Origin of the sequence: Streptomyces sichuanensis (assembly GCF_020328095.1) — a bacterium.
Classification (GTDB): Bacteria; Actinomycetota; Actinomycetes; order Streptomycetales; family Streptomycetaceae; genus Streptomyces; species Streptomyces cinnamoneus.
In genome coordinates this window covers 1-56,953 of the sequence record NZ_JAIXMK010000013.1, presented here as the reverse complement: position 1 = coordinate 56,953, position 56,953 = coordinate 1, and the positions used below count along the sequence as shown (strand labels likewise).

Below are 56,953 nucleotides of genomic sequence, written 5' to 3'. Positions count from 1 at the left end.
TCCACCGCCACGACCACGGCCCCGGCGGCGCCGGGCAGCAGGGAGCGCAGGGCGGTGACGTGCTGCGCCGCCGCGAACCGGCCGTCACGCAGCTCGACCGCGACCCATCCGGCCGGGCACGCGTCGACGCCGAGGACAGTCGTCATGTCAGCTCACGTCCCTCGAACGGTGCCGCCGGGGGGGGGTAGCCGTGCTCCCCGTACAGCCGGACGAAGTGAGCCGGCACGACGGACCTGCGGCGCACCAGTCCGCGGGGCGTGCGCGCGTAGAGCTGGACCAGGTCCTGGCCGCCGGGCCCGATCGGCTGCACCAGGCGGCCGCCGGCCCGCAGCTGCTCGATCAACGGCGGCGGCACCCGGGGAAAGGCGGCGGAGACGACCACCGCGTCGTAGGGAGCCCGGTCCGCCATGCCGAGCGTGCCGTCACCGAGGACGACCTCGGCGTTCTCGATGCCCTGGGCCGCGAGGTTGGCCCGGGCCCGCTCCGCCATGTCCGGCCACCGCTCGACGCCGACGACCGAGGCGGCGAGCCGGGCCAGCAGCGCGGTCTGGAATCCGTATCCACTGCCGATCTCCAGAACGTGCTCGTCACCCGAGAGACCGAGCGCGGCGACCATCATGGCCACGAGGGAGGGCTGCGTCGTCACCTGACCGTGGTCGATGGGCACCGGCACGTCCACGTAGGCCACGGCCCGGTGGGATGCGGGGACGAAGGCCGTGCGCGGGATCGCGCACAGCGCCCGCAACAGGCGCTCGTCCGTCACGCCCGCGGCGCGGGCGGCCCTGACCAGGTGCTCGGGGCCGGAGTCGTGGCTGGGACGGGTCATCGTGTCCACCTCTGTCCCCAGGCTATCCCCCTGAATCCGTGTGCACCCGGTGTGCCGCAGGACGAGGAATCCTTCGTCACCGCCCCGGCGCACGCCGTGGAGCCGCCCCGGCGCACGCCGGTCCGAGCCGCTGACCGGCGTTGTTACTTCGTATCGGAGGCGTATCGGGCAGGTAACCGGGTGAGCTGCCCCCGGGGCCCGGCCCGTACGGGTCGGTGACGCTTCGGGCGGACCGGAGCACATGACTTTGGGGGAGCAGCCATGATCCGCAAGCGCACCGCCTTGATCGTCTCCTTCGCCACGAGTGGAGCACTTCTGCTCACCGCCTGCGGCGGAGACGACAAGGACAGCTCCACACCCGCTTCTTCGGCGGCCGCCACCGCGGCGGGCCGGGGAAAGTCCGCTGACGGCAGTCCGTCGGCCGGGCAGGCCCCGAGCCTCCAAAGCGGAACCGCGAAGGCGAACAACGCCCCGCCCAGGACGGGCGACTGGGCGAACGAGCCCGGAAAGCCGGCGGTGAAGCCCGAGGCCCAGCGGTGGGTGCAGGTGTCCGCGTCGAAGGCCGGTGCGCTGAACCCGGTCGTGGTCAACGGCGCCGGGTTCACCCTCTACCGGTTCGACAAGGACAGCGCGAATCCGTCGAAGTCCACGTGCAACGGCGACTGCGCGTCCACCTGGCCCCCGGTCGTCGTCGCACCGGGCGGCAAGATCTTCCTCGACGGCGTCGACAGGTCGAAGGTCGGCACCGTCAAGCGGGACGACGGCACGCTTCAGGTCACGGTCGGGGGCTGGCCCGTCTACCGCTTCAGCAAGGACACCGAGCCCGGCGAGACCAAGGGCCAGGGCGTCGGAGGCACCTGGTTCGGGGTGACCCCCGACGGCAAGAAGGCGGGCGGCAACGCCGGCGGTGGCAGTGGCAGCGTGCAGCCCAAGCCCGCCACGAGCGTCGTGCTCTTCGACGACCGGAACTTCGGCGACCCCTCCCAGGGGCTGGCCGGCAAGGGTTGCCAGAACGTGGCCCGCGACAACGTCGCCTCCTCCCTCCAGGCCCAGGGCAGCCTGAAGATCTGGTCCGAGCGGAACTGCACGGGCAAGTCCAAGATCGTCAACGGTGACGTGGCCGACCTCGCGGCCATCGGCTTCGACAACGACGTCTCCTCGGTCTTCTTCGGCTGACCGGGGCACGGGCCTGCAGCGCGGGCCCCACGCGATGACGGGCGCGAGGGCCGCCATGCACCCACCGGCTCGGTGGTGAGGACTTCGACAGCGAGGTCGTGGCGGCCCTCGCGTTCCGGGAAGAGGGCTCAGAACTGCGGGTGGAGATAGAAGGTCTCGTTGACGGCGGGGGTGCCGTTGGGGTTGGTCTGGTAGGGCCACTGGATGACCCAGGTGCCGTCGCCGGTGCCGTTGCCGCGGATGTTGGCGAAGCGGCGGGTGCCGTTGTCGCGCAGCACGGTGAGGTTCGGGAAGCGCGGCTCGGGGTGTTCGAGCGTGAAGTTCTGGGTGTCGCGTGCGTAGCCGCCCGGCAGGGGCGCGCCGTCCCAGCTGTGGCAGTCCCAGATGTTCAGCCAGTCTCCGTCGCCGCTGGCCTGCCCCCGGTTGACGTCGAGGCACTTGCCGCTCTGGACGCCGACCAGCTTGTACAGCGGCTGTCCGGAGTCACCGTTGCGGCCGACCGTGCGAAGCGTCCAGCGCTGGTTGACGGCGCCGTTGGCGTGGTAGGTGATCACGTGGGTGCCGTTGGCGGTGTTGCCGCGGTAGACGTCGAGCAGGCGGTCGCTGTTGTCGGCGTGGATGGTGAATTGCCGTGGGCCGGCACCGGCCCGCAGGGCGCTGAAGCCGACGGGCCAGTGGTCGCTGCCGTAGTTGGGGTTGACCGTCGCCTGCCAGTTCTCGGTGTCGACGTTGGAGACCATGTAGTCCAGTTCGTTGCCGTTCTGCTGGGTGGCCTGGCCACCGTTGTAGATCAGTCCGTTGCCGGGCAGGTAGCGGTCGCCCTGCAGGTCGCCCGGGGCGCGGTTGTAGTCGCCGAGCACCGCCCAGTTGCCGACGTTCTGCTGGAAGGCGGTGTCGGAGACGCGGCGTACCAGGTAGGCGGCGTCGTTGGGCCTGCCGCCGTTGGAGGCGGCGTGGACGGAGGCGAACATGATGTTGTCGCCCGTGTTCGTCACGGCCAGCGCCGAGCGGTAGGCGCCACCGATCTCCTGCACGCGGTTGGGCACCCACGAGGTGACGATGCCCAGGTTCCGCGACTGCTGGCGCAGGATGTACAGGTAGCGGTAGGCGCCGCCGCCGATCGGCCAGAGATACGAGGTGATGTTGCCCGTCTGTCCGTCCTGGACGGCTCCGGCCGGCGGCCTGTTGGGCACTTCCTGGAGGGCCACCACGTCGAAGGTACGGGCCAGGGTGCGTACCCCGTCCCAGCGGGTGGTGCCGACCTGCATGTTCCAGGTGGCCATGCGGTGCGTGTCCGGTGGGGCGGCGGCCGCGGGGCCGCCGCCTGCGACCAGCAGGCCGAGGGCGAGCAGCCCGGCGGCGAGCAGCGCACCCAGTCGGCGTAACGCGTTCTCTGTCGTCCCTGAGGCGGACGTGGAGGTCCGGCTTCTGCGGGTGAATGTGAAAAACATGCCGGGCAGTGTTTCACTTAACTGAAAGTGATAGTAGGGGAGTTGAGAAAGTGATGCACTCTCTTCCGTCGCGCACCGCACGGCTGCCGCCGTGTCCCGGGCCGAGGACGATGACGCCGTGCAGAAAGCCTGATCGCGCCCCCCGGCAGCGTCCGCTCGTCACACGAAGGCGCTGTGCCCGGTGACGGCCTTGCCGACGATGAGGGTGTTCATCTCGCGGGAGCCCTCGAAGGAGTAGACGGCCTCGGCGTCCGCGAAGAACTTGGCGATCTCGTAGTCGAGGACGATGCCGTTTCCGCCGAAGAGTTCACGGGCCCAGGCGACGCATTCGCGCATGCGGGTGGTGGTGAACGCCTTGGCGAGCGCGGATTGTTCGGCGCTGCCCCGGCCCGCGGCGACCAGCTGGTTGAGACGGACGACCATGCCGAACATCGCGGTGACGTTGCCGAGCATCTTCACCAGGAGGTCCTGGATCAGCTGGAAGGAGCCGATGGGCCTGCCGAACTGCACGCGTGTGACGGCGTACTCACGGGCCAGTTCGTAGGCCCGCACCGCGATCCCCAGCGCCTGCCAGGCCACTCCGCCCCGCGTGTGCGCCAGGACGGCGGCCGTGTCGCGGAAGCCGTCGATGCGCTGCAGGCGGTTCGCCTCGGGAACCCGTACCCCGTCGAGGACGATGTCGGCGTTCTGCACGCTCCGCAGCGCGATCTTGCCCTCGATCTTCGTGGCGGTGAAACCGGGGGTGCCCTTCTCCACCACGAAGCCCTTGACGTTGCCGTCGGCGACGTCGCGCGCCCAGACCACGACGAGATCGGCGAAGGTGCCGTTCCCGATCCACCGCTTGGCACCGTCGAGGACCCAGCCGTCTCCCTCGCGACGGGCGGTCGTGCGCATGCCGCCCGCGACGTCGGAGCCGCCCTCGGGTTCGGTCAGGGCGAACGCGCCGATCTCGTCCATCGCGGCCATGCCCGGCAGCCAGCGCTCGCGCTGCTCCGGGCTTCCGCCGCCGTGGATGCTGCCCATCGCCAGACCGGTGTGGACCCCGGAGAACACCGCCAGCGACGGGTCGACGCGGTTGAGTTCCATGGTGAGGAAGCCGGAGAAGAGCTCACTGCGCGGGCGGCCGTCGCCGAATTCGGGGTAGGCGTATCCGGCCAGCCGGAGCCTGGACATCTTGCCGACCGCCGCGAAGGGGAATTCCGCCCGGTCCCAGGCGTCCTGCGCCAGAGGCTTGATCTCGCTTTCCAGGTAATCGCGAATGCTGGCCAGTTCGGCTCGTTCGGCATCGCCGAGGAGATCGGCGAAGCCGAAGAAATCGGGGCTGGCGTGGGCGGGCTGGGGCATCGATGACTCCTTCGTACGTATGCGTGAAAGGTTCAGCCGCGGTCTGCGCGTGCTGCGCGGCGCAGTGCGGCGGTCAGGGCGAGCTGTTTGCGGTCACGGAGCAGGGCACGTTCCCGGTACGCCTCGGGACCGTGTCCGTACGCGGCCTCGGTCTGTCGGACGACCGTGGCGACGGCGTCGTCGTCCAGCTCCGGGCGGCCCAGGCGCCGCCAGCCCTCCGCGAGGCCGGGGCCCAGGTGCCGCATCATGTGGCGGATGCCGCCGGGGCCACCGCCGAGGTGGAAGCTCTCGAAGGGGCCGACGGCCGCGTATCGGCCGCCCAGCGACGCCTTCATCACGGTGTCGAGCTCCCCGGCGTCGACCACCCCGCTGACGACGAGGTGGATCGCCTCCCGGAGCACCGCGCTCTGCAACCGGTTCGCCACGAAGCCGGGGACCTCCTTGCGCAGCCGCACGGGTGTCTTGCCCAGGGCCCGGTAGAAGGCGACGGCCGCCTCGACGACGTCCTCCGCGGTGCGCTCGCCCGGCACGATCTCCACGAGCGGCACGAGGTGCGGCGGGTTGAAGGGATGTGCGACCAGCAGCCGCGCGGCGACCCCGCCCGGCAGTACGGCGGCGATCCGGGAGGCGGCGAGCCCGGAGCTGGAGGTGGCCAGCACCGTGCCGGCCGGGGCGTGCCGGGCGACGTCGGCGAACAGACGCTGCTTGAACTCCAGGTCCTCCGGACCGTTCTCCTGGACGAGCCGCGCTCGGGCCACGGCCTCGGCCAGGTCGTGGGTGGAGCGGATCCGGCCGCGCAGTCCGGCCGCGTCGCTGCCGGGAAGTCCGGCGGCGAGCATCGGCAGCGCGTCGTCGACGGCGTCCTCCAGGTCCTCGCGCGGATCGGTGACGGTCACCTCGATTCCGTGCGAGGCGAACAGCGCGGCCCACGCGAGGCCGATGGTGCCGGCGCCGACGACGGTGACGGTCTTCCAGTCGGGGGTCATGACGCGTCCTCTTCGGTCAGGTAGTCGTGGACGGGAACGGCTTTGTCCAGCGTGAGATCCGTGACGATGTGGCTGGCGGAGACGATCTCGTGCACCGGAAGGTCCGCCAGCGGCGCCAGTACGTGCGCGAAGAGCTGCAGCCGCGCGGGGCCGGTGTGCGCCTCCTTGACCACGAGATCGGTGATCCGCGTGCGGACCAGCTCGCAGACGCGCGGGGTGCCGTCGTAACCGGGGACGACCTTGAGCATGTACGTGGGCACGGCGATCTGCTCGCGGGCGAGCTCCGGGTCGAGCGGCCGGTGCTTGTAGCCCATCGTCGCGGTGGCCACCCGCACGCTGCCGTAGTCCAGCGTCCCGACCAGCGCGGAGTGGTCGGTGAACAGGGCAGGCGTGCCCATCGCCTTCGGATAGGCGCTCACCTCGCGACCCGCGGCGGTGGCGGCGAAGCTGTCCAGGTACATCGCGTGCAGGTACTCGCCGCGCTCGTCCCCGAACCGCACCGGGATCGCCTGCCCCGCCTCGACGTACGGGCCGTAGCCCGTGACGTCCCTCATCCTCATCACCTCGAACCGCACCAGCGGCTCGTCGACCCGCAGCGGCTCGGGCACCACGGCCCGCAGTGCCTCGGGATCGGTGCGGTAGACGACGGTGAGGTACTCGCGATCGGTGAAACGGGCCGCTACGGGGGCGTACGCGGGCGCCGTGACCGGGGTGCTGAGGGTTGCCAGGACGCCTGCGCGGTTCATCGTCCGCTCCACTGCGGGGCGCGCTTCTCGGTGAAGGCACGCACTCCCTCGGCGAAGTCGGCCGAGCGCAGCAGTGCTCCGACCTCGGCGGCCTGTGCGGCGAACGCCTCCGGCTCCGGCACGCCGTCGGCCAGCCGGACTGTCCTCTTCACCGCGGCCAGGGCCAGCGGTGCGTTGGCCGCGATCTCCTCGGCGAGCTCCAGCGCGGCCGACAGCGCGCCGCCGTCCGGGGTGAGGCGATTGACGACGCCCAGCTCGCGGGCGCGGCCGGCGGTGACCGTACGGCCGGTCAGCAGCAGCTCCATCGCCAGGTGGTGGGGGACGCGCCGGGGCAGCCGTACGACTCCGCCGCCACCGGCGATCAGTCCCCGCCCGACCTCGGGGAGGGCGAAGCGGGCACCCTCGGCGGCGACCACCAGGTCGCAGGCCAGGGCCAGCTCGAAGCCCCCGCCCAGGGCGTGGCCCTCGACGGCCGCGATCAGCGGCTTGGTCGTCGGCGCCTCGACGAGTCCGGCGAAGCCCTTGCCGGCCACGGTCACCTGCTCGCCGCGGGCGGCGGCCTTGAGGTCCATGCCCGCGCAGAAGGTGCCGTCCGCGCCGGTGAGGATGCCCACCCGCAGCCCGGGCTCGGACTCCAGCCGGTCGACGGCGGCGGCGATGCCCAGAGCCACCCCGGCGTTCACGGCGTTGCGGGCCCGGGCCCGGTTGATGGTGACGACGAGGACGCCGCCGGCGGTCTCGGTGCGGACGTCGCTCATCGCCCCGCCTCACCGCGGTCGAGCTCGGCGAGCACTTCCTCCGTGTGCTGGCCGGGCAGCGGCGCGTGCCGGCGCACCGAGGCGGGCGTGGCGGAGAACGTCAGCGGTATGCCGACCACTCGGTACGCGCCCTCGCTGGGGTGCTCGGCGACGTCCAGCAGGTGCCCCTCGCGGACGTACGGGTCCTCGGGGGCGTCGTCGAGCCGCAGCACGGGGCCGACGGGGATGCTGTGCCTGGTGCAGACCTCCGTCCACTCCTCCGTGGTCAGCTGCGGCGTCACCGTCTCCAGCAGCTCGGCAAGGGCCTCCCCGTCCCGCGTCGCGTCGATGAACTCGCCGTTCACGCGCGGATCGTCGGCCAGGTCGGGACGGCCCGCGGCGGCGAACAGGTCGCGGAAGTTCTGCGGACCGTACGGGATGATCATGGCCAGGCCGTCCTTGGTCGGACGGGCCCGGTGCCCCTTGTTCATGGACAACGGGAAACCGGTCGGGCCCATCGGCGGCTCGAAGGTGCGGCCCTGCAGGTGCTCGACCAGGTTGAACGCCAGCAGCGTGTCCACCATGGGCACCTCCACCCGCTGCCCCCGGCCGGTGGCCCGCTGGTGGACGAGGGCGGCCAGCGCCGCGTAGACGATCGTCAGCGCGGCGACCTTGTCGGCGATGATGCTCGGCAGCACCACCGGCGCCCCCACGTCGCCCGCGCGCTGCGCGAGGTCCAGCAGCCCGGAGGCGGCCTGCACCGTCTCGTCGTACGCGGCCAGCCGGGCCCGGTCGGAATCCGGGCGGAACCCCTGGGCGTGGACGTGGACGAGACGGGGGTGGGCCGCGGCGATGCTGTCGTAATCCATGCCGAGGCGACGCAGGGCATCGATGCGCATGTTGGTGATCAGGATGTCGGCGGTGCCGATCAGCTCCAGTGCCCTGGCGCGTTCGTCCTCGTCCTTGAGGTTGAGCGTCACGCTGCGCTTGTTGCGGTTGACGTTGAGGTTCAGTGGGGTCATGCCGGGCGTGCGGTGCAGCGCGCCGACGCGAACGGTGTCGTTCGGCGATTCGAGCTTGATGACGTCGGCGCCGAGGTCGCCGAGGATCTGCGCGGCGTAGGGCCCCATGACGACGGTGGCCATGTCGATGACGCGCACTCCGGCGAGCGGGCCGGCAGAGGGGCCTGTTCCTGTTGCGGGTTCTGCGAATTCTGACGGTTCTGTGAGGTCTGCGGGTTCTGCTGATTCCATCAACACTCCACTACGGAGAACGGGTACGGGAAAGGGGGAATCCCGCACCTTCTGCGGGGCGTTCCCACGTCCTGGGAAAACGCTAGTCCGGTGAAGTGTTGGAACCCAAGCGATCAGTGACACCAAAGCGCGAAAAGCGGCGTGACCGCAGTGGTCACGCCGCTTTCTGGACGCCGGTTTCAGGAGGGCCCGGTGAACACGGCCCCGGCCTCCGTCACCAGTCCGTGCAGGTCGCCGTCCGGTTCGGCCCGGTCGCGGCGCCAGATCAACCCGGTCGCGAGGGCGGGGGAGAAGTCCCGGAAGGGCAGGACGACACTCGCCCCCCTTCCGCTGTCGCCGCTCTTCGCGCTGAGCAGGGTGATGGCGAATACCGAGCCGTTCGCCACGATTTCGCGGACGCTCGCATAATCCCCGATGTTGAGGGTGATTTCCTTTTGGATGCCCGCGGCTTTGAGGCGCACCCGCAACTGATCGAAATACGTCGGGAGCGTCCCGGGAGCCGACGTCACATAGGTGTGGTCGGTGAGCTCGCTCAGCGACACCGAGCTCCGCGAGCCGAATTCCGCCGCCGGCAGCAGTGCGCCCAGCGGCTCGTGCAGCAGTTCCAGCACCTCGATCCCTTCGGCGTGCACCGGCAGGTGCACCAGCGCCATGGCCAGGTCGCCGCGCTGCACCGCGTTCACCAGGTTCGCGCTGTTTCCGGGCCAGCGCTTGACGTCGAACCCCTCGGTGCAGCGCTCCTCGACCCGTTCCAGCCCTTCCCGCAGCCGCGGGTGCAGGGCCGGCACCACCCCCACGTACACCGTCTGCCGCTCGGGCCCCAGGGCCCGGCGCAACTGCCAGGGGATGTCGTCGAACCGGCCGAGGACGTCCTTCGCGACGGGCAGTAGCGCCGTGCCGGCGCCGGTCAGGGCCACGTGGTGCGAATCCCGGTCGAACAGCCGCTGGCCGAGCTCGCGTTCCAGGTCTCTTATTCGCTGACTCAACGGCGATGTGGCCATGTGCAGTTGACGTGCGGCCCGAGAGAAGCTGAGGTTTTCGGCGACCGCCACGAAGTAGCGCAGATGGAAGATATCCATCGCCGTACCCTAAGCGTCTCCTGCAACCCGATGTTCACCTGGTGCACGAGCGCGCGGACCCTCAAAGTCCGGGAGGGGAACGGCGCTTTGACTGCCTCTGGGGTGCGCTCGCAGGCTGCGAAGCCGGTGCAGAGTTAACGCCCCTTGGCCTTTTTCGCGGCGATGCCCCGGGCGAGGTCGAACGCGCTGACCGGGTCGCCCTTCTCGGCCCACGGCTCCGCGCCGCACCACGGGCCGATCAGCCGGAACTGCTCCAGCGCCCCGTCGTACCGGCCGGCCTTGCCCAGGTAGTACGCCAGGAGGTGCCGCAGCCTGGGCAGCCGCTCGTCGTCGCCGGGGACCTGGTGCAGGGAACGGGCGACGTCCTCCAGCAGGCGCTTGGTCCTGCGTGATGTGCGGAGGGCAGAGGTGCCGGAGCGCTCCGCGAGCTCGTCGAGGGCGTGCAGGTAGATACCGGCCAGAGGGCTTCCGGCGGGGGCGTGCCGCACGGCTTGCTCAGCGAACTCAAGCATCAGCTTGTTCGAGCCGTACCACTTGGCGCACCAGTACTGCAGGGCCTGCCAATGGCCCGCGTAGTGGTGGGGAGCCCGTGCGACAAGTTCTTGCCACAGGGGGCGGAAGTGCTGGGGCTGGTACCGGAGCCCGCGGGCGGCGGTGACCATGACGACCCACGGGCTGGGGTCGTGCGGCGCGAGCAGGGTGGCTGCCCGTGCGGCCCTCATGGAGTCGGGCAGCAGTTCGCGAAAGAGCCTCATCCGCTCGGCCGGGACCTTGTCGGCGTACTCGGTGCCGCGGATTCTCCAGGCGTGGTGGAGCAGCATCTGGGCGTGGAGAGTGGCGGCGGCGCAGCTCTCCGGTTGCGCGCGGCGCCAGTCGTCCAGCCATGCGTCGCCGTCGTCGGCGACCTGCTGCAGGAACTCCAGCCGGGACCACCGCTCGTCCCAGTCCTGGCCCGCAGCCTCCACGTACGCGGCGGCCGGCCGCCAGTCGCCCTCCCACGACGCGTCTGCGATGGCCTGTTTCTCCTTGTGCCGGTAGGCAGGCATCGGGGGACCGGCCCGGCGCGGGTCCAGCTGTTCGCGGGGGACGAGCCCGTACTCGGCCGGGACGAAGTGGTCGCGGGCCCAAGCCGCGAGGCGGGCAGGGGCCACGAAAGTCCAGCCGAGCCACGCGAAGAGTGCGGCCGTCAAGATGGCGAGAAATATTGTCACGACCGAGATCATCCATTTTGTGATCACGGAGTGCAAAACCATGGCCACTCATCGCGGTGAGGCTGTTGCGTGACGACCCGGCGAAGGGCCCGATCACGGTCAGTCGCCTGCTACCTGGCGCGAAGCACCACTGCGCTGCCGCTCGCGGTGCGGATGCAGAAGGCGAGGAGAGCGATGAGGGTGAGAGCCCCTGTCCAGGTGAGGCTTGCGACTACGGGCCGGAGCGGGATCGTGGGGGCAAGGCCGGCGGCGAGGCAGGTCTGCATGGAGCCGTACATCGGCAGCAAGGGGCCCAGGAACCCCTGCGGATCGGGGTTGACCAGGGGGCTTTGTGGCAGCAGGTCGAGGTTGCTGGTGACGAAGATGACGACCATGCCCTCGAGTTCACCGGGCAGGAAGAGCGCGAGGACGAGTCCGAGCGCGCCATAGACCAGGCACGCGGTGAACAGCCCGAGCCACAGGAACCCCGGGTGGCGGGGCGACCATACGGCCAGCGTCCATGCGGTGGTGTACAGGGCGACGAGCGCGGCGGCCGAGAGCAGTGCGGTCGCCTTGGCCAGCAGGAGCGGGGTGCGCGGGTAGCCGGCGGCGGTGAGCCGACGGTCGAAGGGTCCGGCCTGACGGGCGGCGCTGAAGGTGAGGAAGGCCATCAGGAGCATGACCACGCCGAGGCAACCGTGGACCATGCCCACGTGGTCCGTCGAGGCGGTGAGCGTCCGGCCGGTCGTGCGCAGCCGGAAGGTCAGCGAGGCGGGCGCGAAGATGTGCGGTGCGGCGAGGATCCACAGGGGGATCAGGACGGCCAGCAGGAGAGCGGCGAGTGTGTTCTTGGCGAGTTCGGCCAGGTTGTAGCGGGCCGCGACGCGGTAGGCCCTCACCCGTCGGCTCCCTCGGTCATGCCGGCCGCTCGGCGACCGAGCTGGACGACGGCGTCCAGACGGTCGGTGTCGTAGGCGAGGTGGGAGATGACGACGGTGGCGCGCCCGGCCGCGCGACGGGCGGCGGCGAGGTCCCAGAAGGCCAGGTAGGTCTGCCAGTCGAAGCCTTGGTAGGGCTCGTCGAGCAGCACCACGTCGGGATCGTCCATGAGGGTGAGGACGAGGCTGAGCTTCTGCCGTGTGCCGCCGCTGAGGACCTTGACGGGAACGTGGAGATGGTCGGCGAAGGCGAGCCGGTCGATCAGCTCGTGTGCACGGTCGAGGTGGGGGAGGCGGAAGGCTTCCTGGAACAGGCGGAGGTGCTGGAACGGTGTAAGGGCGTGGTTGAGAACGGGGTGCTGGGGACAGTGGCCGATCGTGCCGTGGACGGTCACGGTGCCTTTGTCCGGGCGCAGATCACCGCACAGGATGCGCAGGAGGGTGGTCTTGCCGGCGCCGTTCTCCCCGACGACGCCGACGGTGTCCCCGGCGCGGACGGTGAGGTCGACGCCGGCCAGGACGACGCGTTTGCCGAATGCCTTGTGGATGTCCCGCGCGCTGAGGGCGGTGCCGGTGGCCGTGGGCGGAGAGAGGGGCATGGGTCCTCGTAGGGGTGCGTGGTCGTTCAGACGCGTGTCGCCGTGGGGCGGGAGCCGCGGGGACGGGGCGTCATCACCATGGGCGGGGCCTGCAGCATCGTGCTGACCCGGGGCAGGACGGGGCCCGACGACGCGCCTTCCCCCTGAAGGGTCCAGTTCTGCAGGACCCGCGCGAGGACGACGACGATCTCGGTGAGCGCGAAGGTGTCTCCGGGGCACTTGCGGGAGCCGTTGCCGAACGGGATGTACGCCCCGCGCGGGCCGGGGGTGCCGTGCGCCCAGCGGGCGGGGTCGAACCGCTCGGGGTCCGGGAACAGGTGCGGCTGGTGGTGCAGCTGGTAGGGGCTGACGACCACGCCGGTGCCCGGTGGCAGGGTCCGCCCGGCCAGTTCGACGGGGGTGGCGACGGAGCGCGTGAGGAGCCAGCTCTGCGGGTACAGCCGCAGCGTCTCCAAGGCGACGTGCCGGGTGAGTTCCAGGCGTTGTACGGCCGATTCGTCCGGCGGATCGTCCCCGAGGACATCGTCGATCTCATGCTGGACGCGACGGGCGACGTCCGGGTGACGGTCGAGCAGGTGCAGGGCCCACACCATGGCGCTGGCGTGGCCCGGTGCCGTCGCCGCGGCGAAGATGTTGATGACGTTCTCACGCACCTCGTGATCGGTCATGGGATCCCCGGCGTCGTCGCGTGCCGCCAGCAGCATGGACAGGATGTCCGCGTGCTCCGCACTGGAGCGGCGGTAGGCGAGGATCACTTCGTCGACGACCTGCTTGTACCGGGCCAGCGCCCGGTGGAACCGGCGGGTGCGGCGGCGGAACAGCCACTGCGCTCCGAGTGCCGAGGTGAACGCCTCGCGGTGGATGCCTTTGATGATCGCCTGGAGACAGGCCTGGGTCTCGTCCCGGTAGTGCTCCGCGATCTCCGCGGCGAACATCACGCGCACGCCGGCCATCGTCGCCATGTCCGTCATCTCCCGCGTCACGTCGAACGGAACGCCGGGCCGCCAGGCACCGGTCATCGCGTCGACCATGGCGACCACGGGGGTGATGTACGCGGAGACGCGGGTGCGCTGGAACGCCGGCTGGACCAGGCGCCGTACCCGCTTGTGCACGGCGTTCGGGCAGGTGACGATCCCGTCCCCGAGGAGCGCGCGCACCTCGTCGTGGGCCGGGCCTCCCTTGTCGAACGTGCGGGATTTCCGCAGGACTTGGTCGACCAGCTCCGGGTGGCAGGCGAGATAGACGGACTGCCGCCCGAGTCGCACGCGTACGAGATCTCCCCGGGCCGGCAGGGAGCAGAGGAAGGGCAGCGGCGTTCTCCAGATGCGCAGTGCGTGTCCCAGTCCCGGCAACGCGCCGGGAGCGTGCGTGAATCGGAAGTCGGATCGTGTTCCGCTCATGGGGAATGGGCTCCTTGCGCACAGGCGGGGGGGCGGCATCGGATGTCCGGGAACGTGTCTAGTCAACGCGGCGCCGGAGCGGCTCTGTTCGGTGGGCTGCCGCACCGTCCGGGTGGGTCTTTGAGCCGTTCGGCTGAAGCCATACCAAGGGTGTTGACGGGCGAAGACCCCGGGGGAGTGAACCGGGAGCGGCCCGCGTTGCGGTAGCGCCGAGAGCGCACCACCATCGTGGCGCGGGTACCGGCCGTGTCGGCCCTCGGCCCTGACCGCAGTGCCGGCCCGCGGCCTCTGCAAGGAGCTCATCTTGACCGACGCCACCGCGGTGGAGGAACGCCCGCTCGCGGCCAGCGAGGCGGCCTTCGTCTCGTTCGGTACGCCGATCCACTTCAGCCAGCGGCTGTACGGCCGGCTCGACCTCGATGCTCTGGCGTCCGCGGTCGAGGACCTGCTCGTCCTGCACCCCGTGCTGTCCGCGCGGATCGTGGCCTCGGATCAGGGGCATGTCCTGCGGCTGGACCCCTCGGTGCCCGGTCCGCGTCTGGGTGTGGCCGACGGTGGCGACGAGGCCGGGTCGCCCTACGCGCCGGACACGCCGTTGTTCAGAGTCGTGGTGACCGAGGAGGCGGAGGACCGCCACCGGTTGGCGCTGTCGGTCCACCACGCCATCAGCGACGGTGTCAGTGCGCTGACGCTGCTGCACACCCTGTGGCGCAGCTACAGCGCACGCGTCGCCGGCCGTGCGCCTGTGCTGCCGCCCCGTACCGCCGGGTTGCCCCGTCCCGTCGAGGAGCACTTCCGTGCCCGCTTCTCCGCGGAGGAACTGCACGACTTCCTGAGGAACCGCTCGGCGAAGATCCGGGATCTCGTCCCTGCGTGCATTCCCGCCTGCGCGGCCGGCCGCAGCACGGGAGCGCAGGCCGGCGTCCACAGGAGGCGGGTGCCGCTGTCCGCCGGGTCCGTAGATCAGCTGACGTGCGCGGCCAAGGCGGCACGCATGAGCCTGCACGCGCTGGCCTGCGGCATCGCACTGTGCGCCGTCCACTCGCAGACGCCTTTCCCGGACGGCACCGTCCCCATGACGTGCCTGTCCGCTCTGGATCTCCGGCGGCGGTTCAGGCCGCCCATGTCCATGCACGAGATGGTGCTGGCCGCCACGGCCTCGCAAGCCGTGGTCGAGGTGGGGCCCGACTGCCATCCGCTGGGCATCGGGCGCCGCGTACTGGAGCAACTGCGCGAAGCGGTCCTGAACAACACGGTGCAGAAGGCCATCGCCGCGACCGCCGAGCTGATGGACGAAGTGGCGCACGCTCCGATCAGTGTGCTGGTGAGCGATCTGACGACGAAGACCCCGCCGCTCCAGCTTCCCCCGGACCTGAGTTCCGGCCCCATCGACGGGTGCGCCCTTCCTCCCGGCCCCCTGCCTTCGGTCTTTCTCACCGGCAGCCAGGACGACACCGCGGGCCTCGACATCACCCTGGTCATGGCCGCGGACTGGTTCACCGCGCGGCAGGCCGACGACCTGGCCGAGGCCATCGAAGGGGCTGTCCACCGCGCACTGCGCGAGTAGGCGCGGTGGACAGCGGCGCGGTCCCCGCTAGGACACCTGGCGTCGGTGCAGGCGCAGCTTGAGGTTGCGGGGTTCGATGATGCTGCGCCCGATGAGGCTGACCGGGCGGGACGTGGCGGGGGTGAGCTTCCAGTCGGCCAGGACGGTCGCCAGGGGCAGCACGACGTTCATGACGGTGAAGTCGTGTCCGATGCACTTGCGGGACCCGGCCCCGAAGGGCACCATCGCCATCGCCCGCTCGGCCTTGGCCCAGCTGCGTCCGTCGCCGGTCCAGCGCCCCGGGTCGAAACGGTCGGGCTCGGGGAAGAGATCGGGCCGGTGGTGAATGATGTACGGGCTGATCAGGACGTCGGCACCGTCTGCCACGCGGTAGGGGCCCAAGGACGTGTCCGTGACGGCGGTCCTGCTGAACAGCCAGGCGGAGGGCCTGATCCGGAATGCCTCGGTCACCACGGCCGTCAGGGTCGTCAGCCGTGGAAGCTGCTCGTGACGGGCGGGGCCGCCGCCGCAGACCTTCTGTGCCTCGGCCGCGACGGCCGCGTCGAGGTCGTCGTCCAACGAGAGGTAGTACAAGGTCCAGGCGAGCATGGCGGCGGTCGTACTGATACCGGCGATGAACATGGTCATCACCTGCTCGCGCACTTCGGTGTCCGACAGCGCGTTTCCGTCGCCGTCCTCGGCCAGGAACATGGACAGCAGGTCGCCCTGGTCGGTACCGGCGCGGCGGTAGGCGGCGACGGTGGCGTCGATGTGCGCGTACAAGGAGTCCCGGGCCTGTGCGTAGCGCCGGTTGGTCGGCAGCGGCAGGCGGGCGAGGCCGGGCGCGACCATGCGCAGAAACGCGCCACTGACCAGGACGTCCACGTCACCCAGCGTGCGGCGGACCGCGCCGGCGTCCGCACCGGTGTCGTCGAACCATGAGGCCAGCATCGTCGAGACGGTGATCCGCATCGCGAGTTCCTGCATCAGCCGGCGCACGTCCAGGACCTGTCCCTCGCGCCACCCCCGGGTGACGGTCGTGGTCTCGCGGCCCGCCTGCTCCGCGTACCCCGGCAACTTGCCCGGGTGGAAGGCCGGCTGGGTCAGCCGGCGCAGCCGGGTGTGCTTGGCGTTGGGGCAGGTTGCCAGGCCGTCTCCGAAGAACACGGAGATGTTGTCGAAGAAGGGGCCGCCCTTGTCGAAGTCGCGGTGGCGGCGCACGAGGATCTCGGAGACGAGTTCGGGACTGCAGACCACGTAGGTGGGGCGGGGGCCGAGCCGGATCTCCACGAGATCGCCGTAGGACGGCAGACGGGTCAGGAACCGGGTCGGGTCGACGAGCAGCTGCCGCAGGTGGCCCACGCCGGGCAGGGCACCGGGTGCGCGCGGGGCGGGAACGAGGGACGCCGGGAGGCTTGTCGTCGTCATCGTTCAGCTCCCCGCGCCCACGAGGAGACCGGACGCCCAGTCGGGCATGACGCGGTACTGGTCATGGCGTGTGGTGATCCGTTCCCATTCGTAGTCACCGCAGATCCAGTCATGGATGATGTCCGCGTATCCCCGCAGAGCCGCACGCTGACCCCGGTCGACGGCCCGTACCAGTCGTGACAAAGCCCCCTCCTCCAGCTCCACGAGTTCGTCGACCTTTTCCTGGGCGTGGCGGGACGCCTCGGCCAGCGCTTCCTGCCGCGAGCCGCCGCGACTGCGCTGGATGAGGTGGATCGCGTTGAGTCCGCTGGTGACGTCCTCGTGCCTGAGCGACATGGAGTCGTTCCGCAACGCGACGACGTCGGCGCCCAGTTGCCGCATGCGTTGCAGCACGGGGTGGTGCCACAGCTCCGGAGGTACCTCGGTGCCGCCCCACTTCTCGCCCAGGTCGTTCTGGCCGAAGGCGCACGTGGTGGCGGCCCGCAGCGAGAAGTAGTCGGCCAGGTCGCGGTGGGCGAACCCCGTCGTGCGGTCGATCGCCTCCGTCACCTGCGAGGAGAAGTACGACGTCCAGTTGTACGCCACGCGCGTGCGCAGCGGCACGGACATCCCCCGCACCATCCGGCTCCACAGATCGGCGAAGGCCCGCACCGTTGGCGTGTCGTGCGCCTCCGGCCCGGACACTCCGTGCGCGATGCCGATCAGGGCGTTGCAGACAGCCGCCACCGTGCCGGGACGACGACCGATCTCACCGTCCAGCTGGTCGTCGAACGGCAGGAAGTACCAGCCCATCATCTGCGCCGCCGTACAGCATTCCTCGGCACTGGCGTTGGGGTAGAAGAAGGCGGCCACTTCGGCCAGCCGCCAGTCGACGAAGTCCCTCTCGGCCTGCTCGCCGTCCAGCAGGCCGAACCTCCGCATCCAGGCGAGCGCGCTCTCGCGGGCCTGATCCAGGTGCGGGTTGATCCGAAGGGGCCACGGGGTGGTGAAAACGGCTCCGGTTTGCGTCACGCTCGGCTGCTCCTTCGCTGGACTCCCCAGGATGCTGCGCCGACGAGATTGCACACAATCACTCCACCCAGGGGGATCCACTCCAACGGGCGAGCGTACGCAGGAGGCTCCGGGCGCCCCACGGTGATCTTGTGTCCGAATCCGTCACCACCGTTTCACGGATACGTAGTTCGTGATCGGGTCGGACGTGCAGCATGGGGCCGGGCCGTGATCCTCGGGGCCCCGGCCCCGCGATGCGGGCACGCCATGTCACAGCCATTGCGCTGCGAGGATCACGTCATGGCACAGGATGCGGAACAACCGGATACGGAACGGGCACTGCCCGAGCGGCTCGTCGCCCTGCTGACCGGCCACCTCGACGTCGAGGTGGCGCCGGAGCAGCTGACCGTAGAGACGACCTTCGAAAGCCTCGGGATGGACTCGCTGTCGTTGATGGAACTGGTCGTGGCGGCGGAGCAGGAGTTCGGCATCGTCCTTGCCGAGGGCGAGTTGGACCTGTTCCCGGACACCACGCTCGGTGAGGCGGCCCGGGCGTTCGAGCATGCGGCCTGAGATCGCGGTCACCGGGCTCGGCCTGGTGACTCCGGCAGGGCACACGGCGGAGGCGAACTGGACGGCCTTGTGCCGGGGCCGCTCCCTGGCCGCCCCCGACCCCGAACTCGCCGGGTTGCCCGTCGACTTCTCCTGCCAGGTGACCGGATTCGACGCCGCGGCCGAACTCGGCCGGTCGCTCGCCCGGCGCGTGGACCGGTTTATCCACTTCGCCCTGACCGCCGCACGACGGGCTGTCGACGACGCCGCGCTGGACACCGGCACATGGCCGGCGGAGCGGGTCGGAGTCGTGCTCGGAGTCGGGGCCAACAGCCTCAGTACGTACGTCACCGAGTTCGGCCATCTCGGCGCGGACCGGCCCGTGCGGGTCTCGCCGCTCGCGCTGCCGCGCAGTGTGCCGAGCATGGCCGCGGGCGAGGTCGCGATCGACCTGGGTGCCAGGGGGCCGAACTTCACCACGTCCAGCGCCTGTGCCTCGGGCGCGACCGCGATCGGGGTCGCGCGGGACCTGCTGCGGTCCGGGACCTGTGACATCGTGCTGGCCGGCGGCAGCGAGTCCGCGCGCTCCCGCATGACGGCCACCTGCTTCACGCGGATGCGGGCGCTGTCGCGGCGACGCGAACACCCGCAACTGGCCAGCCGTCCCTTCGACGCGGCACGGGACGGCTTCGTCCTCGGGGAGGGCGCGGCCGTCCTCGTCCTGGAACGCCTCTCCCACGCCGACGCCCGCGGGGCACCGGTCCAGGCCGTGCTGCGCGGCTACGGCGCCGGAGCGGACGCACATCATCCGGTGGCCCCGCACCCGGACGGACACGGAGCGGAACGGGTCATCCGCGCCGCGCTGGAGGACGGGGCATGCGACCCGGGAGACGTCGGTCTCGTCCACGCGCACGGCACCTCCACACCGCTGAACGACGCGGCCGAGGCCGCGGCCCTCACCCGGGTCTTCGGAGCGGACACGCCCCCCGTGACGGCCGCCAAGGGCGTGATCGGCCACGCCCTCGGGGCAGCGGGCGCGATCCAGGCGGCCTACACGGTCCTCGCCCTGCGCCATCGGACGGTACCGCCGGTGGCGAACTTCGAGGGCCAGGACGGCGACCACACACTGGACATCGTCGCCGACCAGCCACGCCCGGTGGCCGGGAAAACGGGCCTCAGCTGCTCGTTCGGCTTCGGCGGCCAGAACGCCGTCTTGCTGTTCACAACCGACTGAACTTTGGGGTAGCGCTCGCGGCGGCGGTACGGGGCCTGCTTCTCCTAGCCGTCGTCACATCCCGGTCAGGTGCGGGCGGTGAGCCGTTTGACCTCGCGGAGGACGGGGGCGGTCTCGACGGCCTGGATGCCGGGAAGCGAGCCGATGCGGTGGTCGAGGTGATCGTAGAGGTCGTGGCCGCCGCGGAAGACCCCGGTGGCCACGAGGTTGTGCGGACCAGTGGTGGCGGCTGCGAACGCGATTTCGGGGTGGGTGGCCAGGGCGTGGCCGACGGCGGAGACCTCGCCGGGAGCCACCCGTAGCCAGAGGTGGGTCATCAGGTGGTAGCCCAGGTGCCGGGGCGCGAAGTCCACGGAGAAGCCCAGCGCGCCCTGGGCCCTGAGGCGTTCGAGGCGGCGTTGGACACTGGAGGACGAGCGACCGGTGGCGACCGCGAGCCCGGGCAGGCCGGCCCGGCCGTCCTCGGCCGGCTCGGCGCGGGAGTGATCTCCATGACGGCGAAGGTCGCGCCGCCGATGGTGGCTGCGACGGCACGGCTGTCGGCGGTGGTGGTGGCGGCGGTGTCGAGCTCGCCCACTCCGACGAGGGACAGAACGCCGCGGATGCCACCGGGGGGGGGAGCAGGTTGCGCAGCAGGAGGAACGCGCGGTCGTGGACGTAACGGATCAGCGGGTCGGTGGAGGATGCCGCTCGCGCGGCGCCGCGGAGGAGGACGATCTCTCCGATGGCCGGACGGAGGAGGCGGAGAAGGCATGTGCGGACCGGGTCCGCTGCCCGGTCGGCCCCCGCACCGCACCGTCGTCCCGAACCTCTTCTCGGTCGGCGCGGCCACGTGGCCCGGCCACAGCGTCCCTGGCGCCTCCGGGCGCATCGCGCCAAGGAACTGCGGGGCCACCGAGAGCGGCTCGCGCGAGCCGTCCGCATACCGGAGCCAAACCCAGGCTCCCTACAGTTGTGCCACAGGGCACCGGCGGAAGGGTGAACATGGTTCCGGACGGCGGCATACTCCGGCTGACGGACGACCTGCGGGCGCTGACCGCGGCCTGGGAGAGGGCCCCGCTGGTCGCCGCCCCGTACGACGACTTCGCCGACGTCTTCTCGGTGGAGGCCGCGGAGCGGTTGCTCTTCGGCGGTCTGCCGCTGTCGGCGGTGCGCTTCTTCCGCGACGGCGAGCAGGTGCCGCGCGAGCGGGCCGCGCGGGGCAGGGAGACGGGCGGCCGCAACCGGGAGCGGATCGTCGACGGTGCCAAGGCCGTCCGACAGGTCGCCGAGGGCGCCACCCTGGTCGTCGAGGACCTGCAGACCTACAGCGCGGAGGTGGCCGCCTTCGCCGCCGCCGTGGCGCGGGACACCGGCTACGAGACCGACTGCACGGTCTTCGTCACGCCCGCCCGTGCCCGGGGAGTGGCCCGGCACGCCGACCCCGTCAGCGTCTTCCTCCGCCAGTTGAGCGGCGCGAAGCGATGGCGCGTGAGCACTCCGGACGGGCGGCGGCTGTTGGTGGACGTGGTGCTGAAGGAGGGCGAGTGCCTCTACATTCCCCGCGGCTTCCTGCACGCCGGTGCCACGGCGGACGAGGGATCGGTCCATCTGTCGGTGAGCGTGCGCACGGTGACCTGGGGAACCGTCCTGCGGTCCCTGCTGACCGAGGCGGTGGCGGGCCCCGCCCTGACCGAGCCGCTCCCGCCCGCCTTCGCCGAGGTGGACCGCGCGGAGATGTTCCGGGAACGGATCGCGCTGCTCACCGAGGCCCTGGGCGGTCTCCGCTGGTCCGACGTCCGCCCCTCGTCCTTCCGCACCGCCGACGTTCCCGCACCCCGTGTCCCCGGAGTCCTCACCGCCGCGCTCGCCGGGCCCGGCGGCGGACCCGGCTGAGGCGGGCGGGGCGCGTACGGGTGCGTACGGGCGCGTACCGGGTCAGCGGGGTTCCTCGACCGGACGCGGGGCACCGCGCAAGTAGCGGTGGAGCAGCGACGGTATCCCGTACAGCTCGCAGTGGGCGGTGACGTCGGGGGCGTCGGGCACGGACACCAGGTTGAGTTCGAGCAGCCGCGCCAGCACCTGGCCGGCGGAGCCGGGCCGGCCGTCGGTCAGGCCCGGGACGTCGTCGCCGCGGAAGACCGGGCCGGCCAGCCCGCCGAGCCGGGTCACCGCGCTGCGGCAGTCGGCGGGCAGAGCGCGCAGGCAGTCGTCGAAGCGGGCCCGTACGGACAGGTCTCCCACCGACAGTTCGTCGAAGAGCGCGCTCTCGTCGGCGAGCCGGTCGGCGTACCGACCGAGGCCCATGTGCCGCATCATCGCCAGCTTCGTGCCGACGATGCGCACCGCGAGCGGGACCCGGCCGCAGATCTCGACCACGCGTTCGGCGTCCGCCGTCTCGGCCGGCGGCCACCGCCGGCCGCTGAGCCGGCCCAGCAGCTCCAGCGCCTCGGCGCGGGTGAACGCGCCCAGCTCCGTGCGCAGCACCGCCTCCAGGCCGCCCAGTCTGCGCCGGCTGGTCACCAGGACCCGGCTGCCGCCCGCGCCGGGCAGCAGCGCGCGGACCGTGGCCTCGTCGACCGCGTCGTCCAGGACGACCAGCGCGGTGCGGTCCACGAGCCGGCACCGCCACAGCACGACCGGGTCCCCGCCCGCAGGCGAGGCCGCTTCCGGGAAGCCGGCCTGGCGCAGCAGCTCGGCGGCGATGTCGGAGGGCCGGCGCGGCAGCCCGTCCGCACCGCGCAGGACGCTGAAGAGCAGTCCGTCGGGGAAGCGGTGCTTGACCAGGTGGGCGGTCCGTACGGCCACGGCCGTCTTGCCCACTCCCACCGGTCCGGTGACGACGGCCACGTCGATGCGCGAGCCGGGGTCGCCGAGCGCCTCGCCCAGCCGGCCGACCACCTCGCGACGGCCGACGAAGTCCGGTACGTCGCGCGGCAGATGATTGGCCTGATACCGCCGCGCGGGGGCCGCGCCGGACGCCTCCGCGGCCGCAGGGTCCGGCCGCGGAGCGGTCCCCTCCAGGATCCTCCGGTGGAGCCGGGTCAGGACCGGACTCGGCTCGATGCCGAACTCCCTGGCCATGCGCTGCCGTACGTCGTCGTAGTGGGCCAGCGCCTCGGCGTGGCGGCCGCAATGGACCAGCGCGGTCATCCTGGCGACCCCGAGCCGTTCCCGGAAGGGGTTTTCGGCGACCAGTTCGTCGATGGTGTCGAGGATTTCCGCGTGGTTCCCGAGTGCGGACTGGATCTCCGCCCAGTCCTCATAGACCGCCAGATATCTGGCATCGAGCCGGGACGTCTCCCGCACGATGCGGGAATGAGCAGAGAATTCCGGGAGCGCCGGCCCCCGCCAACATCGCAGCGCGGCACCGAGAAGGCGCGCCGCGGCCTCCTTGTCGTCCTGGCGGCGCAATCGGCGCCCACTCGCGGTGAACGCCTCGAATCTCAGCAGATCCAGTTCCTCCGGGGCGGCGTCCACCACGTAGCCGGGGGAGGACCAGCGGATGCGGCCGCCGATGGCCTTGCGCAGCGCCGCGACGTAGACCTGAAGGTTCTTGCGGGCGGTGCGTGGCGGGTCCGCGTGCCACAAGGTGTCGGTGAGCTGTTCGGTGGACACCACGGAGTTGGCATTGCACAGAAGGGAGGCCAGCAGTAATCGCTGTTTGGGCGGCCCCGGATCCACAGGGTGGTCGCCCACGGTGACGGTCAGCCGCCCGAGGATTCCGAAACTGACGGGCGGTTTCCGGTCATGGTCCGGTCCCTGATGCATCGTGCGCCCCCCTGGAGATGACGGTGCTTGCCCCCCGGCTTTTCCGTAGCCGCGGTGCGGGGGCATGTCAAGAACGCGAGTGCGATTCGCGCGGCCGGCGGGGCGACGCGTGCTCGATACATGGAGACCAACTGCCCGCATACCGCTTCCAAACCGGGGCTTCCTAGCGTGGCGGACAAGCCGTCGGAAGACCTCCGACGGCGCCACGGAGGGGAGACGGACCATGGCCAACGACGACGTCGCCGCGCACGGCGAGGAAGAGCGGCCCGACGACGTGATCGCCCACAGCGCGGGCACACCCGCGGCCCGGGGCGACTGCGGCATCCAGCTCGGCAACACCCCGGACGACGAGGACACGGACGTCGTCGCGCACAGCGCCGAGGAGCGCGAGGGGGACTACCAGCCCTGCGGCGTCCAGCTCGGCGTCACCGGGGACGAGGACGACGTCGTCGCCCACAGCGACCGGGAGGACGAGGGCTTCGAGCCCTGCGGCGTCCAGCTCGGCAGCACCTGAGCAACGACCCGGCCGGACCGGCCGTTCCCGAGCAACCATCCGGCCGGACCGGCCGTTCCTGAGCCCGACCCGGCCGGACCGGCCGTCCGCCGGCCCGCGCGGCCGCGCCACGTGCCCGCGCGGGCCGGTCCTCCTCCCGCCCTTCCGCCGTCTGGAGAGACATGATCGGCACCCGCCTGGACGAGGTCGACGCCCCACGGCTGATCAGCAGCGCCCACGGGTGGTGGTTCATCGGCAACCGGACCTGGACGCTGCTCCGGCCCGGGCACGTCGCCCCGGACGGGACGGTGCGGGCCGACATCGACGCGTTCCTCCGTACCAAGGGCGCCTACCGTCCGCGCCTCGCGACCTCGTACTCCCTGACGGTGCTCACGAGCACGGCCTGCAACCTCGGCTGCGGGTACTGCTTCCAGAACACCGACCTCGACCGGAGCGGCGGCCACCGCCCGCCGCGCATCGGCCGCGAACGGCTCACCTCCGAGATCGTCGACCGGATCGTCGGCTTCACCGCCGCACGCATGGCCGAGGCCGGTCTCGACCGGCTCTACCTGTTGCTCTTCGGCGGCGAGCCGCTGCTCAACCGGCGCGGCTGCCTCGAACTGCTGCGCAGGACGGGGGAGATCGGGCTGTCCTTCGCGACCATGACGACCAACGGGGTGCTGCTCACCCCCGACCTCGCCCGTCGGCTGGAGGCGGCCGGGCTGCGCGGGGCGCAGATCACCTTCGACGGCAGCCGCGAGGACCACGACCGGATCCGCGTCACCCATGCGGGCGGCGGCACCTTCGACGCCATCGTCCGCAATCTTGCCCGTGTCACCGAGGCCACCGGGCTCCGCTGGAACCTCAGGATCAACGTCTCGCACCACAACTTCGACCGCATCGGCGAGCTGTTCGACCAACTCGGCACCCGCATCGACCCCGCGCGCTGCACCATGACCTTCGCCTGGGTGGGCGACGCCGGCTTCGGCTACGGCAACGACCTGCGCCACGCCGACGAGGTCTGCGAGGGCTTCGTGGCCTGGCACATCGCCGCACTGGAGGCAGGATTCGAAGTGGCACGCCCCGGCATGCGGACGACCTGCCAGATCTGCTCCGCACCGGGCGGCCGGACGGGCGCGGTCGTCAACGCGGACGGCACCCTCTACAGCAGCTGGCAGTCCGCCGGGAAGCACGGCTTCGCCGTCGGCACCGTCGACGACGGCTACCTCGACGTCGACCGGGTCCGGGACCGCTGGGTGACCTGCGGGTACGAGTACGAGCAAGCGGACCCGAAGACGACGGCCGCGTTCCAGGACCGCGTCGACGGCCGGGTCCTGGACTACCTGTACACCTCGGGCCGCCTGTGAGCCCGCGCCCGCCGGCCCCCGGGATCCTGCGCCGCAACCGCGCCTACCGGCTGGCGTTCCTGGCCGACCTGACCTCGGGCCTGGGCACCGGCATCTCCGCCATCGCCTTCCCCCTCCTCGTGCTCGGGATCGGCGGCGGCGCCGCGCGGGCCGGCTCCGTGGCCACGGTCTCGCTGGTGACGCGGCTCCTCTTCCGGCTGCCCGCGGGCCATCTGGTGGACCGGTGGCGGCCGCGTACGGTCATGGTGAGCACGGACCTGGTGCGGCTCGTCCTGATCGGCAGCATTCCGGCGGCCGGTGCGCTGGGCGCGCTGACCTATCCGCACCTCCTGCTCGTCGCCGCCGGCGAGGGGCTGGCCACCGCGCTCTTCGGCCCCGCCGCGATCAGCCTGACGCGGGACGTCGTCGCCGAGGAGGAGCTCGCGGACGCCCTCGGCCTGGGCCAGGCCGTCCAGGCCGTCACCGCCCTGGTCGGACCGGCGACGGGCGGCGCCCTGTACGCCGCGGACCGGATGCTGCCCTTCGTGTGGGACGCCGCGTCGTACCTGCTCTCCGCCGTGCTGCTGGGCCTGATCACGGCGGGCGCCGCGGGGACGGACCGCACCGGGAACCGGACCCCGCGCGAGGGCGACGGGATCACCGCCGGCATCCGTTGGCTGGTCGGCCAGCGGACCCTCTTCACGATCATGCTCTACGGCAGCATCGTCAACCTCGTCTGCGCCGCCATGGACGTCATGGTCGTGGCCGTCCTCCGCTCGCACGGCGAATCCGGCAACCGGACCGGGCTCATCCTGTCCTGCGCCGGGGTGGGGGCCGTCGCGGGCGCCCTGCTCGCCCCACGCCTGGTGAAAGCCCTGAGCGTACGGACGATCCTCCTCGGCATCGGCACGGTGTGGACGACCGTCCCGGCGGTCTTCGCGGCGGTGTACTCCCCCTTGCTCACCGGCGCGCTGCTCACGGTGCTGATGACCCTCTCGCCCGCGGCCGGCGTGGCGATCGGCCGGGCGCTGTACTCCTGCACCCCCCGTCGGCTCGTCGGCCGGGTCAGCGCCGCCACCAGCGTCCTGCTGATGGGGCTGGCGGCGCTGGGCCCCGTCACGGCCGGCGCGCTCTTCGACGCCTTCGGCGGCCGGGGCGCCTGGTGGTGCATGGCCGCCACCATGGCGGTGGCCACGGCGGCCGGTTGGCTTCCCCTGCGCGCGGCCCGGGACCTGACGGCACCCGCACCCGACGCCGAGGACGCGGCGGACACGCAGGACGCGGCGGCCACGGAGGACACGCAGGACGCGGCGGCCACGGAGGACACGACGAGCGGGGACGACCCGGATCGCGCGGGACGGCCCGGGCCCGGAGCCGCCGCCCCGCCCGGCAACCGGCGCGCCGGCCCCTCGACCGCGTGACCCCGGGAGGACGACCATGCACCTGGCCGACATCATGGCGGCCCGCCCCGTGCCGGCCGGCGGAGTGCTGGTCGCCCTGACGGCACGCTGCCCGCTGCACTGCGCCCACTGCTCCACGGCCTCGACCATGGCCGGCGGCCACGCCGACGCGGCCGTCCTGCGCCGCTTCTTCGCCGGCTTCACCACCGACGACCACCCCGGCATCGCCCTCTTCACCGGCGGCGAACCCCTGCTGCGCCCCGCGCTGCTCACCGAACTGGCCACCGCCGCCCGCGCCGTCGGGACCCGTACCGCCGTGCTCACCGGCGGCTTCTTCGCCCGGCACGGCACCGTCCCGGCCGCGGTCCTGGCGGTCGCCGAGGCCGTCGACCACTTCTCCCTGAGCATCGACGCCTTCCACGAACGGGAGGTCCCGCGCCGCGCCGTCCTCGGTGCGCTGCGCCTGCTGCTGGACCGGGCGGTCGACGTCAGCCTCCACATCGTCGGCGACGGTCCGGCCGACCCGTACCTCGCCGACGTCACCGCCGACGTCCTGCGGGCCTTCGGCGATGCGGTCCCCATGCTCGTCGGCGAAATCCGCCCCGCGGGCCGGGCCGCGGCATGGGCCGCCCGCCCCGCCGCCGCCGACACCGGCGAGCCCTGCGCCATGGCCGCCTGGCCGGTGCTGACCGTCGACGGCACCATCACCGCCTGCTGCAACCAGGACGTCGTCGACGGCCCCGCCCGGCCCGCCCACCTCCGGCTCGGCTCCGCCGCCACGGACGACTGGGCCGCCGTACGGGAGCGGGCGACGGGATCCCCCGTCCTGCGGACCATCCGCTCGCTCGGCCCCCCGGCCGGCCCCCGGGACACGTGCGCCAACTGCCGCGCGCTCGGCGAGAATCCCGATGCGCTGCGCCGGGCGCACACCACCGGGGAGGGGCCCGTCGGCGCCCTGCTCGACTGGGAAGCCACCCGCCGCAGGGTCGCGGCGGGCCCGGTGGCCCTGGCCCGCCGCTACGGATGCCCGCCGTACGCCGGGCTCGTCGCCCCCCGGACCCCGCCGGTCGAGGGGCGGTCGCCGTGACGGCGGGGCCGGACCACGGCGTCCGCCTCCGGCACGTCCTGGGCCTCGCCGGGCCCGCCCTGGAGCGGTCGACCGCGGCGCTGTGGAGCCGGCCCGGGCTGGAGCGCCGCTACCCGGCCTACCTGACGGCGATGCACGAGATCGTCCGGGCCTCCGTACCGCTGATGGAGACCGCCGCCCTGCACTGCGACCGCACGTCCGGATCGCTGCGGGCCTATCTGCGCCACCACGCCCGGGAGGAGCGCGGCCACGACGCCTGGCTGCTGGAGGATCTGGCGGCCGCCGGCGAGGACCCGTACGCCCCCGGGCGCACCCCGCCCCGGCCCCTGGTCGCGGCCCTCGTCGGCGCCCAGTACTACTGGATCCGCCACTACCACCCCGCCTGCCTCCTCGGTTACATCGCCGCCCTGGAGTCCAACGCGCCCGCGCCACTCCTGGCCGGCAGGCTCGCGGCGGCCACCGCGCTGCCGGACGCCGCCTTCCGCACGCTGCGCCATCACGCGCACGCCGACACCGGCCACAGCGCGGCCGTGTTCGACCTCCTGGACCGGCTGCGGCTGACGCCACCACAGGTGCACGCGGTCACGCTGAGCGCCCTGCACACCGTCGCCGCCTTGACGGACCTCTTCGACACCCTGGGAGCCATCGCATGAACGACGACACGAACGACGACACGAACGAGCTCACGGGCGACGACACATGGGACGCGCTCGGCGCGCTGGAGGCGGCGGGCTTTCCCGTCACCGCCTTCACCGACGAGCAACGGGAGGTCTTCGCCCGGCTCACGGCCGGCGAGGTAACGCTGCTGGCGGATCTCCGGAGCCGGCTCGACGCCGTGGAACCCGAGGTCCAGGCGCACAACGTCATCGCCGGCGCCGCCCTCTTCTGACCGCACGCCACACCCGTCACCGGCCCCCAGGAAGGCAGGCACCGCCCCATGCAGTGCACCGGTTGCGGCACCGCCCTTCCCGGCGGTGCGCGGTTCTGCCCGGCCTGCGGCAACCCGTCGCCCCCCGGCGACCACGCCCCCGCCGCGCCGGCCGAGACGCGCAAGGTCGTCACCGTCGTCTTCTGCGACCTGGTGGGCTCGACCGCGCTGTCCGGACGGCTCGACCCGGAGATCCTCCGGCATGTGACGCTGCGCTACTTCACGCTGATGCGGCAGCGGATCGAGGAGTACGGCGGGACGGTGGAGAAGTTCATCGGGGACGCCGTCATGGCGGTCTTCGGCGTCCCCACGCTCCATGAGGACGACGCCCGGCGGGCCGCGGCCGCCGCCCTCGGCATGCTCGACGCCCTCGACGGCTACAACCAGGAGCTCGCCGCCACCTACGGCGTCCGGCTGGACGTCCGTATCGGGGTCAACACCGGCGAGGTGGTCGCCACCACGGACGCCTCCGTGCGGCAGGCGCTGGTCTCGGGCGAGGTGGTCAACGTCGCGGCCCGGCTTGAGCAGCACGCCCCCGCCGGGTCCGTCCTCATCGGAGCCGCCACCCGGGAGGCGGCCGGCGGCTCCGTCGTCGTCGAGCCCACCGGGCCGCTGCGGCTGAAGGGGAAGGACGGGGAGACCACCGCCTACCGGCTGCTCGCGGTCCGTCCGGACGATCCGGAGCTGGTACGGCGGTTCGACGTGCCGTTCATCGGCCGGGAGGCCGAACTGGCCGCGCTGCGCGGGATCACCGACCGGGTGGCGCGCGAGGCCGCCGCCCGGGTGGCGCTGATCAGCGGCGAAGCCGGCATCGGCAAGACCCGGCTGGTCCGGCAGTGGCTCGGCGGTCCCGGCGGCGGCCCGGACGCCCGCCACGGCAGCGGACGCTGCCACCCCTTCCGGCACCGGGGATCGCTGAGCCCGCTGGCCGACGCCCTGCGGCAGCTGCTCGACAGGCCGGACGTCCGCCGGACGGTGACCTCCTCCCCGGAGGCCGCCCCGGCCCTGCCGGTCCTCGACCGCGGCCTGCTCGCCGACGGCATGCCGGCCCCGTCCCTCGGCGACGCCTGCGCGGCCGTCGTCCGCGTCCTGCGGGCGGCGGCCCGCGACGGCACCCGGGTGCTGGTCCTCGACGACTGCCAATGGGCCGACCCGGCACTGCCGGACGTCGTCGACCGGATCGCGGCGGCGCTCTCGGACTCACCGGTGCTGTTCGTGTGCGCCGGCCGACCGGAACTGCTGGAGAAGCGGTGGGGCGGGCCCGGGGAGTCCCCCGACCGTGTCGTCGTCCCCCCGCTCACCCCTCACCAGTCCACCCTGCTGGCAGCCCGGCTCGGCGCGTCCGCACCGGTGGACCCCGGCGCGGCCGGGCGGGCGGTCGAGCGTGCGGAGGGCAACCCCTTCGTCCTGGAGCAGCTCCTCGCGGTCATCGCCGAGAACGGTGCCGGAGCCCGGCTGCCGCTCACCGTCCACGCCCTGCTGACCGCACGGATCGACGCCCTGCCGCGGGCCACCCGTGGCACGCTCGACCGGGCGGCGGTCGCCGGCCGCGACTTCGACGCGGCGACGCTGGCCGAGCTGGCCGCCCGGTCGGACGACCCCGCGGCCGTCGTGCCCGAGGCGCTGGAGGCCCTGACCCGGCGGCGACTGGTGGAACCACTGCCCGGCCGGGCGGGCGCCCACCGCTTCACCAGCGCACTCGTCCACGAGGTCACCTACGGGGCGGTGCCCAAGCTCGTCCGGTCCGCGACCCACGAACTGCTCGCCCGCGTCCTTGAGGAACGCGGCGCCGGCGACGCGGTGACCGGCGGTCACCTGGAACGGGCCCACCGGTTGCGCGCCGGCCTCGGCCTGTCCGACGAGCACGCCGAGGCCGTCCGGCGGTCGGCCGCGCGGCGGCTGACCGCCGCCGGCGACACCGCCCTCGCCCGCGCCGACCTGTCCTGGGCCGCCGACCTGCTGCGCCGGGCCACCGAACTCGCCCGCCCCGAGGAGGAGCCGTGGGCGGTGGGCGCCGAACGCCTGGGCGAGGCCCTCGCGCTGCTCGGCCGGACGGCCGAGGCCGCCGACCTGCTGCGTCGGGCCCTGCGCGCCGCCGAACGGGCGCGGGACGACCGCACCGCCGCCCACGCCCGGATGCAACTGGCCGCCCTGGAACCGGGCACGGACATGGCCGCGGCGGCCGCGGCCGCCCGTGAGGCGATGCCGGTCTTCCGCGCCCGCACCGACGACCTGGGCCTGGCCAGGGCCCATCTGCGGCTCGCCCAGGAGCGGCAGGTCCTGGGCCTGCACGGTACGGCCCGGGACCTGCTCGCCGTGTCTCTGCGGCACGCCGAACGCGCCGGCGCCGAGCGGGAACGGGCCATGGCCCTCGGCGCGACGGGGGTCTCCCTGTGGCTCGGGCCGGAACCCGCGGAGCAGGGCATCGCACAGTGCTCCGCGCTGCTGGCCGGGCAGGGACCGGACCGGGGCAGCGTCCGCCTCACCCTGAACTGTCCGCTCGCCGTCCTGCTCGCCCTGCGTTGCCGCTTCGACGAGGCCCGCGCCTGCCTGGACACGGCCCGCGGCCTCGCCCGCGACCTGGGCTACGCGGAGTCGGAGCTCTTCCTGCCGATCTTCGCCGCCGAGGTCGAGGCCCTGGCGGGGCGCTACGAGGCCGCCGAGCGGCTGCTGCGGCGGGCCGTCGGCGCGTGCCGCCGGGCGGGCGACAGCGCGCTGCTCGCCCGGGCCTCCCGGGCCCTGGCCCGGGTGCTCCTGGAGCGGGGACGTCCCGATGAGGCGCGGCGGTTCGCGGAGGGCACCGGCCCCGCCCCGGCACCGTCCGAGGCCGCCGACCTCGCCGGGATACGGGCCCGCCTCGCCGCCGGCGGGGACCGGGAGGCGGCGCTGTCCGCGGCCCGGCGGGCGGAGGCCGAGGCCCGGCGGACCGACTCGCCCGTCGTCCGTGCCGTCGCGGCCCTCGACCTGGCCGAGACCCACCTGCTGCTGTCCGCGCCGGACCGGGCGGCGCGTGCCGCGCGCGTCGCGCGGCGTCACTTCACTGCCAAGGGCCATCTGCCCGGGGTGGGCGTGGTCCGGGAACTGCTGCGCGAGGGGAGGCCCGCATGAGCCGTCCCGACCCGCCGTCCGCCGACCGCCCACCGTTCCCGGCGGCGCTGAGCTGGGGGCTGCGCGGCCGCGACGCCGCGGACATCACCGTGACCACCAGCTGGGACCGGGCACCCACCCCCGCGTGGCTGTGGGGCGGCTCGCGCGGCAGAGGCGCCCGCGTGTGCGTCGTCGACAGCGGGGTGGAGCGCGACCACCCCCTGGTCGGTCCCGTCGACGGCGCGTACGTCGTGGTCGCCGACGGCGACGGACACGCGGTCGAGGAGACGGACACCGGCGACGTGTGCGGCCACGGCACCGCGTGCGCCGGCGTGATCCGCGAAGTCGCCCCGGAATGCGAGCTGTACAGCGTGCGGGTCCTCGGGGAGAGCTTCTCCGGATCGGGGCGGGCGCTGCTGGCCGGGCTGCGCTGGGCGGTCCGGCAGGGATTCGACGTGATCAACATGAGCCTGTCGACGACCCGCCGGCAGTTCGCCGACGAACTCCGCGAGCTCGCCGACGAGGCGTTCTTCCGCCGGACGGCCCTCGTGGCATCGGCCCACAACTCCCCGGTGGAGAGCTTCCCCTGGCGCTTCTCCTCGGTCATCTCCGTGGGCAGCCACGACCGCGAGGACCCGTCGCTGGTGCTGTACAACCCCCGGCCGCCGGTGGAGTTCTTCGCCCACGGCCAGAACGTCACGGTGGCCTGGCCCGGCGGCGGCACGATTCAGAGCACCGGCAACAGCTTCGCCACGCCGCGGGTCTCCGGGCTCTGCGCCCTCGTGCTCGCCCGGCACCCGGGCATGACCGTCTTCCAGCTGAAGACCGCTCTCCACCTGACCGCTCGCAACGTCCGCCTCCCGGGAGGCGCGGGAAACGAGGTGCGCAGTGCCGCAGGACGACAACCAGAGGGCTGAGGCGGCGACGTCCGCGGCGCGACCGGCCGACGACCGGAGCGGACGACTGCTGCAGTCGGTCGTGGACGTGGCCCGGGCGATCTTCGGGGCCGCGGCGAGCTCCATCTTCCTGCTGGACGAGGCGTCGGGGGAGCTGGTCTTCGAGGCGGTGTCGGGCGAGGGCGAGGAGTTCCTGGTGGGGACGCGGTTCCCGGCCGACCGGGGCATCGCGGGCTGGGTGGTCACCTCGGGGGAGGCCGTGGTGGCCGACGACCTGGCGGGCAGCCGCACCTTCGCCCGCGACCTGGCCGAGTCGACCCGCTACGTGCCCGACTCCCTGATGGCGGCACCCCTCGTGGAGGACGGGGCCGTGCTCGGCGTCCTGGAGGTCCTCGACCCCTCGCCCCGGGTGCGGTCCAGCCTGAGCGAGCTCGACCTCCTCTCCCTTTTCGCCGGGCAGGCCGCCACCGCCCTCGGCGTCGTGCGCGACCGCCGCCGGGAGGCCGCCCCACGGGAGGAGCCGGGCCCGCTGGACGCCCAGGGTGCCGAGATCGGCGTACAACTCGTCGAGGCATTCAAGGAGTTCCTGCGGGAGAGGACGAACACGCTCAACTGAAACGCCCGGCGGAGTTCGGTGACGTTGCCTCCTGCTCGCCACCGGTCCCGCGCTGTCCGCACATCCGGGCAGCGGTCTTTCCGGCACCCGTAAGGCCGGCTGCCTCCCGTTGAACATCTGGGTCGCGAGCTCGGTTACATTCCCTTCATGACAAGCCGATCGCCGGGTGACCACAGTCGTGACACTGCTGTGGTCGTTGCCCACGAGATCTACGGTGTCAACGACCACATCATCGGCGTTGCCAGCATGCTTCGCTCCTACCGGTGCGATGTCTTCACGCCCAGTTTTCTGCCGTCGGGCCTGGTGTATCCCCGGGAGGACGAGCGCCAGGCATACCGGGAATTCATGCGGGATCCTGGCGTGATGAGCATGAGCCGATCGCTCGTGCAGTTCGCCGGGAGCCTGCGCGAGCGTTATGGCAGAGTGCTCTGCATCGGCTTCAGCGTCGGAGCCACCAGCGCATGGCTCGCTTCCGGGACAGGCGCAGTCGACAAGACTGTCTGCTTCTACGGATCTCGTATCCGTGACCACCTGGATGTCCAGCCGGCCGCGCCGTGCCTTGTGGTCTTCGCCGAGCAGGAGCCCAGCTTCTCGGCACCGGCAGTCGCAGAGAAGCTGGCAGGCCGAAGAGATGTGGTGACGGAGATCTACCCGTCCCGCCATGGCTTCTGCGATCCCGGGAGCCCCCATTATTCCGCCGAGCACGGCCCTCAGGCGTGGGAATCGGCGATCCGGTTCCTGGGGCTGTCCCGGTGACAGTGAGAGTTCTCTGACCGACGAAGCCCAGCCGGTGCGACACCGATCCGTCCGCTTTCCCGCTTGTGCAGTCCCGGTTCCACGGGAACGCTGTTGGCCCTCACCCCTGGCATATGCATGCCTTCAAGGAGGGAACAGTCATGCCCTTCAGACACACCGCCGCCGGCGCGCTCGTCGCCGGTCTCGTACTCGTAGCCGCGCCCACATCCCCGGCCGCGACCGCCGCGGCTCTCCCGCCCGGCTGCACCAGCAGCGCCTTGCCGGCCGGCGGTGTCCACCTCGTGTGCACCCAGGGCGTCCCCGCCGGTACGACCCTCAGCGGAACCGACCAGGCGGACATCATCGAGGTCAGGGGCGACGACGACGTCAGCGGTCACCTGGCCGGCGTGGTCAACGGCCTCGGCGGGGACGACGTCGTCATCGTCGACAAGATCCTCTCCAGCGGCAGCGGAGGAAATGTCCGCGGGTCCATCGACGGCGGTGACGGCGACGACAAGGTCACCGTGACCGGCATGGACCCGTTCAGCGTCCAGGGACCCATCCACGGCGGTGCGGGCAACGACACCATCACCACCGGTGCGGTGTCGTACCTGGGGGACATCGACGGTGGTGCCGGGAACGATGTGATCACCACCGGCGACGTGTACAGCAGCTCGGTCAACGGCGGTGACGGCAACGACGTCCTCCGCCTCGCCGCCTTCCGCGTACCCGGATACGACAAGGCGAGCCGTCTCGACGGCGGAGCCGGCAACGACACCATCACGGTCGGAAAGCTGGCCGGCCCCCTCCATGGTGGCCCCGGTGCGGACAAGATCACCGTGGACGGGACGACCCCCATAGAATCCCGCCTGCCCAAGCCCGCCACTGTCGACGGGGACCAAGGCGACGACGTCATCCGCGTCGGGGCGATCGGCACCGGCGACAGGGCGCGCGCCACCTACGTCAGCGGGGGCGCCGGAGCCGACCTCATCGAGGTGCCGTCCGCCGGGCAGGACGGATACGCCACGGTCTCCGGGGACGACGACGATGACGTCATTCAGGGACCGGGCGCCACGCCGGTCGTCCTCGGCCCGTACGGGACCGTCGACGGCGGCGGGGGCGACAACACCTGCCGCACCGACAACACCGCGGGCGGCACGGTCACCCACTGCCGGACCTAGCGCCGCGGGCCCGGGGCCGTACCGGGCGGCCGGTCCCAGCAGTTGCTCCTCGGGTCGAGTGCGTTCCCCATGCTGGTGCCGGGACGGCGCTGCCGTCCCGGCATTTCTCGCAGTGATGACTTACCTCAGCAGTGGCCCCACGTGAAGGTGCTGGGCCAGCCGGGGCACGGCGAACTCCAACTGACGGTGCTGATCAGCGCTTCGGAAGCCTCGCCCACCTGCACGGAGGGAAGCTCCTGCATGTCCAAAATCTGGTTCATTTGCCCCTCTTTTCGATCGGATTGTCCACCAGGCGGTTTCCGCCTGGCTCCCGGCCGTGCCCGTCCCTGAGGTGGGGGGTGGCCAAGTCTTTGTCGCCGCGCCGTTCGGGCGGCAGGAAGGGCAGCCCCGGCTCACCGCGCAGAGCGGTGTGCACGGCCAGGAGGACGCCCGCCGTTCCTGTGGCCAGATCCATCGACAGACGCAACGACTGGTTGCCGCGAAAGGCTATGTGGCCCAGGTAGGGCAGCGCGTGGAGACGCAGAGTCGACAGGATGTGGTCGATGCGATCCTGGATCCGCTGACTCGGTTGTGCTGCACGCCTGTTGCACAGATAGAGCAGAATCCCCGTGCTGCCGAAGGACACCGTCGGCATGCCGTAGTGCTCGTAGCAGGCAGCCCGCTCGATGGCACGGTCTGCCTCCATCAGGTCCGGCGCCTGGGCATGCCGCAGGTACTCGGTGAGCACGATACCGACGCCCACCCCGCCGATGTGCAGGTAGGGCAGGGTCCGCCATCCTTCGTCGGCCTCCAGGGCGCCGTGCCGGGTCAGGGTGCAGTCACGCAGGTCGCGTCGCAGGGCCGCGGCGGCCCGCTCCAGGAATTCGGGCCGTCCACTGGCCTCGTGGAGTCGGATCCAGAACAGGGCAGGCCCGGACCAACCGTGCATCAGCCCGGGGCGTCCGCGGGGCGCGTCCGGCGCGCTCGCATCGCCCAGACGGTCGTACAGAAGCGACTCCATGGCGAGCACGCTGTCCCACAGCTCCGCGTCCTGCTCCTCACGTGCGGCATCGAGCAGCGTCAAGCCTGCGCCCGCGATGCCCTCGAAGAGGTCGAACCCCTGGCTTTCGACGTCGCAACGGCTTGCTTGCCGCAACACAGTTGTCGCGTGGTCGTCGTACCCCAGGGTGCGCAGGGCAAAGGCGATGCCGTGGAAGCCGTTGTAGAGGCCCGGCCGGGGCTGTGCCCCCATGACCCGGCCGAGCAGCCACTGCTCGTGACGCGGTCGACGTTCCTGACCGGTTGCGGCCAGGACGTGGAGGACGCCCGCCGCGCCGTAGGCCATGCAGAGTCCGTCGCCGCTCAGGAACTGCTCGATGTCCCCCGGGAACAGCCGGTCAGGGCGCTCCGGCGTGGCGCTGGCCACTACGGCCTGGCCCATGGAGTGCATCACGTCGTCCCACGTCGGGCAGGCGCCCCCGCCCAGGAACTGGCGGGTGGTCTCGGTGGCCACACGCGTCAGCGCCGCTGTCGGCCGACTGAGGACCCGCTCGCCGTCGGCCCCCGGGAGAACGCGCGGCGCAGCACTCGCGTGACCCGTGGGTGACGTGGGGGAGGCCCACCCCATGCCGGCCAGGATGGACAGGACGAAGTCGTCGTCGAGTCCGTAGCGGCGCGCGGCGTACTCGGCGAGCTGAACAGCCTTGCCCGGTTCGTACTCGACCAGCATCGTGTGCGGGAGGAAGAGGTCCAGCTTCACCGCGGCAAGTGCCCAGGCGTCCGCGTCGCGCCCGGTGACGCCCACCGGTGCACGAAACCCCGGAGAGCCGTGGAGGGCCACGTGAGCCGGATCGTCCAGACCACTGAACTCGAAGTCCACGAAGACCGGTTCGTCACCGCGCATGACGATGTTCTTGGGGTGGAGGTCTCCCACCACCACGCCGCGCTCATGAATGCGCTTCAGGGTCCGCTCCAGGCGCTCGGCCACGCCCAGTGCCCAGGAGACGTACTCCGCGGTGACGTCGTAGCCCGCTCCCTCGGGCCTCAAGAGCGGTGTGCGCTTCATGGCGGCCCTTTTCAGATCCAGGCCGTCGATCTTTTCCATGGCGAGGAAGTGGTGATCCCACGCCGAGAAGTATCCGTACGACTCGGGTACGCCCGGCAGACCTGCAAGTCGGTTGAGAACCTCGGCCTCATGGCGCAACCGCGTCACAGCGTCCTGGTCGGCGCTGTCCAGGCCGGCGAAGGGACGGGCTTCCTTCAGCACCACGACGGTACCGCTGTCCAGGGTCTCTGCGGCGTACACACCGCCACCGTTCGAGAAGTGCAGCGCGTGTAAGGGCCGGTAGGGAAACCTGATGTCACTGGCGCGGTTGCTCTCCACCTGTTCCTGGAGGAACTGCGGCATCTGGACCCACGGTGGCAGCTGGAACACCGGCCTGCGCACATCAGGAACGAGCTGCCCTCGCTCGTTCTCCAGCGCGGGCACCTTCTCCCCCTTCTCGTCCCGGCAGAACCGGGGAGTGAACGCCCCGTACCGGACGTAGAGGGGTCCCGCCCGCCAGCGAAGGTCACTGAGGATATGAGGACCGCCCTGTCCGGAGAGCAGCTGATCGAGTTCGAGCAGCGTGCGGTGCAACTGTCCGGTGCCGCGAGGGTAGATGGTGATGAACTTTCCGCTGGAGCCGCGGTCCGCGTACTTCGCGTTCGCCTTTCTCAGGGATTCCATGCTGCGGAGGAACTTGAAGGGCAGCTCGTGGGCGCGGCAGTACTCCCACACCAGATCGAGAACCTTTCCGGCGTTCCCCGGATGTGCGGAAACGTGCACCTTCCAGCCTTGCTGCGGAAGTATCGAACCCTTGGGGCGGCGGTGGATCCAAGGCTTGGAGGCCTGCTGCTCCCAGGCAGCCGGCGGCAGGGTGCTGAGAAGCGGGAAGCCGGGCTGGCCACTCTCGTCCTGCGCGTCGTAGAAGTCCTTCCCCGGCACGCAGAATTCCACGTATCGCAAATCAAGAGGCATCCTCTGCCGCTTCCTTCCGGGATTCGCTGCTGAGCGACTGTGTCACACACTTTGTCTGCGCTCACAAGCGACGGCAAGAGTGGGGCCTGTTCGCGAACGTTCACGAACGCGGAGGAATCCCTTCTGGCTGCGAGCGAAGCGTACCCGTTCGGGGGAAACGGAATCTGCTCTGCGATGAATCACCGTTCTTGCTCAGATCCAGAGGAGGTTTCGACGCCAGCTGCGTTCGTCGCCCAACTCTGCTGCCCGAAGGCGTGATAGGGGGTGAGGCGGCGGCTGCTCGGGCTGTTGTTCAGGCGATTGCAGTACGGTTCGGTGACGAGGCTGGCCCCAGGAGGGGCCTCACAGGCCGAGACGCAAGAGACGACCTGGGCGCCCTCCCGGTAGCCGCCATGGTCTGGGCACCAGCCGGCTGTCTTCCGGGGCGGCACCGGTGCTGACGGGCCCCGTCGCCCGGAGCGGCAGGGCGGGGGCTGGCCCGCGCGGGTCCCGGTCAGCCGCGGGCGAGCCGGGGGAGGAGGGCTTCGGCGTTGCCGCGGTTGACGGCGTGCAGCTCTGCGGCTGCCCAGTGCGGGTAGTTGTCCAGTGCCAGGTCGAAGCCGGTGCCCCAGTCCTCGGGGACCATGGGGAAGTCGCTGCCGTAGAGCACGTGCCCGGGGGCCGCGAAGGCGAGGAGCGAGGGCAGGGTGGCCGGGCCCGCCGCGAAGGCGGTGTCGAAGTAGAAGCGCCGCAGGTCGGTCAGGACGCCCTCGGGCGTGGTGCCGGGCTGTAGGTGCCCGGCGCAGGAGAACCGGTGGGCGGCGTACGGCAGGAAGCCGCCGGCGTGGGGCAGGATCATCCGGATATGCGGATACCGGCGCGGAACACCGCTGAGGACCAGGTGCAGGGCGGTTCGGGTGGTGTCGTACGGGAAGTCCACCAGTGGGCCGGGCAGATCCGGGAGCGTGGCACCGGGCGGTGCGGTGGGGTGGATCAGGACGACCGTGGCACGGGCGTCCAGCTCGGTCCACAGCGGCTCGAACGCGGAGTCGCCGAGATAACGGCCATGGGCGTTGCTGAGCACCATCACGCCGTCGGCGTTCAGTTCGTCCAGGGCGTGCGCGGCCTCGGCGAGCGCTCCCTCCACGTCCGGCAGGGGGAGGACGGCGAAGTGCCCGAACCGGTCGGGCCGGTCCTTGACCAGTTCCGCCGTGTACTCGTTGACCCTACGGGCCGTGGCGCGGGCCCCCTCCTGGTTGTCAGGCGCCCCGACCGGGGCGGCGTACGACAGCACGCCAGTGGCGATCGACCGGCGGTCCATCATCGCGATCGCGCTCCGCTCGTCCCAGGCCGGCGCGGGCCAGCCGAAGGCCGCGGCACGGCCGGACATGGCCCGGCGCAGCTCCGGCGGGATCAGGTGCTGGTGGACATCGATGCGTGCGGGATCCGTCATGCCTTCCGAACCTCCTCGAACCCCCGCCCCCGGTCCGGCGACGACCACCGGAGGACGACCCGTACCCATCAGACGCGACGGCGGCACGGAACGGGCCCACTGGGCACCGGACCCGGGCGGCCCGGCCCCGTAGACCACTCGGGCGGCCCAGTCGACGGCCCCGCCTCGTTCCTTGCGCTCCATAGGCCGACCCGTAAGTGAACTGATTCCGGCCAGGGCCAGACGGTCAAGGACATCACCGTGCTGATGCAGGTCAGTGAGGACTACGTCCGCGATGTCGTCCGCGCCTTTCAAGGAGCAGGGGCTGGACGCGCTGGACCCGAAACGGAGCGGGGACGCCCCAAGACGATCAGCCACCAGGTGCGCGAGCACATCTGCGGGATCGCCCGGACGCCCCCCCGCCGACTGGAAGACCACCGCGTTCTCCACCTGGAGCCTGAGCAAGCTCACCGATCACCTCGTCAAGCAGAAGGTGACCGCGACCATCGGCCGGCAGGCCCTGCGCCGGATCCTGCGCGCCGGCGAGGTCTCCTGAAAGACGACGGGAAGACCGAGTTCGCAGCCCTGCGCTACTGCGTACTCAACGACACTGACCACCGCCGCCACGACCTACGTCCGCTGGCGCAACCCCCGATGGGCTGTCGCCTCGTCCGTGGCCTTCGCCGGCGGGTGCGCCTTGGTGAGGGTGCAAACGCCGTCCGCACACTGGCGTTCCAGACGGCCGAGGGAGATGGTCTGTGCCAGGCCGACCATCCAGCAGGTAGGGCAGCCGCGGAAGGCGATCAGGGCCAAGGGGGCCGCGAGCAGGGGGGCCGGCCCGGCGACGGGCACCAGGGCGATCGAGCCGACGATCAGGCCGAAGCCGATGGCGCCGCGTGCCAGATGGCGCGGGACGGACTTGCTGGCGAAGTTCTTCCCGGGCGCGGCGGCCTGCGGGGGCTTCACTGTGTAGGCGATGTTCATGGTGTTCACGGTGTTCACGGTCGTGAGACTCCTCCGACGGGTTGGCCGACAGCTTGATCACGCGCCTGACCGGCGGCATGACCGGGTGGTTGGTCTGTCACTGCCAGGGACTGACGCAGTGCTGCGCGTGCTCTGTGCAGCCGCGACTTCATCGCGGCGCTGCTCAGACCGAGCGAGTGGGCGACGGTCTTGCCGGGCAGGCCCTGTACGTCCCGCATGATCAGGACCTGCCGCTGGTCACGGGGAAGGGCGCTGAGCGCGGCCGCGATGCGCTCCGCCTCCAGCCTGTGCAGTACCGCGTCCTCGGCGGACGGTTCCGCAGTCGCCTCCGGTTCGGCTGTCGCCTCGTTACTCCGCGAGACGAGCAGCCGCACCTGCCGGAGGCATTCGTTGCGCACGATCCGGAACATCCATGAGGCAAGCGCGCCACTCGCCCGCAAAGTGCCGATCTTCCGGTACAGGATGATCAGGGCCTCTTGCGCCGCGTCCTCCGCATCCTGCGGTGAGGAACACAGCGATATGGCGAACCTGCGCACATGAGGCTGCGATTCGATGACAACGGCGGTGAGCGAAGTGACGTCGCCGTCCTGAGCGGCCTTGATCAGCCGCTCGTCCGGCCAGGTGAAGCGTTGGTTCATCTGAGACTCCTCCGTGCAAGGCGCCCTGCGGGCAGGTGCTGGTCAGCTTCGGCTCTTGTAGCGCCGCATCAGGTGCCAGCTGCACGCGCCCACGAGCAGGGCTGCGATCACTATGAGGCTGGTGACCATCATGGGTGGTTCCTCCCGGTTCTGCCGGCCCGTCCGGCCGGTACACAGACAAGAGGCGGGCAGATGCGAAAAGGATTCGCCTCCAGCCGAAGTTTCTTTTGAACCCCTCTCTCACGCGGCGCGCGCCGAGTAAGGCCCCAGTGGGCTGCCTTCACCGCCCGCCGGTTCTCCTGCCTCGCGTTCATGCCCGCTGGTCCTCAGCCGGGGAGGGGCGCCGGCTTTCTCTGCGGATGACGCGGATCATGCCTCGGCTGTCGGCCTCGACGACCGCGTGGCGCTGGCAATGGGCCCGTGATCACGGTCGACGTGTGGCCTGTCAGCGGGGCCGATGCCGTCCGGTATCGACCTTGGACGTGGAGGCCGGCGGGGCAGGGCATCCTCAAGGGGGCCGTCTCGGCGACCTCACCGCCCTGAGCCACGACTACGTGTCCGTGCCCGCGGGGACATCCCGCACATCGAATCCAGCCTCACCGTCGTCAGCGGCCGGATCGCTTACGCCGCCGCGGAGTACGCGGGGATGGACGAGGCGCTGCCCCCCGCTCTCGCCCGTTGGAGCCCGGTGGCCCGCTTCGGCGGCTACCAGGCACTCCTCCGCCCGGCAGCTCCGGGACACGTCAGGCGGACCTGCTCGCCGAAGCCGTCGCCGCCTGGGGGCAGCACCTGCGGTGGCGCACCGCCCGCAGCCGGACTGATGTCCGAAGTCTGCCTCGTCATGCCCGCGCTGTCCGCCCTCGTCCAGGGCTACGAGGTCTACGTTGTCGCCGACGCCTCGGCGGGCGTGACGCCGGCCGCCCGCGAGCACGCGTGCAACGGATGACGGCCGTCGGCGCCATACCGGTCACCTGGCTGCAGGTGCTGCTGGAGCTCCAGCGCGACGGGGCCCGCACCGAGACCTACGCCGCCACACTCGACGTGGTCAAGGGACATGGCGGTGCCTACGGGATGGGCGTCGTCTACGCGCAGGCAATGATCGACCCGCACGTGGCCGGATGACCAGCCTCCGGCAGGTGGCCCGGCCCCCGGCCCGCCCGTCGCATGGCGCTCCCGCCCGGGCCAGGCAGTCGAGCGCATCACGAGCACCCCTCCGCCATGTCCGAGGAAGAACTGGTGGACGCCCTCGAATACGCCTCAGCTGCTGATCCGGATGTCGTTGAGGCGGGTGTCGGCAAGGAGCGGGTTCGCGCCGGTAGCGGTGAGAGTGAAGGGGATGGATTGGCTGGCGTCGAGGGTGGTCTGCCCATCAGCAGGGGTGATGGTGACCAGCACGCCCCGGCCCGTGGTGACCGCGGACTCCAGGCGTGCGTTCTCGGCAGTGACAGTGATTCCAGCGGTCTCGGGCGGAAGGTGGAAGGTCAGGCGCCAGTTTGGGAAGGTGCTGCTGGACGAGGGGTTGGCCAGCATCATTCGGGTGGTGGTGATGCCGTTGTCACGGCTCACCGGGCCAGTGTGGAGGACGGGCCCGCTTTCGCCGTCACCCGGTCCGGAGCTGGTACTGGGGACAAGAATCCATCGCGAAGGAACGGCCGGCTCAACGTCATCAACCGCAGCGTCGACGAGTGTGAGTGCGCTGTCGTGGGTCGCCACTCGGCGGCTGTCGGGTGCTGTCAGGCCCCAAGTGCCGTCGTCGTTGTCCTCGAACGTCCACGCCCCGGATGACTCCTCATCGCACAGCGTGACGCTGGTTTCGCCCTGCGCGGCGGAGCCGGAGGTACCGGTGAGTGCCAAGCCGTTGTAGGCATTGACGATACGCCAGGTCCCATCGGGGTTGCTGTGGAGTGTCCATTCCTGGCTGCGTGTGCCGGCGGTGCCTGCCAGGACCACGGGCGTGATGGGGGATTCGCTGTACCGGGAGAGATCGAGTAGCTGACCGCTGTTGGCTTCGAGGAAGTGGAACGTCTTGCCATCGTGGGGTGGCAGCTTCACATCCTTGGGCTTCCACGAGTTGTGGACGGGACGGAAACCGATGGCCAGGCACTGACCGAAGCCGCTGCCCGCTTTGTTCTTCAACATGTGGAGGTTGGAGACACGCCAGCCCTCGATGGCGAAGCCCTCGACATTTTGGTTGTCATAGCTGCATTTCCTGCCGCACAGGTGTGATTTACCTACTGTGAAGCATTGGAACTGGAACCCGTTGATCTCTGCCTTGTAGTCGTCGCCGGCTCGGGCGTAAACCCAGACCGTGCGGAAGTAGTCACCTTTCGTCGGGTCGTGAGCCCACGGGTACTCCACGGGGTCTCCGCCACCATAGCGGCCACCTTGAATATCTTCGTCATCGCTGGAATCGTTGCTCGACTTGAGCGAAGAGTTCACGACGCCTTCAACCTCCCCCCAATTCCAGCCGTGGCGGGTCTGGACGGCGTTGACGGTATATCCGTCGGCCCAGATATTCATCGCGTACATGTGCTGTTGCCCGCCGACATCGAGGGGCCGCTTCTTGCGGGAAGCGTCCCATTTATCGAACCAGTAGCCGCTTGCGTCGCCGAACGGGCCGAGGAAGATCTCCACATCGGACCGTTCGAATTCTTTCCGAGGATGGTCTGGATCGAGGCTTTGCGCCCAAATATCGCGGTACTCGTCGGCTGCCAAGTGCATGAGCCGCATGTAGGCGTAGCTCTGGAACTTGTTATCTCGCAGCCTCTTGATGCCGTCGTGGTAGGTCGCCTCGACGTAATGGTCGTACCCGCCGCCGATGAACGGACTGTGTTTCATTCCAAAATGCTTCGCGAGCTCATCGCGGGCATCCTGAATGTCGCCATCGGTAAAACCGATACTCCGACCGTTCCGGATCTTGTCGTGAAGAAGCACCAGGTGAAGATTGGCGGCTTGGACGAAGACAGGAAGGACATCGTATTTGTAGTCCTTGTCCCGGAAAGCCGGCATGCTGCTGACGATCTTGTCGACGGCCGCCCGCCACGAGCTGCGGGCTGTTTCCTGGCTCACTCCGCTGTGCAAGGCGCTCTTGGCGTGCTCACAGTACTGCTGGACGAGGACGCGAATTCCGGCGAGCTCGTTGGTCATGAGCTTGCCGTAGAAGTCGCCGAGCTTGCGGTCGACCACCTTCTCGACAGCCTCCCGAATCGTCTCCCAGACCGTGTCCTTCCCATCGGGCCACAGCCCGGCCATGAGAACCGACGCGCCAAGGGCCAGGACAGGGCCGGCCCCCGGAACAGCAGCCAGTCCGGCGATGACGGCCCCCTTCACCGCTTCCTCGGTAGCTGCTGCAGCGTTGAACTCCCACGCCTGGATGAATGGCGAGTCACCACTACCGAACTTCGCCGGGACCGCTCCGGCCTGACCGGGAGTCACCGTCACATCCCCGTTCTCGACCAGACCTCCGTCGCTCGTGTCACCAGCGGTCCCCGAGTCCTCCGACGGAGTGATCGGCATGGGTGTTCTCCTTCGCATTTCTGGCGTTCCAAAAGCTCGACTGCCGAGAAGCCCGACACAGCGCGGGAACAGAGGCAACGTTCGAATCAGTTGCAAGTAGGGGCCCTACCCAGGGAGACCCCCTAGCCGCCACGCTGTGCGTTCCCCCGTTCGGAATCAGAACTCCGCTAACGGCCGCCCTGCCGCTCTTGCCCAAAGCGTGTTCCGCGACCCGGTCGGCGGGCAGGCCGGCGCGGTCGTCCGACGCGGGTGACACCGCAAGTGATCACATCGAGATCCTTGCCTCGCCCTCGCGTACCTTCCAAGCGCTACCGGCGGGGACGCCGGACGCTGCTCCGTACGGACTCCGGCTGAGGCACGCACGACTTCGTCACCTGGCTCGCCCGGCGCGGACGGTGGCTGCCTGCTGTATGTCCTCCAGGTCGGCTACCAGGGCGGCTGCGGCCTTTGCTGGTGCAGGAGGCGATGTACAGGGGCGAGCACCGGCTGGCGGCCGTCAGGCAGGTGGCGACCGTCTGCCCGGCCACCCCGACGCTTGGTCTCGCCGCTGGACATCGGCCGTCAGGTCCTCGCGCAGACCTGCTGTTTACCCGGTGTCTGCCTGAACGGTGCGGAGGGCTGCTCTGCGATGTCCTTCAACACGTGCGCTGGAATCACCGTGGTCAGATGGTCGAGGGTGGTGTGCTCATCGGCTTGGGGAGCAGGTTCCGATGCCGGGAGAAGAAGCCGATGCGGTGGACGGTCCCGTAGCATTCCGCCACGTGACACAGCCGGGTGAGCTCCTCCTTCTGCGTGCCGTCACATCACACGATGTGTGTACGCCCCCGCCTGTCATGACCCAGCAGGTCAGCGGAGGGGCACCGGAAGCCCTCCGCCGACGAGTGCCAGGGCAAGCGGACGGCTGCTGGTCGGAGGATCCCGGAACGTTGTTGTAACGGCTCCCCGTTGCCTGAGTGAGGGCTGGGGTGGGCGTGGGGAGGCTACGTTCCTTTCGATGCTGGGGGGCTCCGGGTCTTCTCATGCGCTCCAGGTTCCCGGGGCGCCGGTGCCTGGCGGGCGCGGCGCAGATCACCCGAGTCCTGGCGACGCCAGCGGACCCTGGTGGGTGGCGGCAGGTGTGGGGGTGGGCTTATACAGCACGCGGTGGGGTACCGCTCGACAAGCCCGGAATTACGGTATGACAAGCCTGCTTCTTGCCACACTGCACGTGTGTGGACGACATCACTTCCGCCGTTCATCGGCGTCGTGCTCGGCACTGTTGCGTCGCTCGTGGGCCAGTTCCTGCAAGGACGCGCGTCCGAGCGTGCGGAGGCACGAAGCAGCGAGCGTGAACGTGCCGAGGCGCGCCGTAATGAACGCCTCACCCACCTCGTCGCCTTCCTGTGCGCTGTCCAGGAAGCTGAGCGGGTCGCCGTGGACCGCTACCAGCACAACGAGACCGACACGCAGTGGCAGATGCGGGCCAGGCAGGCCCTTGACAGAGTGTGGGTGACTCAGAAGACGATCCATATGGTGTGCGCGTCCGAGGTGAACGAGGCAGCGCGGGAAGCTGCGTTCGCCGTTCAGGACGTGATCCGCAAGGGCCCGGGTGAGGCCGGGGAGCAGCCGCAGGACGAAATGGTCTGGCAGGCCATCAGCCCGAGCCGGCGTGCGTATCTCGATGTTGCAGCCACCTACCTGAGCGAGGTGGAGCACGGGGCAGGGGGTCCGACGATGCCTCCGGAGCTCCGGCCGGATGGAACGGGGCCGACCCCAGCAGCTCGTTGATCGCCTGACGGGCGGAGACGTTCCACAATCTCCACTGAAGGGGAGCGGGGTACTGCTTCCCGCAGTACGCCCGGTAGCCACCCTGGACGTGGAGGCGGGCGAGTCCACGGTCGTGCACTGATTCGGCTGCACAGGGAACAGCGTAAGGCCCCGGGCTTGTGCGCTCTTCTGCCCCCTGATGGTTGGTGGTGTTGGTGACCACGAGGGACTGGTGGCTGTCAATGGGCGCCGGTCAGGTCGCCGATTGCTTCGGTGCTGGCTCCCTCGTCGGCCGGCGCCCCGGAAGCGGTGGAGAGCGGGATCTGGCCGTGGTCGGTGTCGTACGCGGGTGCCGCGGGCGATGATGGTGTCCCGATACGTCGATCATGAGGTCAGGAGTTCCGATGGCAAGGCGTGTTCATCAGCCGCGGGAGGACGAGGAGGTCGATTTTGTCCTCAGGATGAGCAAAGGCATGGTTCTTGCCTACTTCTCTGGGACGTGGCCGAAGGCGATCGAGGCATGCCGGGCTATGGATCTTGTCGTGGGTCAGATCGCCGAGGAGTACGCGAGTCTCCTGACGGCCGTCAAGATTGATATCACCCGTTGTCCGGAGGCGACCAAGCGGTATGGCGTCACCGGAGCCCCGTGCGTCGTCCTGCTCAAGGAAGGTGCGGTGGCGGCACGCAGCGCGGGGCCGATGACCCACGCCGAAGTCCAGGATTTCCTGCTCGCTCACTTCTGACCGGCCGCCCGCTCGCCCCCGGCCCGGAGGCGAACTCCCCGAACCCAGAAAGCCGCCCAGGACTATCACGTCGTCCCCCGGTCAGCCCGCCGCGGCCAGGGGACGCGGCGCTCGGTAGGCAACCTCATACGCGGCCACGATCTTCTTCAGGATGACGCCCTGGCCGGCGACGGCGTGCCCGGTGCGCACGGCCCCAGCTCCGGAGCGCGGCCAGCTGCTCCTTGCTGCGCCGCGTCATCCGGGCCGGTTCGGTTGGCCGGGTCCGCGGTGGGGACGGGGTCGCAGGTCTTGACCGTGCGCAGCTCGGCCATGGCTGCCTCGAGTTCGGCCTTGGCTCTGGCGACGCGGCCTTCGGCTTCGTGCGTGACCTGCTGGGAGGCGTGTCGGTCACGCAGTCAGGTGAGGTCAGCGCAGATGTGTGCGGTGCGGTTGCGGATGCTGGCGGCTGTGTGGTGCTCGGTTAGTCCTGCAGCGTCTCGATCCCTTCTTGTGCGGGTGCGGGAGGCGCCATGCCAGTCGGGGGTAGCCCGGGTCGGTCGCCGGCCATGTCGCGGTACTCCTGCGTCATGTTCTAGACGGTCGGGTAGAGAAGGTCGTCGGCTCGGTGCAGGAAAACGCTGTGGGCTGTCTCGTCGGCGCTGTTGTGGGCCTCGTGAGGTGGACCGCGGTGGTCTCCAGGTCTTCCTGCCCGTTGATGCCGGCCATGGTGGAGCGCGGGGCGACGGTGTCGAGCTGCTCGATGAAGCGCCGAAGCCGGCGGCCGGGTTCTCCTCCGCCACGCACGCGATGTCGTCGGCGTAGCGGCGGATGAGGTCTTCGATGGTGATCACGGTGACGGACATCGTGGTTCTCCTGTCAGTAGGCGGGGCCGTCGTACTCAATGGCGACGAGCTGGGCACCGGGGTGCTCCTGCTGAGAGCTCGGTGCTGACGCGGGTCCAGCTGTACGGCTCGTTCCAGCGGCCGATGGTCGCGGCGGGCCAGTCCGGTTCCCGGCCGGGCCGCACGCCGCATGCTCCCCAGCCGTCGGCCTGACCGGTCAGGACATGGAGTCCGCGGATGCTGGGCCGAGCGGTGTTTCTGAGGGCTTGCGCCGGTCGGTGGCGAGTGGGGCGGCGAGGCGGAGTTGCGTGTGTGCGGCGATGACGAGCCAGGTCCAGCGGTCCGCCGCCTGCGGGTCACGCAGCCGCCGCCGGCGTCATGCTGCTCTTGGTCGTACGGACCCGTCTGCTCCGCCACGAGCGCGCAGCCTGGCCGTACTGGGTGCGCGTCTCGGAAGCCGACATTCTCGCCTCGATGACCCAGGACACCCGCGCCGCGCAGATCAAGGCGCTCTGCGAACCGACACCCCGCCACCTGCCACGACGTGGGCAAAACCGTCAAACGGCCCAGCACCCTCTACGAGCGAGCCCAAGCCAGAGGCTAAGACAGCCACCCGCCCGGACTGTACCGAAGACCTCAGCGCCCGAGCCTCTGACCGGGACAGTCGGGTGACGCGATCACGTTGCCGTGCCCCCGTCACCCCACCGCAAGCGGGCTACTCCGGGCGGACCTGCGCCGCCTGCATGCCCTTCTGCCCACGCTCGGCGACGAAAGAGACGGGCTGGCCTTCCTTGAGGGACTTGAAGCCATCGGTCTCGATGGCCTTGAAGTGCACGAAGAGGTCATCACCGCCCCCCGCCGGGGAGATGAAGCCGTACCCCTTCTCTTCGTTGAACCACTTCACCGTGCCCAGTTGCCGGTTGGACATGCTCACCCCAAGGTTGCGTGGCGACCCAGCGTCGCCTGGTGAAGCTTGGCACGCGGACGGCGTCTCGCGCCCAGGACCTCGCCCAAGAGATATAGCGGCCATGCATCGTCACTGGCGGCGAGACGCAGTCACCCACCAGGGCGCTGATGACAACTTAGGTTCCTCTCAGTGAAACCTTTCATGCGCTACGGAAGCGTTCCGTGCGGTCCGACACCACCGCCCATCACGTTGCGTGGCAACCGGAGGATAAGGAACAAGCGTACGTCCAGCAGTCCGGGCGTCGCCGCAACTCAGAAGGGGTGTGAACGATGTAACCGGACGTCAAGCTCAGGGTAGCCAGCCGGTGGAAGTCCGGCCCGGGGAGACGCCAGGGTCCCTGGTAGCTGACTCCCGGCGTCGCTCGAAAGGGTGGCGTCGAAGTGAGCTCGGCGTCGCCCAACTCGCCCGGGCAGCAAGGAAACTGGGCGATGCACGGTCCGTCGAGTGGCAGCGCCGGGCCGGGTCCTGGGCGCACGCCTACCTGGGCTCCGAAACGAAGGACACCCTAAGACCGTGTCCTATGTGGTGAGGCGGACGTTGACCGGTCATGGGGCGGGGAACGGGGACTGGATCGTGCCGGACGGACTGTGGGAGATCGCGAAGCCGCTGATCCCACCGTCGAAGGTCCGGTCGCAGGGCGGTGGGACGCAGGACACGCCTGATGAGACGGTGTTCGCCGCGATCATTTACGTGCTGGTCAGCGGGTGTGCCTGGCGGACGCTGCCGCCGTGCTTCGGCATATCGAAGTCGACCGCCCATCGCCGGTTCCCGATCTGGTCGCGCGCCGGCGTGTGGGGCCGGCTGCACGAGTCGGTCCTGGACCGGCTCGACGACGCGGGCCTGATCGACGTGACCCGCGTCGTCCTGGACTCTGCCCACGTGCGGGCGGAAAAGGGGGCGAACTCACAGGTCCGTCGCCCGTGGACCGGGGCAAGCCGGGTTCCAGGATGCACATCCTGTCGGACCAGAACGGGCTGCCCCTCGTCGTCGGCGTCTCCGCCGCCAACACCCACGACAGCGAAGCCCTGAAACCCATGGTGGACGGTCACCAAACGAGACACGACCCCCACCGCGGCCGCCACTTCAAAGCCAAGCGCCTTCACGCCAACAAGGCATACGACGTTCCCCACCTGCGGAAACAGCTCCGCGGCAAACACATCGGAGTTCGCATCGCACGCAAGGGCATCGAGTCCAGCGAACGCCTCGGACGGCACAGGTGGGTCATCGAGCGCACCATGTCATGGCTGACCGGCTACCGCCGGCTCTCGCCCCGTTACGAGCGCGGCCCCCCGCAACTACCTGGCATTCCTCGGTCTCGCCGCCGCGATCTGCTGCTACAAGCGACTCGTTCGCCTCACCACATAGGACACGGTCTTAGTCGGCCCGGAGCGGCCTCGCCCGCTCACCTTGACCAGGCAGCTCCCGCTCATCTGGCCGGCCAGTGCCCGGGTCGGCTCCTCGCGGGAGCTGGCGAACTTGTATGTGGCCGAGCCGGCCGCGGGTGTCCGACGGTCCGGTCGCAGCCCTACGGCGCAGCCGCCGCCATGGAAGGCCTGCCGGTCACGGACTTCTGGGCCGATACCGGTGAACCGCGCAGCATCGTCATCATCCTCCAGCCGGAAGCCGTGGACGCCGCTCCCGAGGACGACGACGAAGAACCGAGGGAACTGCGGATCATCTGGGCCGGCGCCGGTGCCTGGCAGTTCGCCTGGATGCGCCCCGACGGCTCCAACGAAAGCCCCGACCAGCTCCCGGGCTACCCGGGTTCCCTCGCCCTGCCCGAGGACGCGGCCGAGTCGTACGCACCATGCTGCGCCGTGATCCGGTCCTGCTCCTGGGGCCCCCGAGTGGCAGCCGCCGGCCGACTACAACCCTGACTCCCGCCCGTACGACCCCGAAGAGGACGACCCCGACCCGGCCTTCGAACGGTCCCTGGCCGCCTACCTCACCCACGCGGACTGGCTGGCCCAGCTGCAGGCCCGACAGCGCTGGGCGGCTGACACCGCCCGGACGGACTCCCCGCAGCGCTGACCCTGGGCAGCAGCCGACAGCCGCCGCGCACCGCGCGGCGGCACCACAGCGGCTCGCCGCAGATTCCGGCAGCACGCCAGCCTCTCCACCTCCCGGAGCTCCCCGATGCACTCCAGCACGCGCCCCGCCCGCGTGAACCTTTCCCAGATCGCCGTGATCGCCTGGACCGGCCCGGCAGCCGTCAGGAACTGGCGCCGGTGCTATCCCGGCTTCCCGCCCAAGGCCGGCGGGGCCGACGACAGTCCCGTGTCCGAAAGGGCCGTCGCCGAGGCATGGTTGGACCATCGGTCCGTCCTATGGTGCCGACCAGTGGGCCGACCACGAGGAGTTGGGTGGCCGCCAGGGCGAGGCAGATGGCCGCGGTGCCGGTCCACAGGGCCGTGACGCCGGCGTGTTCCAGGATCTGCGTGGCGGTGATCGGGGCGGCGACCGTGGCGATGCCCCAACTGATGCCGTGCGCCGCCAGGTAGCGGTCGGCGCCGCCGGGTGGTGCCAGGTCCGCCACGACGCCGAGGATCCGGCCCAGGACGAGCACGTCGCCCAGGCTCCACAGGATCGTGGCCGCCAGGAACGCGGGCAGTCCGTACGCCGGAGCGTAGCCCGCCAGGCCGGCTGCCATCAGGGTGTGGCCGAGGGCGAGGGCCGCGGAGTCGGGGAGCGCGGCGAGGCGGCGCAGGCGCAGGGCGGGCTGGGACGCGACGATGGTCACGGCCGAGGCGCTGAACAGAAGACCGGCGTCGGACGGTTGGAGGCCGCGGTGGGTGAGGGTCAGCGGCAGCGCCATCGTGATCTGCATGGAGATGAGGGCGAAGACGGTGCCGGAAGTGAACAGGGCCCACAGCGCGCGGTCTCGCCACGGGTGGACCGGCTCGGGACGTCCGCCGCGCTCGGCGGTCCGCCGGCCGGGGTGGTCGGCGGGCAGCGCGAAGCGGAGCGTCAGCGCGCAGGCCAGGCAGGTGAGCGCGTCGGCGACGAACAGCCAGCGCAGGTCCCACCGGCCCAGCGCTGCGGCGATCAGGCCGGCGCCCGTACCGCCCGCCGCGAGCGCGGCGTTGAGCAGGCTGTAGGCGCGCACCCGGTCGGCCGGGCCGACCGCGTCAGCGATCATCGCCTGGCTCGGCGGTTCGTAGAGCTCGAAGGCCAGGCCGAGGAGGACCGCGAAGACCGCCACCGTGGTCAGGGAGTCGGCGGCCGCGATGCCCATCTGCGCGAGCGCGCAGCCGGTGAGGCCGAGTACGATCGTGCGTCGCCGCCCAAGGCGCGTCGCCAGGTGGCCGCCGGTCAGGCGCGACGGGATCGTCGCGAACCCGAAGGCTGCGGAGAGCAGCCCCGCCGTGGTGGCGCTCGCGCCGAAGTCGGTGCTGATCAGGACGGTCAGGAAGGGCAGGGAGAAGGCGCCGAGCCGGTTGATCGCCCGCGCCGCCACCAGCAGCCATACGATGCGCGGCATCCTCGCCGTCGTCGCCCCTGCCCCTGCCCCCGTCCCCATCCCCCGCCATTTCTGCGTAACTGGTGAATCGAGTAACGTCGGTTACGGACGCTAGCCCCGGAAGGAGTGACTGGTCAAGTGATGTTTGACAGTCACATCGCGATGCTGCTGGATCAAGCCGTAGCGCTCGTGAACACGTTGACCGACGGAACCGCGCGCGGCCGCCCGTACGCCGCGCCCTGCGGAACCGGGCTCCGGGCCGCGGTCGATGCCGCGATACCCCGCACCGCCTCCTCGCTGCCGCGCGACATCGACGACGAGCAGGCGGCGTATCTGGCCGGAGCGGCGCGGCGCATGCGGGACGTCTTCCAGGCCATGCAGGACGGGCGGTTGGACGCCGCTGCGGCGGCCGTGAACGACCTGCTGCGCGACACCGACGCCCGGCCGCGGCTGGACCGGGGCGCGGGCGAATCCTGGCAGCTGCACTTCCACGGCCCCGACGACTCCTTCGCCGCCGGGTCCAGTGCCGCTTGTGCCACCGCGCTCGCCCTGGCGGTGGGCGGCGGCCTCGCCGGGCGGCTGGGCGTCTGCCGTGCCGACCGCTGCGACCGCGTCTACGTCGATCTCTCCCGCAACGCCGCCCGCCGGTTCTGCTCCACGGCCTGCCAGAATCGCGCCAAGGCCGCGGCCTTCCGCGCCCGCCAGGACGCCCGCGACTCCCACTCGGACGCCCGCGACTAACGCGGTCCCGGTACGGGTGCCTCATGGGCCGCCACGCCCTCAAGAACGCACCCGGGCTGATCGCCAAGGGGCAGGTGATCCACTTTTCGCTCCTTGTAGACGGCCCTGACCCCCGCCTCACCTGCCAAGCAGCTCTCATGGACGTCACTGTCCAAGAGCGACAGGATCCTGGTCGCCAAGAAGCGATCGCTCTCTGGATCTCCGCAACAGTTGGGCTCCTCGTGTCGCTGGTCGTGCCAACACTGGTCGCTTGGGTGTGGTCGGCCACCGGCGAAGGGGGTCTCTGAGCCGCGGCGCTCTCGTGATCGTTCTGGCTGGCTTGGGGGCTGTGATCGTGTGGTGGCGCCGTCGCCGGGCCGCCAGGCGCTCTGCCCAAGATTGACTCACTCCGTCCCGCAAGGCAGCAATCCTGGCCCATGACGCTCGCCCGGTCCAGGCATATACGTGACGCATTGCCCCCGCCGCATGGGTGGCCAGATGCACCGTCCTGACCACCGAGGCCACCGACGACGCGGGGCGGATCCCACCCCCGCATGCCGCTGTCCGTCGCCCTGGACGACTGGGACGCCTCGACGCCGCCCACCAGGATCCGGGCGAGCTCCGCGACCTGCTGGCCGCCCCCGCCGTCGGCCACCTTGACGCCAGAGAGGTGTCCCGTGCCGTCCGTCTCGATCACCAGAGCTTCGTGCGCCATGACCATCCCTTGCCATCGAACGGCGCAGCGGAATACTGCGCCGGTGATCAGGCCATGCCGCAACAGTTCGAGAGGATGCGCGTGTGCAGGGGGCTCGAAAAACCCTTGGCGCGCGGGTTCACTGGCCCCCTACAGTGATCAGTGTCCAGGTGCGAAGGCAGGACCTACTTCCACTCTTAATGGGGAGGCCGCGGGTTCGAGTCCCGCCTCCGGCACGCAGGCCGGTGTAGCTCAGTTGGCAGAGCACCTTGTTGGTTCCGCCGCTTCGACCTCTGGACACCTAAGCTTCACGCACTTCCCGGTGCGCGGGCCACGGCTCCTTCGTTTCCCATCGAATCCCATGCCGCGGCCACTTTGAACTCGGGAGGCGCGGCACCGGGGCGTCCGGTGCGCAGGTGACGGTTACTTCTCGGAACAGCCGGTCGCGGGTTCAAGTCCCGTCCCAGCCTTGGGGCTGGTGTAGCTCAGTTTGGAAGAGCAGCTGTCTGTACCGTCGCCGACCTCTTCGACCTCGGACGCCCTCCGCCGTGCTTCCCCGGATGAATTCGGGGGAATTCACATGGCACGTTTCAACACCCGCGCGCCCAAGGCGGCCCGCCCGACCTCGCCCGTGACCACGACCGGGCGGCGTACCCCCACGCACCTCGGCGGCAAGGGGCACGTGCGCGACGACCGCTCCGAGCTGTTCCTGCTCGCCGTCGCCAACTTCGTCTCCCAGCAGACCTTCCACGAGAGCGGCACCGACCGCGACGACCGGTTCACCGCCCTGGTGCGCAAGCTCGCCGTCGAGGACCCCACCTGGACCGCGGGTCTGCTGGGCTGGCTGCGCGGCGACGGTCAGATGCGCACCGCCTCCCTCGTCGGCGCCGCCGAGTACGTCAAGGCCCGCCTCGACGCCAGCGCCACGCACGGTCCCACGAACCGGCAGGTCGTCGACTCCGTGCTGCGCCGCGCCGACGAGCCCGGCGAGATGCTGGCGTATTGGACCAGCGTGTACGGGCGGAACGTGCCGAAGCCGGTCAAGCGCGGCATCGCCGATGCCGTGCGACGCATGTACACCGGCCGCAACCTCCTGAAGTACGACACGGCCTCCAAGGGCTACCGCTTCGGCGACGTGCTCAACATCGTCCACCCCACGCCCGCCCCGGACAAGCCGTGGCAGGGCCCCCTGTTCCAGTACGCCCTGGACCGCCGGCACAACCCCGACACCGCCACCCCGCCCGCCTCCGACCGCACCCTGACCGCCCACCGCGCCCTGATGGCCGTACCCGTCGAGGAGCGTCGTGCGCTGGTCACCGGGCCGGGTGGCGCGGAGCGGCTGGCGGAGGCGGGCATGACGTGGGAGGCGCTGGCGGGCTGGCTCCAGGGCCCGATGGACGCGGCGGCCTGGGAGGCCGTCATCCCCTCCATGGGCACCATGGCGCTGATCCGCAACCTGCGGAACTTCGACGAAGCCGGCGTCCGTGACCAGGTGGCCGAGCAGGTGGCCACCCGGATCGCCGACCCGGCCGAGGTCGCCCGGTCCCGGCAGTTCCCCTTCCGCTACCTGGCCGCCTACCAGCACGCTCCCTCGCTGCGCTGGGCCTGGTCGCTGGAGCGGGCCCTTGGCCACTCGCTCGCGAACGTCCCCGCACTCCCGGGCCGGAGTCTGATCCTGGTCGACCGTTCCGGCTCCATGTGGTCGCCGCTGTCGGACCGGTCCGAGCTCAACCGCGCGGATGCTGCCGCGATCTTCGGCACGGCCGTGGCGATGCGCGCCGCCGCCGCCGACCTTGTCGAGTTCGGCACTTCCAGCGCCCCCGTGGCGTACCGCGGGGGCGAGTCGGTCCTGAAGGTGCTGGAGCGCTTCGGGAGCCTGGGCGGCACCGACACGACTGAGGCAGTGCGCCGGCACTACCGCGGGCACGACCGGGTCCTGATCGTCACGGACGAGCAGGCGTCCTACCACTACGCGGGTGACCCGACCGAGCAGGTCCCGGCCGGCATCCCGGTCTACACCTGGAACCTCGCCGGCTACCGGCCCGGCCACGGACCGTCCGGTTCCGCCAACCGGCACACCTTCGGCGGCCTCACCGACGCTGCGTTCCGCATGGTGCCGCTGCTGGAGGCGGGTCGGGACGCCCACTGGCCCTGGGAAGACTCAGCAGGAAAAGGCGCCGTCTGACGCCAAGCCCGTCAGGGCTGACGGCGGCGTGCCCGTGGCGCTACTGCGGGGCGCGGAGTGACCCCCGCCCGGGACCGGCAAAATCGCGGACGGGGACCGTGACCGGGACTAGTGATCCGCCCTCAGTAGTCGTGAGAGCGGGCTAGGACCTGTCCGGCCGATCATGTGACTACTACGCATGCTGGTGGGGGCATCAGACAAGTCGGCGCCGCCCAGGTGGACCTCGACCGTCCACCCGTCGAAGGGACTTGCCGTAACGGGCTGAAAGACGGCCTAGATTTGGTCGCATGATCACTCAGATTGTGACCCTCGCTGGCGTCCTCATCGGCGCCCTAACCTCGTATCTGAGCACGGCTATGGCTGAGCGCGCTCGGCACCGACGCGGTATGGCAACGCGCTGGGATGAGCGCAAGCTCAACACCTACATCGAGTATGCCTCCTGCGTGAAAGAGGTGTACGGCGCTGCCAAGCGGGCCCGGCGAGCGGCGGAAGGAACGGAAGACCGAATGCAGCTTCTTGCCGAGATGGTAGAAGCCGAACAGCGGCGATCGATACTCTTCGAAACCCTGGTGCTGCTGGCGGCACCGGCGGCAATCAAGGCCGCCCACGCGGTCAACCTCTGCCTGTGGCAAGAGCAGACTGCAGCCAAGAACCAGGAGGCCACACCGGTAGTAGAAGGTGACCTGGAGGCCCTAATGAACATCTATCACGAACAGGCCCGAACGGATCTGGGAATCCCCCTCAGCCCATGGCGGGACTAGGACTTGTCCGGCCCGATCATGTGACTACTTCGCAGTCGTGTCGTTGATGTGGACATGGGGCGGGGTGATCTGACGGATGCCGAGTGGGAACGGCTGCGGCCGTTCCTGCCGGTCAGCAACAGGCATTGTGGCAGGTGGCGGGATCACCGGCAGGTGGCGGGATCTCCGGCAGGTGGCGGGATCACCGGCAGGTGATCGACGGGATTCTGCACCGGGTGCGGACCGGCGTTCAGTGGCGTGACCTGCCCGCACGGTTCGGCCCGTGGAAGACGGTGTACGAACGCCACCGCCTGTGGTCGGCCGACGGAACCTGGG

The 56,953-nt window shown here is 70.8% G+C and carries 47 protein-coding genes and 3 pseudogenes (1 of these 50 cut by a window edge); 26 read left to right on the top strand and 24 right to left on the bottom strand.

Going from position 1 to position 56,953, the window contains the following annotated elements:
* Positions 1 to 146, bottom strand: partial view of a DUF429 domain-containing protein gene (locus tag LE181_RS06750; RefSeq protein WP_225660236.1) — the start only. It extends 541 nt beyond the left edge of the window; only the first 146 of its 687 coding nucleotides appear in the window; it begins with the start codon at positions 144 to 146; the stop codon falls past the left edge of the window.
* On the bottom strand, positions 143 to 826 hold the full coding sequence (locus tag LE181_RS06745) for a protein-L-isoaspartate(D-aspartate) O-methyltransferase (protein WP_225660235.1): 684 nt from the start codon (positions 824 to 826) through the stop codon (positions 143 to 145). The genes LE181_RS06750 and LE181_RS06745 overlap by 4 nt, the downstream gene beginning before the upstream one ends.
* A gap of 261 nt (positions 827 to 1,087) precedes the next feature.
* Between LE181_RS06745 and LE181_RS06740 the strand changes: the two genes are divergently transcribed.
* Positions 1,088 to 2,002 carry a hypothetical protein gene (locus tag LE181_RS06740; protein WP_225660234.1) on the top strand — a complete coding sequence of 305 codons (915 nt, stop codon included), beginning with the start codon at positions 1,088 to 1,090 and terminating at the stop codon, positions 2,000 to 2,002.
* A gap of 128 nt (positions 2,003 to 2,130) precedes the next feature.
* Here LE181_RS06740 and LE181_RS06735 read toward each other — a convergent pair whose 3' ends face one another.
* From LE181_RS06735 to LE181_RS06685, 11 genes are all read right to left on the bottom strand, one after another.
* Positions 2,131 to 3,453 (bottom strand): RICIN domain-containing protein, encoded by a 1,323-nt coding sequence (locus tag LE181_RS06735; protein WP_225660233.1) that lies wholly within the window; start codon positions 3,451 to 3,453, stop codon positions 2,131 to 2,133.
* A 159-nt stretch (positions 3,454 to 3,612) separates the two neighbouring features.
* Entirely contained in the window at positions 3,613 to 4,797 is a 1,185-nt protein-coding gene (locus LE181_RS06730; RefSeq protein WP_225660232.1) for an acyl-CoA dehydrogenase family protein, read from the bottom strand.
* Between the two features lie 32 nt (positions 4,798 to 4,829).
* A complete protein-coding gene (locus LE181_RS06725; RefSeq protein ID WP_225660231.1) occupies positions 4,830 to 5,783 on the bottom strand; it encodes a 3-hydroxyacyl-CoA dehydrogenase NAD-binding domain-containing protein in 954 nt (317 codons plus the stop codon).
* Positions 5,780 to 6,529: an acetoacetate decarboxylase gene (locus tag LE181_RS06720; protein ID WP_225660230.1), complete on the bottom strand. Its 750-nt coding sequence runs from the start codon at positions 6,527 to 6,529 to the stop codon at positions 5,780 to 5,782. Before LE181_RS06720 ends, LE181_RS06725 begins: the two co-directional genes overlap by 4 nt.
* Positions 6,526 to 7,287 (bottom strand): crotonase/enoyl-CoA hydratase family protein, encoded by a 762-nt coding sequence (locus tag LE181_RS06715; RefSeq protein ID WP_225660229.1) that lies wholly within the window; start codon positions 7,285 to 7,287, stop codon positions 6,526 to 6,528. The genes LE181_RS06720 and LE181_RS06715 overlap by 4 nt, the downstream gene beginning before the upstream one ends.
* Entirely contained in the window at positions 7,284 to 8,426 is a 1,143-nt protein-coding gene (locus LE181_RS06710; protein ID WP_308103087.1) for a CaiB/BaiF CoA transferase family protein, read from the bottom strand. The genes LE181_RS06715 and LE181_RS06710 overlap by 4 nt, the downstream gene beginning before the upstream one ends.
* 272 nt (positions 8,427 to 8,698) lie before the next feature.
* A complete protein-coding gene (locus LE181_RS06705) occupies positions 8,699 to 9,598 on the bottom strand; it encodes a LysR family transcriptional regulator (protein ID WP_225660227.1) in 900 nt (299 codons plus the stop codon).
* Positions 9,599 to 9,732: 134 nt separating this feature from the next.
* Positions 9,733 to 10,788, bottom strand: a complete 1,056-nt coding sequence (locus tag LE181_RS06700) for a hypothetical protein (protein WP_225660226.1) — start codon at positions 10,786 to 10,788, stop codon at positions 9,733 to 9,735.
* A 131-nt stretch (positions 10,789 to 10,919) separates the two neighbouring features.
* Complete coding sequence (locus LE181_RS06695) at positions 10,920 to 11,687, bottom strand: hypothetical protein (RefSeq protein ID WP_225660225.1); 768 nt, start codon at positions 11,685 to 11,687, stop codon at positions 10,920 to 10,922.
* Positions 11,684 to 12,325, bottom strand: coding sequence for an ATP-binding cassette domain-containing protein (locus LE181_RS06690; RefSeq protein WP_225660224.1), 642 nt, complete (start codon positions 12,323 to 12,325; stop codon positions 11,684 to 11,686). The genes LE181_RS06695 and LE181_RS06690 overlap by 4 nt, the downstream gene beginning before the upstream one ends.
* A 26-nt stretch (positions 12,326 to 12,351) precedes the next feature.
* The gene (locus LE181_RS06685) at positions 12,352 to 13,725 is read right to left on the bottom strand and encodes a cytochrome P450 (protein WP_225660223.1); all 1,374 of its coding nucleotides are present in this window, start codon (positions 13,723 to 13,725) and stop codon (positions 12,352 to 12,354) included.
* A gap of 304 nt (positions 13,726 to 14,029) precedes the next feature.
* On the opposite strand from LE181_RS06685, the gene LE181_RS06680 reads away from it, so the two are divergent.
* Positions 14,030 to 15,292 (top strand): phthiocerol/phthiodiolone dimycocerosyl transferase family protein, encoded by a 1,263-nt coding sequence (locus LE181_RS06680; protein WP_225660222.1) that lies wholly within the window; start codon positions 14,030 to 14,032, stop codon positions 15,290 to 15,292.
* 27 nt (positions 15,293 to 15,319) lie between these two features.
* Here LE181_RS06680 and LE181_RS06675 read toward each other — a convergent pair whose 3' ends face one another.
* Positions 15,320 to 16,699, bottom strand: coding sequence for a cytochrome P450 (locus LE181_RS06675; protein ID WP_225660221.1), 1,380 nt, complete (start codon positions 16,697 to 16,699; stop codon positions 15,320 to 15,322).
* Between the two features lie 3 nt (positions 16,700 to 16,702).
* Positions 16,703 to 17,710 (bottom strand): terpene synthase family protein, encoded by a 1,008-nt coding sequence (locus LE181_RS06670; RefSeq protein ID WP_225660220.1) that lies wholly within the window; start codon positions 17,708 to 17,710, stop codon positions 16,703 to 16,705.
* A gap of 279 nt (positions 17,711 to 17,989) precedes the next feature.
* Between LE181_RS06670 and LE181_RS06665 the strand changes: the two genes are divergently transcribed.
* Together LE181_RS06665 and LE181_RS06660 are read left to right on the top strand one after the other, a co-directional pair.
* Entirely contained in the window at positions 17,990 to 18,262 is a 273-nt protein-coding gene (locus tag LE181_RS06665) for an acyl carrier protein (protein WP_225660219.1), read from the top strand.
* Positions 18,252 to 19,475 (top strand): beta-ketoacyl-[acyl-carrier-protein] synthase family protein, encoded by a 1,224-nt coding sequence (locus LE181_RS06660; protein WP_225660218.1) that lies wholly within the window; start codon positions 18,252 to 18,254, stop codon positions 19,473 to 19,475. The genes LE181_RS06665 and LE181_RS06660 overlap by 11 nt, the downstream gene beginning before the upstream one ends.
* A 65-nt stretch (positions 19,476 to 19,540) precedes the next feature.
* Here the strand turns inward: LE181_RS06660 and LE181_RS06655 are convergent, their stop codons facing one another.
* On the bottom strand, positions 19,541 to 19,828 hold the full coding sequence (locus tag LE181_RS06655; RefSeq protein WP_225660217.1) for an Lrp/AsnC family transcriptional regulator: 288 nt from the start codon (positions 19,826 to 19,828) through the stop codon (positions 19,541 to 19,543).
* Between the two features lie 631 nt (positions 19,829 to 20,459).
* Here LE181_RS06655 and LE181_RS06650 point away from each other — a divergent pair.
* On the top strand, positions 20,460 to 21,350 hold the full coding sequence (locus tag LE181_RS06650) for a JmjC domain-containing protein (protein WP_225660326.1): 891 nt from the start codon (positions 20,460 to 20,462) through the stop codon (positions 21,348 to 21,350).
* A 42-nt stretch (positions 21,351 to 21,392) separates the two neighbouring features.
* Here LE181_RS06650 and LE181_RS06645 read toward each other — a convergent pair whose 3' ends face one another.
* Positions 21,393 to 23,225, bottom strand: a complete 1,833-nt coding sequence (locus LE181_RS06645; RefSeq protein ID WP_225660216.1) for an AfsR/SARP family transcriptional regulator — start codon at positions 23,223 to 23,225, stop codon at positions 21,393 to 21,395.
* A gap of 223 nt (positions 23,226 to 23,448) precedes the next feature.
* On the opposite strand from LE181_RS06645, the gene LE181_RS06640 reads away from it, so the two are divergent.
* The 11 genes from LE181_RS06640 to LE181_RS06590 all read left to right on the top strand — a co-directional run bounded on the left by LE181_RS06640 (position 23,449) and on the right by LE181_RS06590 (position 34,994).
* Complete coding sequence (locus tag LE181_RS06640) at positions 23,449 to 23,739, top strand: hypothetical protein (RefSeq protein WP_225660215.1); 291 nt, start codon at positions 23,449 to 23,451, stop codon at positions 23,737 to 23,739.
* Between the two features lie 161 nt (positions 23,740 to 23,900).
* Positions 23,901 to 25,085 carry a radical SAM protein gene (locus LE181_RS06635; RefSeq protein ID WP_225660214.1) on the top strand — a complete coding sequence of 395 codons (1,185 nt, stop codon included), beginning with the start codon at positions 23,901 to 23,903 and terminating at the stop codon, positions 25,083 to 25,085.
* The gene (locus LE181_RS06630) at positions 25,082 to 26,485 is read left to right on the top strand and encodes an MFS transporter (protein ID WP_225660213.1); all 1,404 of its coding nucleotides are present in this window, start codon (positions 25,082 to 25,084) and stop codon (positions 26,483 to 26,485) included. The genes LE181_RS06635 and LE181_RS06630 overlap by 4 nt, the downstream gene beginning before the upstream one ends.
* Before the next feature lie 16 nt (positions 26,486 to 26,501).
* Positions 26,502 to 27,551, top strand: coding sequence for a radical SAM protein (locus tag LE181_RS06625; protein WP_225660212.1), 1,050 nt, complete (start codon positions 26,502 to 26,504; stop codon positions 27,549 to 27,551).
* Entirely contained in the window at positions 27,548 to 28,204 is a 657-nt protein-coding gene (locus LE181_RS06620) for an iron-containing redox enzyme family protein (protein WP_225660211.1), read from the top strand. The genes LE181_RS06625 and LE181_RS06620 overlap by 4 nt, the downstream gene beginning before the upstream one ends.
* Positions 28,201 to 28,440, top strand: a complete 240-nt coding sequence (locus LE181_RS06615; RefSeq protein WP_225660210.1) for an aroma-sacti cluster domain-containing protein — start codon at positions 28,201 to 28,203, stop codon at positions 28,438 to 28,440. The genes LE181_RS06620 and LE181_RS06615 overlap by 4 nt, the downstream gene beginning before the upstream one ends.
* 48 nt (positions 28,441 to 28,488) lie before the next feature.
* On the top strand, positions 28,489 to 31,587 hold the full coding sequence (locus LE181_RS06610; RefSeq protein ID WP_225660209.1) for an adenylate/guanylate cyclase domain-containing protein: 3,099 nt from the start codon (positions 28,489 to 28,491) through the stop codon (positions 31,585 to 31,587).
* On the top strand, positions 31,584 to 32,483 hold the full coding sequence (locus LE181_RS06605) for a S8 family peptidase (RefSeq protein ID WP_225660208.1): 900 nt from the start codon (positions 31,584 to 31,586) through the stop codon (positions 32,481 to 32,483). Before LE181_RS06610 ends, LE181_RS06605 begins: the two co-directional genes overlap by 4 nt.
* On the top strand, positions 32,455 to 33,078 hold the full coding sequence (locus LE181_RS06600) for a GAF domain-containing protein (RefSeq protein ID WP_372458269.1): 624 nt from the start codon (positions 32,455 to 32,457) through the stop codon (positions 33,076 to 33,078). Before LE181_RS06605 ends, LE181_RS06600 begins: the two co-directional genes overlap by 29 nt.
* Positions 33,079 to 33,225: 147 nt before the next feature.
* Complete coding sequence (locus LE181_RS06595; RefSeq protein ID WP_225660207.1) at positions 33,226 to 33,834, top strand: dienelactone hydrolase family protein; 609 nt, start codon at positions 33,226 to 33,228, stop codon at positions 33,832 to 33,834.
* 140 nt (positions 33,835 to 33,974) lie between these two features.
* Positions 33,975 to 34,994, top strand: coding sequence for a calcium-binding protein (locus tag LE181_RS06590; RefSeq protein ID WP_225660206.1), 1,020 nt, complete (start codon positions 33,975 to 33,977; stop codon positions 34,992 to 34,994).
* Positions 34,995 to 35,250: 256 nt separating this feature from the next.
* Here LE181_RS06590 and lanKC read toward each other — a convergent pair whose 3' ends face one another.
* Positions 35,251 to 37,992, bottom strand: a complete 2,742-nt coding sequence (gene lanKC / locus LE181_RS06585) for a class III lanthionine synthetase LanKC (RefSeq protein ID WP_225660205.1) — start codon at positions 37,990 to 37,992, stop codon at positions 35,251 to 35,253.
* Between the two features lie 493 nt (positions 37,993 to 38,485).
* On the bottom strand, positions 38,486 to 39,424 hold the full coding sequence (locus LE181_RS06580) for an amidohydrolase family protein (protein WP_225660204.1): 939 nt from the start codon (positions 39,422 to 39,424) through the stop codon (positions 38,486 to 38,488).
* 274 nt (positions 39,425 to 39,698) lie between these two features.
* On the opposite strand from LE181_RS06580, the gene LE181_RS06575 reads away from it, so the two are divergent.
* The gene (locus LE181_RS06575) at positions 39,699 to 39,959 is read left to right on the top strand and encodes a hypothetical protein (RefSeq protein ID WP_225660203.1); all 261 of its coding nucleotides are present in this window, start codon (positions 39,699 to 39,701) and stop codon (positions 39,957 to 39,959) included.
* Positions 39,960 to 40,033: 74 nt separating this feature from the next.
* Here the strand turns inward: LE181_RS06575 and LE181_RS06570 are convergent, their stop codons facing one another.
* The gene (locus tag LE181_RS06570) at positions 40,034 to 40,387 is read right to left on the bottom strand and encodes a hypothetical protein (RefSeq protein ID WP_225660324.1); all 354 of its coding nucleotides are present in this window, start codon (positions 40,385 to 40,387) and stop codon (positions 40,034 to 40,036) included.
* Positions 40,388 to 40,401: 14 nt separating this feature from the next.
* Positions 40,402 to 41,025 (bottom strand): RNA polymerase sigma factor, encoded by a 624-nt coding sequence (locus LE181_RS06565; protein ID WP_225660202.1) that lies wholly within the window; start codon positions 41,023 to 41,025, stop codon positions 40,402 to 40,404.
* Positions 41,026 to 41,836: 811 nt separating this feature from the next.
* On the opposite strand from LE181_RS06565, the pseudogene LE181_RS06560 reads away from it, so the two are divergent.
* Positions 41,837 to 42,147 (top strand): annotated as a pseudogene (locus tag LE181_RS06560) (isochorismatase family protein); the annotation flags it as partial.
* A gap of 135 nt (positions 42,148 to 42,282) precedes the next feature.
* Here LE181_RS06560 and LE181_RS06555 read toward each other — a convergent pair.
* Positions 42,283 to 44,541 carry an insecticidal delta-endotoxin domain-containing protein gene (locus LE181_RS06555; protein ID WP_225660201.1) on the bottom strand — a complete coding sequence of 753 codons (2,259 nt, stop codon included), beginning with the start codon at positions 44,539 to 44,541 and terminating at the stop codon, positions 42,283 to 42,285.
* Between the two features lie 1,209 nt (positions 44,542 to 45,750).
* Here LE181_RS06555 and LE181_RS06550 point away from each other — a divergent pair.
* Positions 45,751 to 46,308: a hypothetical protein gene (locus LE181_RS06550; protein ID WP_225660200.1), complete on the top strand. Its 558-nt coding sequence runs from the start codon at positions 45,751 to 45,753 to the stop codon at positions 46,306 to 46,308.
* Between the two features lie 383 nt (positions 46,309 to 46,691).
* Entirely contained in the window at positions 46,692 to 47,030 is a 339-nt protein-coding gene (locus LE181_RS06545) for a thioredoxin family protein (RefSeq protein WP_225660199.1), read from the top strand.
* Positions 47,031 to 48,566: 1,536 nt separating this feature from the next.
* Here LE181_RS06545 and LE181_RS06535 read toward each other — a convergent pair.
* Positions 48,567 to 48,779, bottom strand: a complete 213-nt coding sequence (locus LE181_RS06535; RefSeq protein WP_225660198.1) for a cold-shock protein — start codon at positions 48,777 to 48,779, stop codon at positions 48,567 to 48,569.
* A gap of 576 nt (positions 48,780 to 49,355) precedes the next feature.
* Here LE181_RS06535 and LE181_RS06530 point away from each other — a divergent pair.
* A pseudogene (locus LE181_RS06530) lies at positions 49,356 to 50,183 on the top strand (IS5 family transposase).
* A 179-nt stretch (positions 50,184 to 50,362) separates the two neighbouring features.
* Positions 50,363 to 50,695, top strand: coding sequence for a hypothetical protein (locus LE181_RS06525; RefSeq protein WP_225660197.1), 333 nt, complete (start codon positions 50,363 to 50,365; stop codon positions 50,693 to 50,695).
* A gap of 335 nt (positions 50,696 to 51,030) precedes the next feature.
* Here the strand turns inward: LE181_RS06525 and LE181_RS06520 are convergent, their stop codons facing one another.
* Positions 51,031 to 52,299 carry an MFS transporter gene (locus tag LE181_RS06520; RefSeq protein WP_225660196.1) on the bottom strand — a complete coding sequence of 423 codons (1,269 nt, stop codon included), beginning with the start codon at positions 52,297 to 52,299 and terminating at the stop codon, positions 51,031 to 51,033.
* Between the two features lie 120 nt (positions 52,300 to 52,419).
* Here LE181_RS06520 and LE181_RS06515 point away from each other — a divergent pair, with 120 nt between their 5' ends.
* The 4 genes and pseudogenes from LE181_RS06515 to LE181_RS06500 form a co-directional block, all read left to right on the top strand.
* Complete coding sequence (locus tag LE181_RS06515) at positions 52,420 to 53,019, top strand: CGNR zinc finger domain-containing protein (RefSeq protein WP_225660195.1); 600 nt, start codon at positions 52,420 to 52,422, stop codon at positions 53,017 to 53,019.
* A 1,253-nt stretch (positions 53,020 to 54,272) separates the two neighbouring features.
* The gene (locus LE181_RS06510; RefSeq protein WP_225660194.1) at positions 54,273 to 55,877 is read left to right on the top strand and encodes a TROVE domain-containing protein; all 1,605 of its coding nucleotides are present in this window, start codon (positions 54,273 to 54,275) and stop codon (positions 55,875 to 55,877) included.
* A gap of 287 nt (positions 55,878 to 56,164) precedes the next feature.
* A complete protein-coding gene (locus LE181_RS06505; protein ID WP_225660193.1) occupies positions 56,165 to 56,638 on the top strand; it encodes a hypothetical protein in 474 nt (157 codons plus the stop codon).
* A gap of 54 nt (positions 56,639 to 56,692) precedes the next feature.
* A pseudogene (locus LE181_RS06500) lies at positions 56,693 to 56,953 on the top strand (transposase); the annotation flags it as partial.

What these genes read in the sequence shown, in the direction of transcription:
- LE181_RS06745 (WP_225660235.1), bottom strand. Translation starts at nt 826, where the DNA reads ATGACCCGTCCCAGCCACGACTCCGGCCCCGAGCACCTGGTCAGGGCC.
- LE181_RS06740 (WP_225660234.1), top strand. Translation starts at nt 1,088, where the DNA reads ATGATCCGCAAGCGCACCGCCTTGATCGTCTCCTTCGCCACGAGTGGA.
- LE181_RS06735 (WP_225660233.1), bottom strand. Translation starts at nt 3,453, where the DNA reads ATGTTTTTCACATTCACCCGCAGAAGCCGGACCTCCACGTCCGCCTCA.
- LE181_RS06730 (WP_225660232.1), bottom strand. Translation starts at nt 4,797, where the DNA reads ATGCCCCAGCCCGCCCACGCCAGCCCCGATTTCTTCGGCTTCGCCGAT.
- LE181_RS06725 (WP_225660231.1), bottom strand. Translation starts at nt 5,783, where the DNA reads ATGACCCCCGACTGGAAGACCGTCACCGTCGTCGGCGCCGGCACCATC.
- LE181_RS06720 (WP_225660230.1), bottom strand. Translation starts at nt 6,529, where the DNA reads ATGAACCGCGCAGGCGTCCTGGCAACCCTCAGCACCCCGGTCACGGCG.
- LE181_RS06715 (WP_225660229.1), bottom strand. Translation starts at nt 7,287, where the DNA reads ATGAGCGACGTCCGCACCGAGACCGCCGGCGGCGTCCTCGTCGTCACC.
- LE181_RS06705 (WP_225660227.1), bottom strand. Translation starts at nt 9,598, where the DNA reads ATGGATATCTTCCATCTGCGCTACTTCGTGGCGGTCGCCGAAAACCTC.
- LE181_RS06690 (WP_225660224.1), bottom strand. Translation starts at nt 12,325, where the DNA reads ATGCCCCTCTCTCCGCCCACGGCCACCGGCACCGCCCTCAGCGCGCGG.
- LE181_RS06685 (WP_225660223.1), bottom strand. Translation starts at nt 13,725, where the DNA reads ATGAGCGGAACACGATCCGACTTCCGATTCACGCACGCTCCCGGCGCG.
- LE181_RS06675 (WP_225660221.1), bottom strand. Translation starts at nt 16,699, where the DNA reads ATGACGACGACAAGCCTCCCGGCGTCCCTCGTTCCCGCCCCGCGCGCA.
- LE181_RS06665 (WP_225660219.1), top strand. Translation starts at nt 17,990, where the DNA reads ATGGCACAGGATGCGGAACAACCGGATACGGAACGGGCACTGCCCGAG.
- LE181_RS06660 (WP_225660218.1), top strand. Translation starts at nt 18,252, where the DNA reads ATGCGGCCTGAGATCGCGGTCACCGGGCTCGGCCTGGTGACTCCGGCA.
- LE181_RS06650 (WP_225660326.1), top strand. Translation starts at nt 20,460, where the DNA reads ATGGTTCCGGACGGCGGCATACTCCGGCTGACGGACGACCTGCGGGCG.
- LE181_RS06645 (WP_225660216.1), bottom strand. Translation starts at nt 23,225, where the DNA reads ATGCATCAGGGACCGGACCATGACCGGAAACCGCCCGTCAGTTTCGGA.
- LE181_RS06640 (WP_225660215.1), top strand. Translation starts at nt 23,449, where the DNA reads ATGGCCAACGACGACGTCGCCGCGCACGGCGAGGAAGAGCGGCCCGAC.
- LE181_RS06635 (WP_225660214.1), top strand. Translation starts at nt 23,901, where the DNA reads ATGATCGGCACCCGCCTGGACGAGGTCGACGCCCCACGGCTGATCAGC.
- LE181_RS06625 (WP_225660212.1), top strand. Translation starts at nt 26,502, where the DNA reads ATGCACCTGGCCGACATCATGGCGGCCCGCCCCGTGCCGGCCGGCGGA.
- LE181_RS06615 (WP_225660210.1), top strand. Translation starts at nt 28,201, where the DNA reads ATGAACGACGACACGAACGACGACACGAACGAGCTCACGGGCGACGAC.
- LE181_RS06610 (WP_225660209.1), top strand. Translation starts at nt 28,489, where the DNA reads ATGCAGTGCACCGGTTGCGGCACCGCCCTTCCCGGCGGTGCGCGGTTC.
- LE181_RS06605 (WP_225660208.1), top strand. Translation starts at nt 31,584, where the DNA reads ATGAGCCGTCCCGACCCGCCGTCCGCCGACCGCCCACCGTTCCCGGCG.
- LE181_RS06595 (WP_225660207.1), top strand. Translation starts at nt 33,226, where the DNA reads ATGACAAGCCGATCGCCGGGTGACCACAGTCGTGACACTGCTGTGGTC.
- LE181_RS06590 (WP_225660206.1), top strand. Translation starts at nt 33,975, where the DNA reads ATGCCCTTCAGACACACCGCCGCCGGCGCGCTCGTCGCCGGTCTCGTA.
- lanKC (WP_225660205.1), bottom strand. Translation starts at nt 37,992, where the DNA reads ATGCCTCTTGATTTGCGATACGTGGAATTCTGCGTGCCGGGGAAGGAC.
- LE181_RS06580 (WP_225660204.1), bottom strand. Translation starts at nt 39,424, where the DNA reads ATGACGGATCCCGCACGCATCGATGTCCACCAGCACCTGATCCCGCCG.
- LE181_RS06575 (WP_225660203.1), top strand. Translation starts at nt 39,699, where the DNA reads ATGTCGTCCGCGCCTTTCAAGGAGCAGGGGCTGGACGCGCTGGACCCG.
- LE181_RS06570 (WP_225660324.1), bottom strand. Translation starts at nt 40,387, where the DNA reads ATGAACATCGCCTACACAGTGAAGCCCCCGCAGGCCGCCGCGCCCGGG.
- LE181_RS06565 (WP_225660202.1), bottom strand. Translation starts at nt 41,025, where the DNA reads ATGAACCAACGCTTCACCTGGCCGGACGAGCGGCTGATCAAGGCCGCT.
- LE181_RS06555 (WP_225660201.1), bottom strand. Translation starts at nt 44,541, where the DNA reads ATGCCGATCACTCCGTCGGAGGACTCGGGGACCGCTGGTGACACGAGC.
- LE181_RS06545 (WP_225660199.1), top strand. Translation starts at nt 46,692, where the DNA reads ATGGCAAGGCGTGTTCATCAGCCGCGGGAGGACGAGGAGGTCGATTTT.
- LE181_RS06535 (WP_225660198.1), bottom strand. Translation starts at nt 48,779, where the DNA reads ATGTCCAACCGGCAACTGGGCACGGTGAAGTGGTTCAACGAAGAGAAG.
- LE181_RS06525 (WP_225660197.1), top strand. Translation starts at nt 50,363, where the DNA reads ATGGAAGGCCTGCCGGTCACGGACTTCTGGGCCGATACCGGTGAACCG.
- LE181_RS06520 (WP_225660196.1), bottom strand. Translation starts at nt 52,299, where the DNA reads ATGCCGCGCATCGTATGGCTGCTGGTGGCGGCGCGGGCGATCAACCGG.
- LE181_RS06515 (WP_225660195.1), top strand. Translation starts at nt 52,420, where the DNA reads ATGTTTGACAGTCACATCGCGATGCTGCTGGATCAAGCCGTAGCGCTC.
- LE181_RS06510 (WP_225660194.1), top strand. Translation starts at nt 54,273, where the DNA reads ATGGCACGTTTCAACACCCGCGCGCCCAAGGCGGCCCGCCCGACCTCG.
- LE181_RS06505 (WP_225660193.1), top strand. Translation starts at nt 56,165, where the DNA reads ATGATCACTCAGATTGTGACCCTCGCTGGCGTCCTCATCGGCGCCCTA.